Source organism: Syntrophothermus sp., from assembly GCF_013314835.1.
Taxonomy (GTDB): domain Bacteria; phylum Bacillota; class Syntrophomonadia; order Syntrophomonadales; family Syntrophothermaceae; genus Syntrophothermus; species Syntrophothermus lipocalidus.
On the sequence record NZ_JABUEX010000016.1, the window covers coordinates 1 to 57,309 of the forward strand.

At 53.3% G+C, this 57,309-nt stretch carries 49 protein-coding genes; 39 read left to right on the forward strand and 10 right to left on the reverse strand.

The genetic code is table 11. From position 1 onward, the window contains the following. Positions 1 to 335 precede the first annotated feature (335 nt). The 4 genes from nuoE (at position 336) to spoIIE (ending at position 6,751) form a co-directional block, all read left to right on the forward strand. A complete protein-coding gene (gene nuoE / locus HPY90_RS06690) occupies positions 336 to 782 on the forward strand; it encodes an NADH-quinone oxidoreductase subunit NuoE (protein WP_013174327.1) in 447 nt (148 codons plus the stop codon). A gap of 41 nt (positions 783 to 823) precedes the next feature. Further along, positions 824 to 2,047 carry an NADH-quinone oxidoreductase subunit NuoF gene (nuoF, locus tag HPY90_RS06695; RefSeq protein ID WP_013174328.1) on the forward strand — a complete coding sequence of 408 codons (1,224 nt, stop codon included), beginning with the start codon at positions 824 to 826 and terminating at the stop codon, positions 2,045 to 2,047. A gap of 32 nt (positions 2,048 to 2,079) precedes the next feature. Continuing rightward, a complete protein-coding gene (locus tag HPY90_RS06700) occupies positions 2,080 to 3,804 on the forward strand; it encodes an NADH-dependent [FeFe] hydrogenase, group A6 (protein WP_013174329.1) in 1,725 nt (574 codons plus the stop codon). A 439-nt stretch (positions 3,805 to 4,243) separates the two neighbouring features. Then, a complete protein-coding gene (spoIIE, locus tag HPY90_RS06705; protein ID WP_287192708.1) occupies positions 4,244 to 6,751 on the forward strand; it encodes a stage II sporulation protein E in 2,508 nt (835 codons plus the stop codon). A gap of 292 nt (positions 6,752 to 7,043) precedes the next feature. Here the strand turns inward: spoIIE and HPY90_RS06710 are convergent, their stop codons facing one another. The 3 genes from HPY90_RS06710 to HPY90_RS16325 form a co-directional block, all read right to left on the reverse strand. Beyond that, positions 7,044 to 7,436, reverse strand: a complete 393-nt coding sequence (locus HPY90_RS06710) for a type II toxin-antitoxin system HicB family antitoxin (RefSeq protein WP_287192711.1) — start codon at positions 7,434 to 7,436, stop codon at positions 7,044 to 7,046. Positions 7,437 to 7,758: 322 nt separating this feature from the next. Beyond that, complete coding sequence (locus HPY90_RS06715; RefSeq protein ID WP_287192714.1) at positions 7,759 to 9,444, reverse strand: SSO2105 N-terminal domain-containing protein; 1,686 nt, start codon at positions 9,442 to 9,444, stop codon at positions 7,759 to 7,761. After that, the gene (locus HPY90_RS16325) at positions 9,413 to 9,646 is read right to left on the reverse strand and encodes a recombinase family protein (RefSeq protein WP_502707194.1); all 234 of its coding nucleotides are present in this window, start codon (positions 9,644 to 9,646) and stop codon (positions 9,413 to 9,415) included. The genes HPY90_RS06715 and HPY90_RS16325 overlap by 32 nt, the downstream gene beginning before the upstream one ends. A 386-nt stretch (positions 9,647 to 10,032) precedes the next feature. On the opposite strand from HPY90_RS16325, the gene tilS reads away from it, so the two are divergent. The 24 genes from tilS to lysS all read left to right on the forward strand — a co-directional run bounded on the left by tilS (position 10,033) and on the right by lysS (position 34,487). Beyond that, positions 10,033 to 11,406 (forward strand): tRNA lysidine(34) synthetase TilS, encoded by a 1,374-nt coding sequence (tilS, locus tag HPY90_RS06725; RefSeq protein ID WP_287192716.1) that lies wholly within the window; start codon positions 10,033 to 10,035, stop codon positions 11,404 to 11,406. A gap of 65 nt (positions 11,407 to 11,471) precedes the next feature. Continuing rightward, positions 11,472 to 13,274: an ATP-dependent zinc metalloprotease FtsH gene (gene ftsH / locus HPY90_RS06730; RefSeq protein ID WP_287192718.1), complete on the forward strand. Its 1,803-nt coding sequence runs from the start codon at positions 11,472 to 11,474 to the stop codon at positions 13,272 to 13,274. Between the two features lie 48 nt (positions 13,275 to 13,322). After that, positions 13,323 to 13,769 (forward strand): nucleoside-diphosphate kinase, encoded by a 447-nt coding sequence (ndk, locus tag HPY90_RS06735; RefSeq protein ID WP_273698500.1) that lies wholly within the window; start codon positions 13,323 to 13,325, stop codon positions 13,767 to 13,769. Between the two features lie 390 nt (positions 13,770 to 14,159). After that, the gene (locus HPY90_RS06740; protein ID WP_287192722.1) at positions 14,160 to 15,827 is read left to right on the forward strand and encodes a formate--tetrahydrofolate ligase; all 1,668 of its coding nucleotides are present in this window, start codon (positions 14,160 to 14,162) and stop codon (positions 15,825 to 15,827) included. A 76-nt stretch (positions 15,828 to 15,903) separates the two neighbouring features. Then, the gene (locus tag HPY90_RS06745) at positions 15,904 to 16,428 is read left to right on the forward strand and encodes an HD domain-containing protein (RefSeq protein ID WP_273698498.1); all 525 of its coding nucleotides are present in this window, start codon (positions 15,904 to 15,906) and stop codon (positions 16,426 to 16,428) included. 64 nt (positions 16,429 to 16,492) lie between these two features. Beyond that, entirely contained in the window at positions 16,493 to 17,680 is a 1,188-nt protein-coding gene (gene folP / locus HPY90_RS06750; protein WP_287192726.1) for a dihydropteroate synthase, read from the forward strand. A gap of 90 nt (positions 17,681 to 17,770) precedes the next feature. Next, positions 17,771 to 18,133: a dihydroneopterin aldolase gene (gene folB / locus HPY90_RS06755; RefSeq protein WP_287192730.1), complete on the forward strand. Its 363-nt coding sequence runs from the start codon at positions 17,771 to 17,773 to the stop codon at positions 18,131 to 18,133. A gap of 78 nt (positions 18,134 to 18,211) precedes the next feature. Next, positions 18,212 to 18,733, forward strand: a complete 522-nt coding sequence (gene folK / locus HPY90_RS06760; protein ID WP_287192732.1) for a 2-amino-4-hydroxy-6-hydroxymethyldihydropteridine diphosphokinase — start codon at positions 18,212 to 18,214, stop codon at positions 18,731 to 18,733. Positions 18,734 to 18,794: 61 nt separating this feature from the next. Next, complete coding sequence (locus HPY90_RS06765) at positions 18,795 to 19,751, forward strand: Rossmann-like and DUF2520 domain-containing protein (protein ID WP_502707195.1); 957 nt, start codon at positions 18,795 to 18,797, stop codon at positions 19,749 to 19,751. Positions 19,752 to 19,792: 41 nt separating this feature from the next. Beyond that, on the forward strand, positions 19,793 to 20,623 hold the full coding sequence (panB, locus tag HPY90_RS06770; protein WP_013174340.1) for a 3-methyl-2-oxobutanoate hydroxymethyltransferase: 831 nt from the start codon (positions 19,793 to 19,795) through the stop codon (positions 20,621 to 20,623). A gap of 14 nt (positions 20,624 to 20,637) precedes the next feature. Beyond that, positions 20,638 to 21,486, forward strand: coding sequence for a pantoate--beta-alanine ligase (gene panC / locus HPY90_RS06775; RefSeq protein WP_287192817.1), 849 nt, complete (start codon positions 20,638 to 20,640; stop codon positions 21,484 to 21,486). Between the two features lie 3 nt (positions 21,487 to 21,489). Next, positions 21,490 to 21,864, forward strand: coding sequence for an aspartate 1-decarboxylase (gene panD / locus HPY90_RS06780; protein ID WP_273698491.1), 375 nt, complete (start codon positions 21,490 to 21,492; stop codon positions 21,862 to 21,864). Positions 21,865 to 21,883: 19 nt separating this feature from the next. Next, positions 21,884 to 22,810: a quinolinate synthase NadA gene (gene nadA / locus HPY90_RS06785; RefSeq protein ID WP_013174343.1), complete on the forward strand. Its 927-nt coding sequence runs from the start codon at positions 21,884 to 21,886 to the stop codon at positions 22,808 to 22,810. 40 nt (positions 22,811 to 22,850) lie between these two features. Continuing rightward, positions 22,851 to 24,449 carry an L-aspartate oxidase gene (gene nadB, locus HPY90_RS06790; RefSeq protein WP_287192740.1) on the forward strand — a complete coding sequence of 533 codons (1,599 nt, stop codon included), beginning with the start codon at positions 22,851 to 22,853 and terminating at the stop codon, positions 24,447 to 24,449. Positions 24,450 to 24,859: 410 nt separating this feature from the next. After that, positions 24,860 to 25,690 carry a carboxylating nicotinate-nucleotide diphosphorylase gene (gene nadC / locus HPY90_RS06795; RefSeq protein ID WP_242649127.1) on the forward strand — a complete coding sequence of 277 codons (831 nt, stop codon included), beginning with the start codon at positions 24,860 to 24,862 and terminating at the stop codon, positions 25,688 to 25,690. Between the two features lie 66 nt (positions 25,691 to 25,756). Further along, positions 25,757 to 26,332: a biotin transporter BioY gene (locus tag HPY90_RS06800; RefSeq protein ID WP_013174346.1), complete on the forward strand. Its 576-nt coding sequence runs from the start codon at positions 25,757 to 25,759 to the stop codon at positions 26,330 to 26,332. A 299-nt stretch (positions 26,333 to 26,631) separates the two neighbouring features. Beyond that, complete coding sequence (locus HPY90_RS06805) at positions 26,632 to 27,591, forward strand: P1 family peptidase (RefSeq protein WP_287192744.1); 960 nt, start codon at positions 26,632 to 26,634, stop codon at positions 27,589 to 27,591. Positions 27,592 to 27,859: 268 nt separating this feature from the next. Then, on the forward strand, positions 27,860 to 28,630 hold the full coding sequence (locus HPY90_RS06810) for a type III pantothenate kinase (RefSeq protein WP_287192748.1): 771 nt from the start codon (positions 27,860 to 27,862) through the stop codon (positions 28,628 to 28,630). A gap of 14 nt (positions 28,631 to 28,644) precedes the next feature. Beyond that, positions 28,645 to 29,646, forward strand: a complete 1,002-nt coding sequence (dusB, locus tag HPY90_RS06815) for a tRNA dihydrouridine synthase DusB (RefSeq protein ID WP_287192750.1) — start codon at positions 28,645 to 28,647, stop codon at positions 29,644 to 29,646. 156 nt (positions 29,647 to 29,802) lie between these two features. Continuing rightward, positions 29,803 to 30,339, forward strand: coding sequence for a helix-turn-helix domain-containing protein (locus HPY90_RS06820; RefSeq protein WP_013174350.1), 537 nt, complete (start codon positions 29,803 to 29,805; stop codon positions 30,337 to 30,339). Positions 30,340 to 30,434: 95 nt separating this feature from the next. Further along, a complete protein-coding gene (locus tag HPY90_RS06825) occupies positions 30,435 to 31,337 on the forward strand; it encodes a DUF8754 domain-containing protein (protein WP_013174351.1) in 903 nt (300 codons plus the stop codon). Positions 31,338 to 31,389: 52 nt separating this feature from the next. Beyond that, entirely contained in the window at positions 31,390 to 32,424 is a 1,035-nt protein-coding gene (locus HPY90_RS06830; protein WP_287192760.1) for a hypothetical protein, read from the forward strand. Positions 32,425 to 32,521: 97 nt separating this feature from the next. Next, a complete protein-coding gene (gene greA / locus HPY90_RS06835) occupies positions 32,522 to 32,998 on the forward strand; it encodes a transcription elongation factor GreA (RefSeq protein ID WP_013174353.1) in 477 nt (158 codons plus the stop codon). Between the two features lie 4 nt (positions 32,999 to 33,002). Further along, complete coding sequence (lysS, locus tag HPY90_RS06840; RefSeq protein ID WP_287192763.1) at positions 33,003 to 34,487, forward strand: lysine--tRNA ligase; 1,485 nt, start codon at positions 33,003 to 33,005, stop codon at positions 34,485 to 34,487. 304 nt (positions 34,488 to 34,791) lie between these two features. Here the strand turns inward: lysS and HPY90_RS06845 are convergent, their stop codons facing one another. The 7 genes from HPY90_RS06845 to HPY90_RS06875 all read right to left on the reverse strand — a co-directional run bounded on the left by HPY90_RS06845 (position 34,792) and on the right by HPY90_RS06875 (position 42,856). Beyond that, positions 34,792 to 36,660 (reverse strand): FAD-dependent oxidoreductase, encoded by a 1,869-nt coding sequence (locus HPY90_RS06845; protein ID WP_287192767.1) that lies wholly within the window; start codon positions 36,658 to 36,660, stop codon positions 34,792 to 34,794. A gap of 338 nt (positions 36,661 to 36,998) precedes the next feature. Continuing rightward, positions 36,999 to 37,133: a hypothetical protein gene (locus tag HPY90_RS06850; RefSeq protein ID WP_287192770.1), complete on the reverse strand. Its 135-nt coding sequence runs from the start codon at positions 37,131 to 37,133 to the stop codon at positions 36,999 to 37,001. A 40-nt stretch (positions 37,134 to 37,173) separates the two neighbouring features. Then, on the reverse strand, positions 37,174 to 37,404 hold the full coding sequence (locus HPY90_RS06855; RefSeq protein WP_287192773.1) for a hypothetical protein: 231 nt from the start codon (positions 37,402 to 37,404) through the stop codon (positions 37,174 to 37,176). A 21-nt stretch (positions 37,405 to 37,425) separates the two neighbouring features. Further along, positions 37,426 to 38,406 (reverse strand): MBOAT family O-acyltransferase, encoded by a 981-nt coding sequence (locus tag HPY90_RS06860; protein ID WP_287192777.1) that lies wholly within the window; start codon positions 38,404 to 38,406, stop codon positions 37,426 to 37,428. Beyond that, positions 38,403 to 39,572: an SGNH/GDSL hydrolase family protein gene (locus HPY90_RS06865; protein WP_287192780.1), complete on the reverse strand. Its 1,170-nt coding sequence runs from the start codon at positions 39,570 to 39,572 to the stop codon at positions 38,403 to 38,405. Before HPY90_RS06865 ends, HPY90_RS06860 begins: the two co-directional genes overlap by 4 nt. Before the next feature lie 325 nt (positions 39,573 to 39,897). Beyond that, complete coding sequence (gene csaB / locus HPY90_RS06870) at positions 39,898 to 40,920, reverse strand: polysaccharide pyruvyl transferase CsaB (protein WP_287192783.1); 1,023 nt, start codon at positions 40,918 to 40,920, stop codon at positions 39,898 to 39,900. Further along, entirely contained in the window at positions 40,877 to 42,856 is a 1,980-nt protein-coding gene (locus tag HPY90_RS06875) for a DUF5693 family protein (RefSeq protein WP_287192786.1), read from the reverse strand. Before HPY90_RS06875 ends, csaB begins: the two co-directional genes overlap by 44 nt. 405 nt (positions 42,857 to 43,261) lie before the next feature. Here HPY90_RS06875 and HPY90_RS06880 point away from each other — a divergent pair, with 405 nt between their 5' ends. From HPY90_RS06880 to HPY90_RS06930, 11 genes are all read left to right on the forward strand, one after another. Continuing rightward, positions 43,262 to 44,326 (forward strand): glycosyltransferase family 4 protein, encoded by a 1,065-nt coding sequence (locus HPY90_RS06880; protein ID WP_287192789.1) that lies wholly within the window; start codon positions 43,262 to 43,264, stop codon positions 44,324 to 44,326. A 104-nt stretch (positions 44,327 to 44,430) separates the two neighbouring features. Next, positions 44,431 to 45,492 (forward strand): LCP family protein, encoded by a 1,062-nt coding sequence (locus HPY90_RS06885; RefSeq protein WP_287192792.1) that lies wholly within the window; start codon positions 44,431 to 44,433, stop codon positions 45,490 to 45,492. Positions 45,493 to 45,575: 83 nt separating this feature from the next. Then, complete coding sequence (locus tag HPY90_RS06890; RefSeq protein WP_287192795.1) at positions 45,576 to 45,749, forward strand: type II toxin-antitoxin system HicB family antitoxin; 174 nt, start codon at positions 45,576 to 45,578, stop codon at positions 45,747 to 45,749. Positions 45,750 to 45,819: 70 nt separating this feature from the next. Next, positions 45,820 to 48,081, forward strand: a complete 2,262-nt coding sequence (locus tag HPY90_RS06895; protein WP_287192798.1) for an O-antigen ligase family protein — start codon at positions 45,820 to 45,822, stop codon at positions 48,079 to 48,081. A 351-nt stretch (positions 48,082 to 48,432) separates the two neighbouring features. Beyond that, a complete protein-coding gene (locus HPY90_RS06900; protein ID WP_287192800.1) occupies positions 48,433 to 50,205 on the forward strand; it encodes a polysaccharide biosynthesis protein in 1,773 nt (590 codons plus the stop codon). 134 nt (positions 50,206 to 50,339) lie between these two features. After that, positions 50,340 to 51,551 carry a glycosyltransferase family 4 protein gene (locus HPY90_RS06905; RefSeq protein ID WP_287192803.1) on the forward strand — a complete coding sequence of 404 codons (1,212 nt, stop codon included), beginning with the start codon at positions 50,340 to 50,342 and terminating at the stop codon, positions 51,549 to 51,551. 33 nt (positions 51,552 to 51,584) lie between these two features. Continuing rightward, positions 51,585 to 52,658 carry a polysaccharide biosynthesis protein gene (locus HPY90_RS06910; protein ID WP_287192806.1) on the forward strand — a complete coding sequence of 358 codons (1,074 nt, stop codon included), beginning with the start codon at positions 51,585 to 51,587 and terminating at the stop codon, positions 52,656 to 52,658. Next, positions 52,655 to 53,770, forward strand: coding sequence for a capsular polysaccharide biosynthesis protein CapF (locus HPY90_RS06915; protein WP_287192808.1), 1,116 nt, complete (start codon positions 52,655 to 52,657; stop codon positions 53,768 to 53,770). The genes HPY90_RS06910 and HPY90_RS06915 overlap by 4 nt, the downstream gene beginning before the upstream one ends. A gap of 2 nt (positions 53,771 to 53,772) precedes the next feature. Continuing rightward, positions 53,773 to 54,903: a non-hydrolyzing UDP-N-acetylglucosamine 2-epimerase gene (gene wecB, locus HPY90_RS06920; protein WP_287192811.1), complete on the forward strand. Its 1,131-nt coding sequence runs from the start codon at positions 53,773 to 53,775 to the stop codon at positions 54,901 to 54,903. Between the two features lie 9 nt (positions 54,904 to 54,912). Beyond that, the gene (locus tag HPY90_RS06925) at positions 54,913 to 55,947 is read left to right on the forward strand and encodes a glycosyltransferase family 2 protein (protein WP_287192822.1); all 1,035 of its coding nucleotides are present in this window, start codon (positions 54,913 to 54,915) and stop codon (positions 55,945 to 55,947) included. A 16-nt stretch (positions 55,948 to 55,963) separates the two neighbouring features. Next, positions 55,964 to 57,271 carry a glycosyltransferase gene (locus HPY90_RS06930; RefSeq protein WP_287192814.1) on the forward strand — a complete coding sequence of 436 codons (1,308 nt, stop codon included), beginning with the start codon at positions 55,964 to 55,966 and terminating at the stop codon, positions 57,269 to 57,271. Positions 57,272 to 57,309: the final 38 nt, after the last annotated feature.

A 57,309-nucleotide genomic window follows, 5' to 3' on the forward strand; every position in this document is an offset into this window, starting at 1 on the left:
CCTTTCTATCCTTCGGTTTTCTTTCTCAAAACCTAGGATAAAGGGCCCCACACCTTCTTGTCTACTATACCCCCTCCCTTACCTTGTCTTTCCCTCTACCTGTTTCACATGTGTCTGAACTTTCTCAGGGCAAAATAATTTTCTATGAATCGACGAGCAGGAATTCCGAAAAAGTTAGCGAAGTACATAAAGGCTAGTGTTTGTCCGCCGGGTATAACAGCAACCATAAGGGGGGCGGGATATACGGGTTTGAACGGAGAATACACATTCTGACGAATTACTTACTCTGGAAGAAGAATTCTAAAATATAAAGGTCAGGGAAAGGAGGTGGACGAATGGTCGACTACAAAGCTATTATCGCAAAGTATAAGGATCTACCCGGAGGCATCATCGAGGCATACCACGCGATTCAGAAGGAGCAGAGCTTTATTCCCGAAGAGGCTATCATCGCTGCAGCTGAGGCTTTCAACATTCCGGTTAAAGACGCGTACGGCGTAGCAACCTTCTATTCCATGTTCTCCGTTAAGACTCGGGGCAAGAACGTCATCCGTATTTGTGAAAGTGCTCCCTGCCACATAGCCGGAGCAGCACAAGTAGTAGCGGCACTGGAGAAGGAGTTGGGTATCAAGATGGGAGAAACCACTCCGGACGGCAAATTCACCCTGGAGTTTACCGAGTGCGTAGGTCAGTGCCAGGCCACGCCGGTAATCACCATCAACGGCAAGCCCTACGGTGACATTACTCCCGAGAAGATCCCGGCAATCCTCGCCGAGTACAAGTAACTGGCTTCAAATCTAGAGAACTGGAAGGAGGGTAATTCCTGATGGCCGAGGAACTGCGCGTAGTGCTGCGCAACTACGGCAAGATTAACCCCCTTAATATCGATGACTATATCAACGCCGGGGGTTATAAGTCGTTAGAAAAGGCCCGCAGCATGAGCCAAATGGATGTAATACAGGAAGTGAAAAAGTCAGGCCTGAGGGGTCGCGGGGGCGCCGGGTTCAATGCCGGACAGAAATGGATGTTCGCCTACCAGGCTCAGGCTGACCAGAAGTATGTCATCTGCAACGCTGACGAAGGAGAACCCGGAACTTACAAAGACCGCATAATCATGGAAAGCGATCCTCACAGCGTCTTAGAAGGGATGGCTATTTGCGGATATGCTATCGGCGCTAACAAAGGTTATATATACTGCCGGGGTGAATACCCGTATGTGGTAGATATCCTCAATACAGCAATCGCCCAGGCTAAAGCCAAAGGGGTATTAGGAGAATTTGACATTGAGGTGCGCATGGGAGCAGGAGCCTATGTGTGCGGTGAAGAGACGGCTCTGATCGAGTCTATAGAAGGTAGCCGCGGAGAGCCGCGTTATAAGCCACCGTTCCCGCCGGTCAGCGGTTTGTGGGGTAAGCCTTCTATCGTGAATAACGTGGAAACGTTCGCCAATATTGCAATCATTTTGGAGAAGGGGGCAGACTGGTACGCCAGCCTGGGAGCTCCCAGCTATCCCGGAACCAAGGTTCTGACCCTGACGGGCGACGTGGTAAACAAGAAGTTCATCGAAGTACCGACCAATACTACCATTCGCGAGGTCGTCTACGGCTTCGGAGGCGGCATACCGGGCGGCAAGAAGTTTAAGGCGGTACAGATTGGTGGTACCTCTGGCGGATTTATCCCTGAATCGTTACTCGACACCCCGATTGATTTCGACTCTATGGCTGCTATCGGTGCGACTCTGGGCTCGGGCGCGGTCTTGGTCATGGACGAGACCCGCGACATCGTTGATGTGGTCGAGAGGATCGCCAAGTTCTTTGAACACGAGTCCTGCGGCAAGTGCGCTCCTTGCCGGGAAGGTACCATGCGGATGTACAAGCTGATGAGCAAGGTTAATAAGGGCCAAGGAACAGCGAAAGACGTTGCCTTGATGGAAAGACTCGGTCGAGTGATGTCTGTAGCTTGCCTGTGCGGGCTGGGGCAGGCCGCACCGACACCGGTCCTGACCACGATCAAGCACTTCAGAGCCGACTACGATGCGAAGTTACAATAGGGAAGATGAGCAGGAAGGAGTGAAATGAAGATATGGCTAATGTAACCATAGACGGTATCCAAGTATCCGTTCCTGACGGCTCAACCATATTGCAGGCAGCGCAAGTAGCCGGTGTTCATGTTCCCACCCTGTGCTATCATCCGGACCAGGCGATAAAAGCCAACTGCCGGATATGTGTGTGCGAAGTGGAAGGACAAAGACTCTTGCAAGCTGCATGCTCTCAGCCGGTTTATGACGGAATGGTGATAAAGACCCACAGCCCCAAAGTCATCGAAGCCAGGAAGACGATACTCGAGCTAATCCTGGCCCATCACCCGCAGGACTGTCTGGGCTGTATTCGGAATCAGAACTGCGAACTGCAAGCTCTGGCCGAAGAGTACGCCATCAGGGACAACCCGTTTGAACAGATGGTACGGGGGTTGCCGAAGGACACCTCAACTCCGTCTATTGTCCGGGACCCCGACAAGTGCGTGCTTTGCCGCCGCTGTATTTCGGCCTGCAGCGTTACCCAGACCGTTAACGCGTTGGGTATCGAGAACCGGGGCAACCATGCTATGGTGGTACCCTCACTAGGTAAAGACCTCATCGAAAGCCCCTGCGTCATGTGTGGGCAGTGTATCCATGCGTGCCCGGTTGGTGCTATCAGCGAAAAAGAACAAATCGACGAGTTCCTGGCTGCAGTAGCCGATCCGGACAAGATCGTGGTTACCCAGATCGCGCCGGCGGTCAGAACCGCTATCGGCGAAGAAGTCGGCATGGCAACCGGAGAGATGCCGATGGAGGTATTCGTAGCCGGGCTCAGGCAGATCGGTTTTGATTATGTCTTGCATACCAATTTCACGGCTGACCTGACTATAATGGAAGAAGGAAACGAGCTTCTCAAACGCCTCAAAGAAGGCGGGAAGCTGCCGATGTTCACTTCCTGTAGCCCAGGTTGGATCAACTTCTGTGAGACTTTCTATCCAGACCTTCTGGAACACCTTTCCACCTGCAAGTCGCCGCAGCAGATGTTCGGGGCCTTGGTTAAGACTTACTGGGCGCAGAAGATGGGTATAGACCCGTCCAAGATCTACTCGGTATCCATCATGCCCTGTACTGCTAAGAAGTTTGAGGCTTCGCGTCCCGAGATGAAAGACAGCGGCTACCGCGACGTGGACCTGGTGCTCACCACCAGGGAAGTAGGGCGTTTGTTCAGGATGGCTGGCATTGACTTCAAGACACTGACCCCGAGCAAGTTCGATTCCTGGATGGGGGCCTACACCGGTGCGGCAGTTATATTCGGCGCTACCGGCGGTGTTATGGAGGCGGCTCTCCGTACAGTTTACGAGGTAGTAACCGGGAAGACTTTGGAGGATGTGAACTTCACTTTTGCCCGTGGTATGGAAGGAATCAAGGAAGCCGAGATAGACCTCGACGGCACCAAGGTTAAGGTGGCTATCGGCCACGGGCTGGCCAATGCCAGGAAGCTGATGGACCAGGTACGGGCTGGACAGTCTCCCTACCACTTCATCGAGATCATGGCCTGTCCCGGCGGCTGCATAGGCGGTGGCGGTCAACCGCTGACCAAGACCAACGCCAAGCGGGCTGAGCGTATCGATTCCATTTACGTTGAAGACGAGTCTTTACCGATACGCAAGTCGCACGAAAACCCCGAAGTCAAGATACTCTACGAAGAATTCCTGCACGAGCCTCTGGGACACAAGTCTCACGAACTCCTGCACACCCACTACCATCCGAAGAACAAGAAGTTCTTATAAACAGCGGAACGAAAAGAGCCTGTCACCACGACAGGCTCTTTTTTTAGCCACGGATGGACACAGATTAGCACAGATGTGCACTGATGGACATGGACGAAGCAACGGCTTAGAACTCTGCGCATGGGAGTCACAGACTCGCGACTACGTGGTTTCCGGACATTGTAATTCACAGTTTTTCTACACCATGGGGTTTTCACGAGTACAGTTGCCGAAGACCTGAAGGCCGGACGATTAAGAACCTGGCCAGCAGTTTCCGGTTGATTAACAACCGGCGCTTATGTCTTTCAAACAATAAATAATTAAGAATCTGTGTAAATCAGTGGCAATCTGTGTCTATCTGTGGCTAATCAAAAATTACCCGCCTTCCCCGCAAATGACAAATATTACCATGCCGTAACGGTATAATGTATCTGATATACCAGGGCAGGGAGGGAAAGCAGTGGACAGGCTCGAGGTGTACCCGTATCATCGCCTGGCGGACGAAGGTCGCAAAACCCGCAGGAATAAGAAACGAAGGGCTTTATTCCTCCGGAAGGTTCAGCCGACTATGCGGTGGCGGCCCAAGGGGTTTTTGACCCGGATCCTGCTCGTTTTGAGGGACAGGCAAGCCTGGGCCGATGTCCTTACCTGGGAAAACCTGATGGTTTGGGCAGTCGTGTTCATCCTTAGCCGGGCCTTGATACTGGGAGAAATCCTGCCTTTTGGCTTCGCTTTTATCGCTGCCTTCTACCGTAAACATCCCATACGCAATCTAGGCATAGTCTTGTTCTCATTTCTCGGCCTTCTTACAGGTCCAGGAGGTTACTTGCTCTGGAGTAACGCGGTGGCTACCGGAGTATTGGTAACCGTAATGAACTATATCCGGTTCCCCGAAGGAAAACGGGCCATAACCTTGCCGGTACTCACCGCATCGATACTGTTAGTAAGCAAGAGCGCCTTCCTGTGTGTACAGGAGCCTTCATTCTACCAAGAGATGATTATTATCTTCGAGTCCCTAATAGCCGGGGTGCTGACTTTTGTGTTCATAGTAGCTGAAGAGGGGATTTCAGAGCACAAGGCGGCTTGGGAATTCCATTTCGAGGATATTACCGCTTTCAGCATTTTGGCCGTTGGCCTTATCCTGGGGCTAACGGGAGTGACCTTTTTTCATATGAGCCTCACCAGCATATTGAGCCGCCTGGGGATATTGACCGCGGCCTTTCTCTGGGGTAGTGGGGGCGGTACCATGGCGGGGGTGTTAGCAGGAATAGTGCCGGCTATGTCGAGTCAAGGTTTCCCAGAAATGTTGGGGATATATGCGATATCAGGTCTGGTGGCTGGGCTTTTCCGGAACTTTACCCGTCTCGGAGTGATAGTAGGGTTCATGCTAGGCAGTTTATTACTTTCGGTTTACGTGGTGGACACGCGTCAAGCGGTAGTTGGGGTTTGGGAGACCGGCATAGCTTCTGTGCTCTTCTTACTATTACCGGAGTCTCTTAGGGAAAGAGTCTCCGTGAAAACGGTTGAAGGGTTCGCGAACAAAGCCGACAAGGAAGAAGCGGCTCTGGTAGACGAATATGTTCAAGAGCTTGCGAGGGAGCGTGTGAACCGGCTGAGCCGCATATTTGAGGAACTTTCTCTAGCCTTAGCAGAAACCACCGAAACCCAAGCAGTTTCGAAAGCAGAAAGAAATTACCTGAATATTCTCTTTGACGAGATTTCACAGGGATTCTGCAAAAGTTGCGCTCTGTACGCTACTTGCTGGGATCAAGACTTTTACAGAACTTACAAGAACCTGTTTGAGGTATTCAGCCTGGCCGAATCCAGGGGCAAGGTTGACAGCGAGGAGTTTCCGCCAAGTCTGCGTAAGCGCTGCCTTAAGTGTCGCGACCTGGCATCCAGAATCAACCAGGTATTCGAACACTTGCGGGTGGCGGAATACTGGGAAGGTAAACTCCTCGAGTCCAAAGAGCTTGTATCCAACCAGTTGCGAGGGATTTCGGACATCATAAAGAACCTGGCCGGTGAAATCGACCTAAGAACCAGAGTGGACCAGGAACTACGTACCCGTCTACTAAAGGAAACGAGAAAACTGGGAATCAAGGTACACGATGCTGCTCCGTTCATAACACCGGACAATCAAGTATATTTCCGAATTGTCGCCACTTCCTGCACGGATGGGGCGACCTGCGATACACTGGCCCCGACCATCTCTTTCCTTACGGGAGAAACCTACGAAGTCTGCGAAAAACAATGCCCTCGCCAGATGGGGAAAGGCAGGTGTGAATTCACTCTGAGCAAGGCATACAGCTACCGGGTGGTTACCGGAGCGGCCCAACTTGCCAAGGAGAGGGTATCGGGCGACAGTTTCACCGTGGCCACGCTGAAGGAGGGCAAAGAGCTCCTAGTTCTCAGTGACGGTATGGGCGTGGGGAAGAGGGCATTTATGGAAAGCAGGGCAGTGGTCAACCTCCTTGAGGAATTGCTAACCGGTGGGTTTGCAAAAGATGTGGCCCTTAAGACCATAAATTCCGTGCTTCTCCTGCGCTCACCGAGTGAGACCTTCGCCACCGTCGATCTATGTATGATCGACCTGTATTCGGCCGAAGCAGACTTCGTCAAAATTGGAAGTGCCCCTACTTTCATAAAAAGGGGCGCCAAGGTCGGGGTCGTGACCTCAAGCACGCCTCCTATAGGCATTCTAAATAATATCGAAACTGTGTCCGAAAAAAGGGCTCTCCGGGCTGGGGACGTTATAATTATGGTGACCGACGGAGTGCTCGATGCCCCGCGGGGACGCGAGGACCGAGAAATCTGGTTGCAGCGCTTATTGTCCGAGATGGAAGAAACGGATCCTCAAAGGATCTCTGACCTCATAATCAACCGGGCTCTGGACCGTGCTCGGGGACAGCCAACCGACGACATGACGGTTCTGGTAGCCCGTATCGACGGCGTGAAAGGAAGTTAGAGCCACAGATGAACACAGATTTTGCACAGATTTACACTGATGTTTTTAAGATGCAGACCCCAACGACACTGGCAAGTGTCACCACTAGAGTATGAAAACTTGGTTTTCCAGGGGGAGAATCTGGAAATCTTTTAATAAAAAATCTGTGTTCATCAGCCCGGCACTCAGCTAACTGAAGTTGTAACATGACCGTAGGTCTCAAACCCTAGCCGCTAACTGAAGACTTAAGGTGAGTGCCGGGTCTGTGCATATCTGTGGCTAGTTTTCGGGGCAGAATAAGAGGAATGAAACGTTATTTCAGCCCTAGTTCTTGTTTCAATGCTTTTTGTAGGGTTTGGGAGAAGTTAATGCCCGCTTTTTGAGCCTTGGCATTCAGCCAGTTGGGGATACTCAGTGTTTTCTTGACTGACCGGTTGTCGTTCTCGAGGCGGTACTCATCAGTATCTACGTCTACAAGACTAACGATACTTCCCTGCGGAACCTGCATATCTTGGGGGTTCCTGGGAGCCGGTATGACCTCACCTTTGTCCTCGGCGTCACACAACCACATTGCTATCGCGTCCCGGGCCATTTCAATGGCTTCCACCAGACTGGTGCCAAAGGTAAAGCAACCAGGCAGATCCGGAACTGCCACATTAAAGTCCTGGCCTTCGGGGGTTATGATAACCGGATAAACATATTTCATAAGCCCGACCTGGTTCAAAGAACTTGACTGTTTTCATCTTCAGTCAAGCCGGCCCCCAGACCAGGTTTTTCCCCTCCTTTCGGATATTTGATTTGCCCTCCGAGGGGCAGGGCGACAGGGGGCCTCGGCCCGGGAGTCCCACCCGGAGCACCTGCGGAGCGGTCGGTTCCACTCCCCTGCCCCAGTCTTGCCTGCCCGGCCTTACGGAGTGCTTACAGCACCCACAGGTCGAAGTTGCCTGGAGCAAGGGTGGTGTGTTCACCACCGCAGGTGCCGTCCTGTTAGGACGCCTACCGGTTTTCCCGACACCGGCTAAACGGGGTCACCGCAAAGACAGGGCCAACTGTTTGAGATCATGCCAGACGGAGTAGTACACCTCCTGCTGCTGCGGGGCTAACCCGTTGTGCAGAGAGAGCTTTCCGTCCAGCCGTCTCAAGCGGGCCCTGACCCTACGGATCATCCCTTCTCCTTCCCTCGGTAAAGAGCTGACCTTTTGGGTCAGGTCATGCTTGATATGGACCACTAGTTGTTTAAGTTCTTTCGTTACCCGTTCCCTGAAGCCCATCGCCCGGCGGCCAATTACCAGCGCCGCCGCGCAGTGCACCGGAACCGCATAACGCTTCGTGTACTTCCAGTACCCAATGGTGGAAGTGTACCGGGCGCACACAAGCTTGAAGGGCACTCCTTCCTTAACCGCCCTCCGGCACACGGCCTCCACCATCTTGGCAAAAGGAAAGTTGGAAGCCATGCGGTTGAACTTTTTGTCGGTCTCCAGACGGTCCTTGCCGAAGTCCAGGTTCTCCAGGACTACGGGTTTGCCCAAGAAGAAGGCTACGTCAACAACTACTTTGGCCAGGACGCCTATTAGGTAGCTGCGCCGGAAACCTGATGCGTACGTTAAATCGGGTACCCTGATGTAGAGAAAGCCGTTAGAATAAGTGATGACCTGAAACTCCCCTTCGTACTTGCACAGATTGCTGGGGTAGGAGACGCTGACGCCCTCCGGCCACGGCTCCGGCTGGCCTGTCCTGCCGACGTTGCACAGGGCCACACCGTCGGGGTTCGTGTCTAGGGCTAGGCAGCCTCTTGCAAAATCAGCTTCCGGCGCCTCGCCTAGGTCAAATGTAAGGTGCACAAGATAGCGTCCATCCAGGGTACGGACCAACTCTACCGCATAGGGCAACCTCATAGCTAGCCATATCCGCACCAACTCACGGTGCTTTTCCGGCAGCCACAACCCGCCCTCTACCCTGGGAGCACGGCTCATCTTGGGACGGCCCAGTCTATCTACTCCCGTCTTCTCTGACAGATGGGAGATGGTCACTGCCAGGCGAAAGTCTTTTCCGTCAAGGAATACCTTCATGTTAGGGTTGCCGCCCTTGGTCTCGTCTCCCCGGGAGTAGAGGCGGTTTTTGCGGGCGGCCCGCCACTCTTCCCGCGAGGCCTTTCCCCTGCAGACCTTCTCCCAGAGGCTTCTCCTGCCAAAGACTACCTTCGGGATGGTGCCGCCTTCTTGATGGGCCTTGAGTTCGGCCAGCTTATTCTCCAAAGATGCTGCCCGGTTGTTCCGCCCTTTGACCACTAGGCGGAGCTTTTGTGTAGCTTCCGAGTCCGTGGCTTTTTCTTCCGCCTTCGCCAGCTTCCTCATGGCCAAACCGAGCTTTTTTCTTGCCCGCCTCAGCTTCTTTTCCGCCTCCTCTATCTCCAGGAAAAGAAGCTCTCTTTGGGCATCGAGCAGGGCCTGGGCCTTTACCCTGGCGTCGTCCACGTACCGGGAGTTGAGCCCAAAAAGATCCTGCCCCAGCTTCTTGACCTCATTGCGGGAAGTGCTCTCTAAGAGCCGGTGGAAGGCCCACCGCGTGCAGGCAGAGAAGAGGCGCGTCTCAGTGACCAGCGGGTCCTCGTGTCCCCGGCTCCACCTCTCCGACCGAAACGCCGGGTAGACCTCGGGAAAGAATTCCCCACACACCGTCACGCTAAACTTGTCCTTCGCTTTGTTCTTCGGCATCCTTTATCAGCTCCCGAAAACCCTGCCGGATTTTCCTGCCGCCCCTTGCACCGTACAGCCGGGCTGAAAAAGAAGTGACTATCGCTAGCAAGTCTTGGACCAGCTCCGTATGCGCGTCCTCAGGCTCTTTCTGCGAAGTGATTTCTATTTCTACACAGCAATACTTTAAATGGCCGCTGGGCAGCCGCACGGGTCTTATCAATCCCTGTTTTTCCCATGCCCGGAGCCTGTTCGGGTGTATCCTCTTAAATATGCCAACCGTTGTTCCTCAGAAGCTTGAGGACTTCACGTTCGGTCAACGGCTCCACCTCCTGTAAGCACATTTTAATACGTAATATTACGTGTATCAAGCGCTACGAAATCCGCGTCTTATAATATATCATCTTCGTCTGTATTCATCTGAGTTTATCCGTGTTGATCTGTGTTCATCTGTGGCTAATTTTTTGCTCTGCGTTAATCTGCGTCTAATAGATAGTCAGCGTCCATCAATCGCCGTATAGCTCGTTTACCCGGGCTTGCGGCTTTTTATTTGGCTCGAAGTTTGAGATAATAAACTTGAAGGCGGGACATTTATTTAGAGGTGGTGCAGTGCTCCGTAAAGTAAGGCAGTTTATTATGAAACATAATCTTATCGCCCCGGGAGACCTTGTGGTAGTCGGGGTTTCGGGGGGGCCGGATTCGGTGGCTCTCCTGCATTTGCTGGATCTTTTGGGGAAAGAAGAGGGGTTTTCGATTCACGCTGCCCACCTTAACCACGGCTTGCGTCCGGAGGCCGACGAGGAAGAGGAGTTTGTGAAGGAACTGGCCAAGTCTCTAGGCCTGGGGTGTGCAGTTGGGAGGGCCAAAGTGCGGGAGGAAGCTCGAGCAGGCAGGAGGTCGGTGGAGGAAGCGGGGAGGCAAGCGCGGTACGCTTTCTTCATCCGGGTGGCGGAGGAACTGAAGGCCGACAAAGTAGCCACTGCCCATCACATGGGCGACCAAGCCGAAACCGTACTCATGCACCTGTTAAGGGGCTCGGGACTGAAAGGTTTGGGAGGTATGAGCCCCAAGAGAGACATTTTCATTCGACCCTTCTTAGCCGTCAGCAGGGCTGAGATAATGTCCTACCTTCAAGAGAACCGGCTGGACTATTGCTTGGATGCCAGCAACTACGATTGGAACTACCTTCGCAACCGCATCCGTCACCAGCTTATCCCCCTGTTAGAGAAAGAGTACAATCCCAACATAGTGACGAGTTTGTGTCAACTTGCGACCGTGGCCAGGGATGAAGATATGGTACTGGAAGAAATGGCGGTCAAGGCTTTTAAAGAAACAGCCCGACCGGAGGCAGGAGGGTTAGTTCTAAGCTTAGAGACGATGCAGGTACTACCTATAGCCGTGCAGCGTCGGGTCATCCTTCTAGCTCTGAAACAACTGGGGGGGGAGCAGGGCTGGGAAATGAAGGACGTGCAGTCAGTATTGGAGCTGGCCCGAAAGCCGGGGTCGGATAAACACATCTGTGTAGGGAAGAATATCTGGGCGAAGAAGAGTTACGGGAGAATTATCGTCAGGGTTGGACGGGAAAAAACTCATCCATTCCGATATTTCCTTGAAGTTCCGGGCAAGACTTATATTGAGGAGATAAAAGCCGAACTAGTGTGTCACTTGAGGAAAAGGGAAGACGTATGGCCGTCGCAGGATTTTGTGTGCCTGGACTGGGATAAACTCAAAAAGCCCCTGGAAGTTAGGTCCCGGCGGCCGGGAGACCGTTTTCGACCTCTCGGTCTAGGTGGTACCAAGAAGCTGCAGGACTTCTTAGTGGACAGCAAAGTACCGGTAGAAGAGCGCGATCGGGTCGGGCTTTTGGCTTGTGAAGATGAGATATACTGGGTCATCGGGTACCGACTGGATGAGCGAGCTGTAATTGATAGCACTACCAAGCAGGTGTTAGTAGTTGAAATTCGGAAAAAGCAGACTCATTGAAAAGGTAGTTGTGATTATGCTAAAATGTCTAAGACTTTCTTCGACAGAGGGGAGGGATGTAACAGTTGGACAGGGTACTGAAGAATTTTGCAATCTATGCGGTAATCGTCCTGCTAGCCGTTTTTGCCATCAAGGCCACATCTGAATCGGAAAAACCGACCCAAGACATCGACTACAGCACCTTTTATGCAGATGTAGCGCAGGACAAGATCGACCAGGTGATGATAACGGTTGATACCGATGTTTATATAATAGAAGGTAAATACAAGGACGGCAAAACCTTTCGGACCGAGGCTCCCAAAGAAGACAATATTTTTGAACACCTGAGGGCTCATAACGTGGCCTACGACACCGAAAAGGCTAAAGGGCCTCCCTGGTGGACCGGTCTTTTGAGCACTCTGTTACCCATAGCTATCCTTGTCGGTTTCATCTTCCTAATGATGAACCAGACTCAGGGCGGAGGGAACCGGGTCATGCAGTTTGGGCGCAGCCGGGCCCGAATGACGACTCCGGAAGAGGTCAAGGTCACGTTCAAAGACGTAGCTGGGGCCGATGAGGCCAAGGAAGAACTTCAGGAGGTTATCGAGTTTCTTAAAAACCCGCAGAAGTTCATTCAAATGGGGGCCAAGATTCCCAAAGGGGTGCTCCTGTACGGGCCTCCCGGCACAGGCAAGACCTTGATGGCCAGAGCGGTGGCGGGAGAGGCGGGTGTACCCTTTTTTTCTATCAGCGGGTCTGATTTTGTCGAAATGTTCGTGGGAGTAGGGGCAGCTCGGGTCAGGGACCTCTTTGAGAACGCCAAGAAGAACGCTCCTTGCATCGTGTTTATCGACGAGATAGATGCGGTAGGCCGACAGCGCGGAGCAGGAGTAGGCGGAGGACACGACGAACGCGAGCAGACCTTGAACCAGCTACTGGTTGAAATGGATGGCTTTAGCACTAATGAAGGTATAATCGTCATGGCGGGTACCAACCGGCCTGACATCCTAGACCCGGCACTGCTGCGACCGGGGAGGTTTGACCGCCATATAGTCATCGACCGCCCCGACGTTAAGGGGCGGGAGGCCATTCTCAAAGTGCATGCCGAAGGCAAGCCCCTGGCTCCGGATGTTGATATGTCCCTCATCGCCAAACGCACTCCCGGATTTACGGGAGCAGACTTGGCCAATGTCATGAATGAGGCCGCCTTGCTGTCAGCCCGGCGCAACAAAAAGCAGATAACCATGGAAGAACTGGAGGATGCCATCGAACGGGTGATCGCCGGCCCTGAAAAGAAGTCCCGGGTTATTTCCGAGAAGGAAAAACGGTTGGTTGCATACCACGAAGCGGGGCATGCAGTGGTGAGCTATTTCCTTCCCAACACCGACAAGGTGCATAAAATATCGATTATCCCGCGGGGAAGGGCCGGAGGGTATACCCTGTTGCTGCCAGAAGAAGACATCAACTACGTAACCAAATCGCGTCTCTTGGATGAAGTTACTACCCTCCTTGGAGGGCGGGTGGCGGAAAGCCTGGTTCTCCAGGAGGTCAGCACCGGGGCCCAGAACGACCTAGAGCGGGCTACTTCTATTGTCAGGAGGATGATTACGGAATACGGCATGTCAGAAGAATTAGGGCCCTTGACCTTCGGGCATAAGCGGGAGGAGGTATTCCTGGGGCGGGACATAGCCCGGGATCGGAATTACTCCGAAGCCATAGCCTACGCCATAGACCAGGAAGCCCGTGGCTTTATCGAAAACTGTTACGAAAAAGCTAAGGATATTTTGACCCAAAATCTCGACAAGCTACACCGGGTAGCCGAGAAACTGATGGAAAAAGAAGTGCTCGAAGGCGACGAGTTCGAAGCCATCATGACCGGTCGGGCCTAGACTTCCAGGCCCGGCTGGGGCCTATTCTTAGCCGAAGGAGGTCTGTTCGTGGAGCGCACCTTTGTGATGGTAAAGCCCGACGGGGTAGAAAGAGGTTTAGTGGGGGAGATAATCGGGCGCATCGAGGCTAAAGGGTTCAAACTTGTAGGTTTGAAGATGCTGAAATTGTCTCAAACTATGGCCGAGCGTCACTATGCCGAGCACCGGGGGAAACCGTTCTTTCAAGAACTGGTCGATTTTATAACCGCCAGTCCCGTAGTGGCCATGGTCTGGGAAGGCAATGGAGTGATCGAATCCGTCCGCAAACTGATGGGTAAAACCAACCCGCTCGAAGCCGAACCGGGGACCATCCGGGGCGACTTCGGCGTCTACATTTCTAAAAACATCATCCACGGATCCGACTCTCCCGGATCAGCAGCCAGGGAGATAGAGATATTCTTCCGCCCTGACGAGCTCGTGGAATACCAGCGTTCCCTTGATAAGTGGATATTCTAAGCAGAATTATGTTGAAACCACTGATGAACACAGATGGTCGCAGATTAGCACAGATGGTATCCTGGTATTCATTTAAGGATGATTTTTAACTCTAACCCAGGCAACTCCTTGAGGAGCTTTGAGCGCGTATTCCGGGAGCTGATTAAAATTATTGTAGGGGTGCCAGCTAGAGTCTATTAGTATGCACGCTGCTGGCCTGAAGGCGTTTGTAACATTCACGTCATTTGATTCAGCATCTAAGAAATCTGTGTTAATCAGCCCGGCACTCAGCTGACCGAAATTGTAACATGCCACTGGGTCCCGAAAACCCTAGCCGCTAATCAAAGACTTGAGCTGAGTGCCGGGTCAGTGTTCATCTGTGGCTTTCAAAACTGCAAGGGGGTTGAATGAATGAAGACGGACGTAGAAATCGCCCAAGAAGCCCGGTTGGAGCCGATTGAAGCCATAGCGGACCGGGCGGGTATACTGCCCGACGAGATAGAACCGTACGGGCGCTACAAGGCCAAAGTATCTCTCGAAATATTGGAACGCCTGAAAGACAAACCCGACGGCAAGCTCATCCTGGTAACGGCCATCACCCCCACCCCTGCCGGAGAAGGGAAGACCACGGTTACCATAGGTTTGGGACAGGCTCTGAACCGGTTGGGGACCAAGGCTGTTATAGCTCTACGCGAACCGTCGCTCGGTCCCTGCTTCGGGGTCAAAGGCGGAGCTACTGGCGGCGGTTATTCCCAGGTCGTGCCCATGGAAGACATCAACCTGCACTTCACCGGCGACATCCACGCTGTAGGGGCCGCGCACAACCTGGCCGCGGACCTTTTGGACAACAGCGTGTACTTCGACAACCCCCTGAATATAGACCCGCATCGCATGGTGTGGCCCCGGGTGGTAGATTTAAACGACCGCTTCCTGCGCCATGTTATCATTGGGCTGGGCGGCAAGGCCCACGGACTGCCGCGGGAAACCGGGTTCGACATCACGGTGGCTTCCGAAGTCATGGCCTGTCTCTGCCTTTGCGATGACCTCATGGAGCTGAAAGCAAGACTGAAACGGATAATCGTAGCCTTTACCCGCGAAGGCCGCCCGGTGACCGCGGAAGATATTAGGGCCGTCGGTTCGATGACCGTGCTTCTCAAAGACGCGGTCAAACCTAACCTGGTGCAGACCTTGGAGCACACCCCGGCTTTGATCCACGGGGGACCGTTTGCCAATATCGCTCACGGATGCTCCAGCGTAATCGCCACCAGGCTCGGGTTAAAATTGGGAGACTATCTGGTCACCGAAGCCGGATTCGGCGCCGACCTGGGGGCCGAAAAATTCTTCGACATCAAGTGCCGGAGGCTTGGTCGGGGCCCGGATGCGGTAGTCATTGTGGCTTCTCTGAGGGCTCTCAAGATGCACGGGGGCCGTCCCCGTTCTCTCTGCCACCAGGAGGACTTAGCCGCGCTCGACAAGGGATTTGCCAATTTGGCCAAACACATAGAAAACGTAAAGCTTTTCGGGATTCCCAGCGTAGTTGCTCTGAATCGGTTCCCTACCGATACCGACGCCGAGATCAAATTGTTAGAAGAGCGGTGCCGCGAGATGGGAGCCAGGTTTGCCTTGACCACTGTCTGGGCTGACGGTGGGCAGGGAGGAATCGATCTGGCGCGGGAGGTCATGGCTGCTTGCCAGGAAACGTCGCAATTCTCGTTCCTGTATGACTTGAACGAGCCTATAAAGACCAAGATCGAGCGTATCGCTACCAAGATCTACGGGGCCCAAGGGGTCAAGTACGAACCGGCGGCAGAAAGAACCCTGGCCGAGATACAAACTCTCGGGTACTCTGACCTTCCCGTCTGCGTGGCCAAGACCCAGTATTCCTTAAGCGACAACCCCTCGCTGCTGGGACGGCCCCAAGGCTTCGAAGTAACCGTGCGTGAGGTCCGCCTGTCAGCCGGAGCCGGGTTCGTGGTGCCGCTCATGGGCAATATCCTTACCATGCCTGGGCTATCGCGGACCCCGGCGGCGTTTAACATCGACATAGACGCTGACGGCAGAATTTACGGCCTGTTTTGATTTCATGAGTGAAGGAAGCTGGAGCATATCATATAATATTAGACAACAAAAAGGTGGACATGAGGGGGATTGGGATTTGAAAAGGATCGAACTGCTGCTGAAGGACCCCTTATACATGGAACATATCGAAAAAAATGTCAACCTGGAAGAAGACGAGAAGTACTGCAAGCACGATCTCAGGCACATGATCGATGTAGCCAGAATCACGTATATTTTGATATTGGAACATCATGACTTGGATTATTTCATTCGGGAAGCCAAGCTGTCAGGAAAACTGGCCGCCAAAGAGGTCATCTACGCTGCTGGGCTTCTCCACGACATTGCCAAGTGGAAACAGTACCAGACCGCCCAGGATCACGCCAGCATCGGAGCGGAAATAGCCCACGAGATATTGCCGCGGGCTTTCTTTAACGACAACGAAGTCGAGGTTATAGCCCGGGCCATTTACGAGCACCGGAACATCAGCAGGGATATGAGTTTTTTGGGGGAACGGCTGTATCGGGCTGACAACCTGTCTCGAATCTGTTTTCTGTGCGAGGACCGACACCGCTGCTTAAAGTATCAGAACAAAGAAATCGGGCACGACATGCTGGCGTACTGAGAAGCCGGGCTGGGCAAAGTGGTGGCTGTTGCCGGGCTTTTTGTTCATGACGAGGGGGAATAGCATGAAAGGAGACCATGTCGTGTTCATCCAAGACCAGCGCGAGGCAGAGCAGTTCCTAAGAGAAGTCGGGGCCGACGAGGCTGGGGTGCGATGGATGAAGACCAAGGCGGTTTTCAGAGCGGTCAAACTCAAAGACATCCCTTGCCCGGCAGCCAACATAATCAAGCAGGAGATGCTCTCCAAGGGCGGCGAAGCAGCTGTGAAGAGGGGCACGGTTTCGGGACAGGGAACTACCGACGTGCTCTTACTAGGAACCGTAAAACAGTACCAGCGGCTCATCAAGAAGCTGAGGATGCAGCCCTTTGGGTTAAAGAAAATCGCCGACGAATTGAGCGAGATGTTGAAAAATATCGAAGGAACCGGTCCGACCGTGATGCAGTTGCCCCGCGGGCAGGAACTGGTTTTGGGGCAGCGTACGCTTGTAATGGGAATTCTCAACGTGACCCCTGATTCTTTCTCGGACGGGGGGCATTATTACTCGTTCGAAGCCGCCGTTGAAAGAGCACTGGCTATAGAAGAAGAAGGGGCCGACATCTTGGATATCGGGGGTATGTCGACCCGGCCTGGGCATGCTCCTATTCCGCCAGAAGAAGAACTGGCGCGGGTCCTGCCTGTAGTCGAAGCCCTGGCTGGCCGGATAAACATCCCGATCTCGGTGGATACTTACCGCGCTACCGTAGCCCGTGCCTGCCTGGAAGCGGGTGCCGGCATCATCAACGATGTAGGGGGCTTGCTGTTTGACTCCGAGATGGCAGAGGTGGTAGCCGAATTCGAGGCCCCGGTGGTGGTCATGCACAACCGTATGCCTAACCGGCCACCTGAAGGTTACCGGAATCTCATAGACGAGATGATAGAGGACCTCCAGGTTTCTTTAAAACGGGCCGAGCAGGCGGGGATTCCGAAAGCGAACATCATCATAGACCCGGGTGTGGGATTCGGCAAGATTGGCGAAGAAAACTTCGTGATACTGAAGCGGCTGCGGGAGTTCAAGAGCCTGGGGTATCCCTTGCTCTTGGGGGTGTCGCGCAAATCTTTTATAGGTACGGCTTTGAACCTTCCGGTTGAGGAAAGACTGGAGGGAAGCTTGGCAGCAGCGGTTATCGGTATCCTAAACGGAGCCGATATTGTCAGGGTGCACGATGTTAAAGAAACCAAGCGCGTGGCAACTATCGCCGACGCAGTCAAGTAAACCGAGGGGACGGTTCCTGCGGTTTATTTTCCAAATAAACCGCAGGAACCGTCCCCTCGGTTTCCCCTGGTTCAGGGAGGGAAACGAAAAATGGACAAGCTTATGCTGATGGGGATGGAGTTCTGGGGCTGTCACGGTGTACTGCCTGAGGAGAGGCAGAAAAAGCAGCCTTTCCTTGTCGACGCGGTATTGTATCTCGACACCCGGGCGGCAGCAGCGGCCGATTCCCTCGAGGCGACCGTGGACTACGCAGCGGTGTTTGGAACGATACGGCGGGTAGTGGAAGATACGCAGGTCAACCTAATCGAGACCCTGGCTGAAAACGTGGCCCGGAGCATCATCGAAGAGTACCCGGTAGAAGCTGTAGAGATCACCGTAAAAAAACCACGGGCGCCTATGCCCGGCAAGCTTGAGCATGTGGCTGTCTGCATTTACCGGCGCAGATCAGGGTAGATCAGGGGGACGGTTCCTGCGGTTTATTTTCCAAATAAACCGCAGGAACCGTCCCCCTGATTGAAGGGGGTAAGAGGCATGGTATACCTTTCCCTCGGATCCAACGTGGGGGATAAATGTCAGAATCTCAAAATAGCCCGGTACCGGCTGGAGGAAACCGGGAAAATCAGGGTGGTAAAGGCATCATCTTTCTACCTGACCGAACCCTGGGGCAAAACCGACCAGGATTGGTTTGCAAATCAAGTACTGGCGGTTGAAACCGGGCTAGAGCCTTTGCCCTTGCTCGATACGGTCTTAGCAATCGAGGAACGGATGGGGCGCGTGCGGCAGGAACGTTGGGGACCGAGGACCATCGACATCGACATTCTCCTGATCGATGATCAGGTTATAAACAGCGACAGGCTGACGGTACCGCATCCCCGTCTGTACGAGCGGGGCTTTGTGATAGTCCCCCTACTCGAGATAGCGCCTGGTCTTGTTTTGCCCGGCGGATTGCCGCTTCAGCAAGTTTGGGAAAATCTTGTCAAAAACCAGGAAACCGGTTGTATAAAAAAACTCACCTGTGATAAAATGAGTCAACGAAACATCGAGAACGGTTGAAAAGAACACGGTATCTCCCGCCAGAGACCTCGTCTTTACTGTCAAATGCTCGTATCCTCTGGTGAGATGTGGGAGCGAGACGTTAGGAACGGGTGGGAAGCCAGCGGGCCCGGGCTTTCCAGACGGACATCGAGGGGGTTTAAAATTAGTGAAAAAAAGGGTCGGCATTATTGGGGCGGGAGTGGTAGGAACCGCGATGGGGGTTATTCTTTCGCGGCAAGGCTGGGAGGTTACAGGAGTATATGATTTACGTCCTGAATCTACTCGGTTTTTGGCCCAAGAAGTAGGAGCCCGGATCGGGTCTAGCCCCACGGAGGTTTCTCGCTCGGCAGACGTTGTTTTAGTGACCACCTCGGATTCGGCGATTGAAGGGGTGGTACGGGGAATCGCAAAGGAAGGAGGTTTTGGGCAGGGGCAGTTCGTAGCTCATATGAGCGGAGCCCTTAGTTCGGACGTTTTATGGGCTGCCCGCGAACAGGGAGCGATTACCTTATCTATTCATCCCGTGCAGTCGTTTGCCAGTGTCGAAAGGGCATTGCAGAACCTGCCGGGCTCGGTTTTCAGTATTGAAGGGGACGAAAGAGGCTTCGAGCTGGCGGCTGAAGTGGTGAAGACGCTAGGAGGTGAGTTTTTCTTCATCGATAAGAAGGCCAAGCCTTTGTACCATGCGAGCGCCTGCGTGGTATCGAATTATCTGGTGACATTGGTTGACTTCGGGCTCCAGCTTATGGAACAAGCTGGGATACCCAGGGAGTCCGCCCATAGGGCTTTGTTGCCTCTTATCGAGGGAACAGTTAACAATATTGTAAATATTGGGATTCCCGGGGCGTTGACCGGGCCGATAGCTCGCGGGGATGTGGCAACGGTTACCCGCCATCTGGACTCTATTCGCGGGATGATGCCGGAATGGCTCGGGTTTTACCGGGTCGTAGGCTACCACACAGTTGACGTGGCCCGGGCTAAAGGAACGATAGACGAAACGACTGCCTTGACCTTGAAGAACCTGCTAGGCAGCTGATTCGTAGGGTCAGGCTTTAATTACAATAAGGAGTGGATAATGTGTCGCGTGTTACTACTACCTTGTTGAGGGAGAAAAAAGCCAGGAAAGAAAAAATCACCATGTTGACGGCTTATGATTACTCGACTGCAGTTATGGTCGACCAAGCCGGGATCGACGTAATCCTGGTAGGGGATTCGTTAGGCAACGTGGTGCTAGGTTATGAAACGACTCTTCCGGTTACCATGGACGATATGATTCACCATACCCGGGCGGTTGCCAGGGGCACCAAAAACAGCTTGTTGGTGGGAGATATGCCGTTTCTATCTTACCACATAAGCATCCCAGAGGCGGTCCGAAATGCGGGCCGGTTCATTCAAGAAGGGGGGGCGCAAGCGGTTAAGCTGGAAGGGGGCGAAGAAAGAGTCGAGACCATTAAGGCGGTGTTGGATGCCCAGATACCGGTCATGGGCCACATCGGGTTGACCCCTCAGTCCGTGCACCAGTTCGGGGGATTTAAGGTTCAGGGCAAAGATGTGGAAACTGCCAGAAAGCTGGTACGGGATGCCAAGGCCTTGGAAGCAGCAGGGGTTTTTGCTATTGTTCTCGAGTGTGTGCCTGCGGCTTTGGCAGAACGCATAACCGCCGAAGTTTCGGTTCCCACGATCGGCATAGGAGCGGGCCCCGGTTGCGACGGTCAAGTACTGGTTATCAACGACATGCTGGGGCTATACGGGGGTTTTACGCCTAAGTTCGTTAAGAAATACGCGAACCTCAACCCGCTCATACTTGAGGCCCTCCGCCAGTACAAGGAAGAAGTGGAGAGCGGAGCATTTCCTGCAGCCGAACATTGCTTTGCCATAAATGAAGAAGTCTTGGAGAAACTCTATTAGATGGGGGAACGATGATGCAAGTATTCACCAGAGTACAAGAAATGCAAGAATGGAGCCTGCAACAGAAGCGGTTGGGGAAGAAAATCGGCCTGGTTCCTACCATGGGGTACCTTCACGACGGTCATCTTTCCTTGGTTAGGAGGGCGAAGGCCGAGTGTGACGTGGTCATAGTCAGCATTTTCGTGAACCCTTTGCAGTTTGGGGTGGGCGAGGACTACGAGGAATATCCCCGGGATCTCACGCGGGATGCGGCATTGCTGGAAAAAGAAGGGGTTGAAGCGACATTTGCCCCGAGCGTGAAAGAGATGTACCCGCAAGGGTATTCGACTACGATCGAGGTGGGAGGCGAGATCACCGCCAAACTCTGCGGAAAATCGCGCCCCGGGCATTTTAAGGGCGTTACTACGGTTGTCAGCAAGCTTTTTAACATCTGTTTGCCTGAAGTAGCATACTTCGGCCAGAAAGACGCGCAACAGGCGATGATTATTGAAAAAATGGTCAGGGAGCTGAATTTTCCTCTCAGGATTGTCAGGGGGCCCATTGTCCGTGAATCGGACGGACTGGCCATGAGTTCGCGGAACGTATACTTGAACGAAGAGGAGCGAAAATCAGCCCTGGTTTTGTCCCAAGCCTTGGGCCTGGCCCGGGAACTCATCGAAAACGGTGAGACCAGCGTGGGAAAAGTTAAGGAGGCTATGATAAACCTGATCAATTCGAAACCTTTTACCGATATCGACTACGTCGAGATTTACAACGGAGAGGATCTCAGCGATTTGGCTGAGATCAAGGGTAAGGTCTTGGTGGCCTTAGCCGTAAGGGTGGGTAAGACGAGATTGATAGATAACCTTCTTTTGGAGGTGTGACCGGTGTTCCGGACACTAATGAAGTCCAAGATTCATCGGGCAGTGGTGACCGAGGCGGACCTCAATTATGTAGGAAGTATTACCATCGATAAATCCCTGATGGAGGCGGCAGATATTCTGCCCAACGAAAAGGTTCAGGTGGTCAACAACAACAACGGTGCTCGCTTCGAAACTTACGTTATCGAAGGTGAGCGCGATTCGGGGATAATATGTCTGAACGGGGCTGCGGCCCGACTGGTGCAAAAGGGAGATGTGATAATCATCATTACCTACGCCGCGGTTTCAGACGAGAAGGCGCGCGATTGGAAGCCCACCTTAGTTTTTGTAGATGAGAAGAACCGGATCAAGAAGGTTTGTCAGGGGCATTACCAAGATTGAACGCAGGGAGTCTTGAAACATGGAGAGCCTCGACGGGAGCGTGGCAGAGCAGATCAGATACATCAACCGAAGAAAGCAGGAACTAAACGCGATCATCCTGGCCCACTTTTATCAGAGACCGGAGATACAAGAGATGGCCGATTACGTCGGCGATTCCCTGCAGCTGGCTGTGCAGGCCGCTAAGACTACAGCCGACGTTATCGTTTTCTGTGGGGTAAGGTTCATGGCGGAAAGCGCGAAGATACTGAACCCGAAGAGGACGGTCTTGCTGCCAGAACCGGGAGCCGGTTGCCCCATGGCCGATATGGTCACTGCGAAGGAACTGCGCCGGAAAAAACAGGAGCTTCCCGGGGTGCAGGTAGTATGTTACGTCAACTCCTCGGCGGAGGTTAAGGCGGAAAGCGACATCTGTTGCACCTCTTCCAACGCGGTGAAGGTTGTGAACTCATTGCCTCCTGGTGTTCCTGTTTTGTTTGTACCCGATAAGAACCTGGGGCACTTCGTGGCCCGGCAAACGGGCCGGGAGATGATTTTGTGGGAAGGATATTGCCCTGTTCACCACCGGGTTTCACTGGATGAGTTAATGGAAGCCAAGCGACAGCATCCGGGGGCGGTGGTAATGGTACACCCGGAATGCCAGCCCGAGGTAGTAGCCGCTTCCGATTATGCCTTATCGACAGGCGGCATCTTGGAAACGGTCGGTCGTCTTCCTGACCGGGAATTTATCATCGGGACGGAAGAAGGGCTTCTGTATCAGTTGCGCAAGCGCTATCCGGATCGCAGTTTCTATCTGGTGCGGGACGAGTTCCTGTGCCCGGACATGAAGCTCACCACCGTGGAAAAGGTTGTCCGATCATTGGAAACTTTGGAGCCCAAGATCGAGGTGCCGGAAGATGTTCGCGGTCGGGCCTATCAGGCACTGGAACGGATGATAAACCTGCGCTGACAAGCCAGCTTCAATCAAGTGGAGAAAGAGTTGTTTCTTGATGATTACGACCAGGTATATTGCAGGAATAGGTGAGGACACGCCGGTATACACCACGGATTTTCTGATTATCGGCAGCGGTATTGCCGGGCTGTTTACTGCCCTCAAGGCCTGTAACCTAGGGCAAGTTACGGTTTTGACCAAAAAGAAAGTAGAAGACTCAAATACCGGATTAGCTCAGGGGGGAATCGCAGCGGCCGTGCACGAAGAGGATTCCCCCTTTTTGCACCTGGAGGATACCTTGGAAGCAGGTGCAGGACTGTGTGATCCAGCGGCGGTGAATGTTCTGGTGACCGAAGGGCCGGATCGCGTGCGGGAGCTGATGACGATTGGGGCTCGATTCGATACGGTCAACGGCACCGTTCGCTTGACCAGAGAAGCTGCTCACAGCAAGGCCCGGATCCTCCATGCGGCAGATGCTACGGGGGAAGCCATACGCCGGGCTTTAGTGCAGAAGTGCCGGGAGAAGTCGATCCCTATCCTGGAAGACCACTGCCTCATCGACATCCTTACAGCGGGGAAGCGCTGTGAAGGAGCACTGGTTTACGATGCCAAACAGAGACAAAAGGTAGTGTTCTTGGCCCGGGCGGTGATAATCTGCACTGGCGGAGCGGGCCAATTATACAAATACACCACCAATCCGGACATAGCCACTGCGGACGGGTTAGGGGCGGGTTTTCGGGCCGGATGCGAGCTGACCGACATGGAGTTCGTTCAGTTTCACCCCACGGTTTTAGCTACAGCCGAACCCCGCCGTTTCCTGATCTCGGAAGCCGTAAGGGGTGAAGGGGGAATACTCCTGAACGAGCGGGGAGAGCGATTCATGCCAGCGTACCACCCGATGGCAGAACTTGCTCCCCGGGATGTGGTAGCTCGAGCCATCTGGAGCGAAATGATAAAGAACGGAATTGACCACGTGTACCTGGACATGCGTTCCATTTCCAACCTTACCGAAAGGTTCCCGAACATATACAAGAACTGTTTGGCGCGGGGGTTCAACCCGACTCGGGAGGTCATACCCGTGTCCCCGGCTGCCCACTACATGATGGGAGGCATCCGCACCGACCTGAACGGGGGAACGGGGATTTTTGGACTATACAGCTGCGGGGAAGCGGCGTGCACCGGGGTGCACGGAGCCAACCGACTAGCTAGCAATTCCCTGTTAGAAGGCATTGTCTTCGGGCAGCGCATAGTGAACAATGCGGAGGAGATACTTTGGAAAAACAAGGTCAGTTTTGAAGAAGTTTTGCAGGCTTTTGATCAAGACTGGGTGCTGGTACCTTATAACGGATCTGATTGCGTAACGCCCGGCCAGGCTTTGCAGGCCATAAAAGAAACCATGTGGGAATATGTCGGTATAGTGAGGGACGAGAGCAGTCTCAAAAAAGCGGGCAGCATAATCGAGGATCTGTATGCGCGCCTTACCATGGGCGAGGACGAGCTCCTTTATTACCAGGTGGTCAACATGCTGATCACGGCTCGGGTGATTACACAGGCGGCTTTATGGCGGAGAGAAAGCCGGGGCGCCCATTTCCGCAGCGATTATCCCGTACCTGAAGACCTCATATGGCTGAAGCACATATCTTTTCTGGCTTATTAGCCACAGACCCGGCACTCAGCTCAAGTCTTTATTAGCGACTAGCGTTTTCGGGACCAACTGGCATGTTGCAAGTTCGGCCAGCTGAGTGCCGGGCTGATTAACACTGATTGTTTGCGACCACTGATTTACACAGATTGGCACGGATTTTTGGGCAGACGCAGAGTGACGCAGATGAATGTTGATAAGTGATTTATACATGGAACGTTGAGCATGGGCCTGGGTCTTTGACTGTCATTTTATGGTTATCTGTAATTTCAAAACCATGGTTTGGTGCTTGGTGCGGGCAAACCGCCGGTCTAAGGACCACATCGGTTCCTAACATTTCATCTGTGAACATCTGTAAAAATCTGTGTGCATCTGTGGTTGTCTGCGTTAATCTGCGTCTATGGAATGGTGAGGTGAATAAAGTGCTGGATAGTCTTTACCTTAATGATGTCATAAGAAGGGCGCTTGAGGAGGACATAGGGTACCGGGACTTGACCACGGATTCGATTATCTCTCGGGAGCACCGGAGCCGGGCGGTTATCATCGCCAAACAAGAGGGCATAATCGCCGGGCTAGAAGTGGCCCGGCGCACTTTTCATTTGCTGGACCCCGCAATTGATTTCCAAAAGGCCGTTGAAGATGGGGAGAGGGTAGAGCCGAGAGAGGTTGTGGCTCGCTTGGAAGGGTGTACCAGGGCGATTTTGCAGGGAGAAAGGGTAGCTCTCAATTTCCTTCAACGCATGTCTGGGATTGCTACTTACACCCGGAGTCTGTGTGAACTGATACAGGGGACGAAAGCTGATCTGGTCGATACCCGCAAGACCACTCCAGGGTTGCGGGTTCTCGAGAAGTACGCGGTTAGAGTGGGTGGGGGGAAAAACCACCGGTTCGGACTTTTCGATGGGGTTATCATAAAAGACAATCACATAGTAGCTGCCGGTAGCATCACGGCGGCGGTGAAAGCAGTGCGGGACAAGATACCCCATACGGTTCGTGTCGAAGTGGAGGTGCAGAACCTGGAGATGTTGGAAGAAGCCCTCGAGGCCGGAGCCGATATCGTCATGCTGGACAACATGGATATCGAAACAATGAGGCAGGCAGTGGAACGGGCCAGTAATAGAGTTTTGCTCGAGGCCTCAGGTGGGATTAATGAAAATAACATAAGGGCCGTAGCCCTCACCGGAGTCAACTTTATATCTGTCGGGGCCCTAACTCATTCGGCCCCTTCGCTGGATATTAGCCTTGACCTGGTATAACCCCGATTGACAATTGTTAACCTGCATGATTAAATTAGGTTAACAATTGCGTCGGAGGTGTCGGGTATGCGGTTTAGCACTAAAGAAATAGTGATGGCAGGAATGTTTGCCGCTTTCGCAGCGGCGGTAGCAGTTGTGTTCCGCTTAGTACAGCCGGTATTGGTGCCTTTCAGCCTGCTACCGGTGGTTGTTCTCCTGGCAGGAGGGCTTTTGCCGAAACGGGTGGCGGCGGCCAGTATGATGGTGTATACTCTGCTCGGGCTGGTCGGCTTGCCGGTTTTCGCTTCACCTCCTTACGGCGGGCCGGTATATGTTCTTAAACCCAGCTTCGGATTCATTCTGGGGTTCGGGGTAGCGGCTTACTTGGTGGCGTGGATCATCGAGAAGCTCGGACGCAGGCGTGCGGCATACTTGTTGGCTTCGGTTGCAGGCATACTGGCGATCTACGCGGTGGGCCTGCCCTATTTATACCTGATACTAAAGTTCTACCTGGGACAAGCGGTCGATGTTTATCGGGTGTTGAAGATAGGATTTTGGCCATTCATAGGGCTTGACCTTATCAAGGCGGGCATCGCTTCGGTCATAATCGACGAGGTGAGCAAGAGGGTTACAATTCTGGAACCACAGATGGACACTGAGTGACACAGATTTACACAGATTTTAATTAGACGCAGACGGACGCGGATATTCAATGATTTGAGCGGATTGATTTCGTAAGCTGGGATCGTAAGCGGATGCAATGCCAGGATGTTAATGAACAGCTTGCTGACCACCTGGCAGGCACTCGTCACACGGCCTTCTTATTTTCCTTCTCCAGGGGTGATACATTCCATTAGTAAGGAGGTCTGCGTTAATCAGCGTCTAATAAACATCAGTGCTAATCAGTGGAAATCTGTGTTAATCTGTGGCTGTGCATTTGTGGCTCAGAGCGAGGTGAAAACGTGGAGGCCAAGATAACCGATATCGAAGGGCTCAAAGTGGGAACTGCCGAGGACCTGGAAGCCTTAACGGGTTGTACGGTGGTGCTGGCTGAGCAAGGAGCTGTGTGCGGGGTGGACGTGCGGGGATCGGCTCCGGGTACTAGGGAGACCGACCTTTTATCACCCTTGAACCTGGTAGAGAAAGTACATGCGGTTCTATTGGCCGGGGGCAGTGCTTTTGGCCTTGATGCCGCCGCGGGAATTATGGAATACTTAGAAGAACGGGGCATCGGGCATCCTACCGGCAAGACGGTGGTTCCTATAGTCCCCGGAGCCGTCATTTTCGACCTGAACGTGGGGGATTACCGGCGGCGGCCGGACAAAGCCATGGGCTACCAGGCCTGCCGGAACGCGGGTAAAATAGTGAGAGAGGGGAACGTCGGCGCCGGCACCGGAGCTACCGTAGGGAAAGCCTTGGGCCACGAATACTGTACCAAGAGCGGCCAAGGGAGCAGCGCTGTGCGTTTGGAAGACGGCCTTATCGTCGGGGCACTGGCGGTGGTCAACGCTTACGGAGATATCGTGGATCCTAAAACCGGTCAGGTGATAGCCGGAGTGAGAGATCCGAAGGGGGAAGGCTTTCTCTGTACGCTGGACATTTGGAAGGGAGAAGGGCAAGCCCTCAACCAGGCTTTTGCCGCGAACACCACCATTGCCGTAGTCGCTACCAACGCCCGCTTGAACAAGAGCCAGGCTACCAAGGTGGCCCAGATGGCCCATGACGGCATGGCCCGGGTTATCGTACCCTGCCACACCATGTACGACGGGGACACGGTTTTTGCCCTTGCTACGGGGCAAGTGGAGGCAGACGTGAACCTGGTCGGGATTCTGGCTCAGGAGGTTCTCATGCAGGCCATAATCCGCGCCGTTGTGTTTGCCGAAACTGTTCAAGGCATTCCGGCTGCAGGCGTGGAATTATAGACTATAGATGATAGACGCAGATTAACGCAGATTTTTTCTTAATAAATAATAATAACCATTTGCGGTGATTGATCTCAGTGGTAACCGCCGTTTTGGTCTTTGATTTTCAACATGCAAGACAGTAAAGTAATCATCCATGACGGCAACTCCTGCAGCTGGGGTTCAATTTCTTATAATACAGCTACTGCGCTTTTTCACGACAATCATTAAGTTATTTAAAAAGTCTGCGTTAATCAGCGTCTTGATATTATCGAAGGGGGACTACCTCATGATACTCGGGTTTGATGTCGGCAATTCCAACATAGTCATCGGCGTCTTCCAGGACAGGAAACTCCTCACCCAGTGGCGGATTCGGACCGACCGGCAGAAAACGGCGGACGAGTATGGCATGCTGGTCAAAGAGCTTTTTGATTTTGCCGGGCTGGAAATGGGCAATGTCCAAGGAGTAGTGGTTTCCTCGGTTGTCCCGCCGTTGATGCAGGAGCTGGAGTGGATGATCGGCAAGTACTTCGGCATTTCTCCGCTGGTCGTCGAGCCCGGGATAAAAACCGGCCTTTCCATCCGCTACGACAACCCCCGCGAGGTGGGAGCTGACCGAGTAGTTAACGCCGTGGCTGCCTACGAGAAGTACGGGGGAAGCCGGCCTCTGATAATCGTCGACTTCGGAACTGCCACCACCTTCTGCGTGGTAACCGCCCAGGGGGAGTATCTGGGAGGGGCCATTGCCCCTGGGGTCGGCATATCGACCGAGGCCTTGTTCACCCGTACCGCTAAGCTGCCGAGGGTTGAGCTGGTACGGCCCAAGAGCGTCATCGGCAAGAACACGGTCATGAGCATGCAGTCGGGCATCATTTTTGGTTTTGTCGGTCAGGTGGAAGGGATCGTCAAGCGGATGAAAGAGGAGATAGGCCAGGATGCCCTGGTGGTAGCAACCGGGGGATTGGCCGAGGTTATAAGCCGGGAGGCGGATTGCATTGACATAGTGGACCCGGTTCTGACCTTGGAGGGACTCATCCTCATATACGAGAAAAACCGTTAAAGCAGGCGACAACCTTGTTTGAAATCGGTAGCGTCAGCATTGAAAACCGCCTCCTGGCCGCACCCATGGCCGGGTTTACAGATAAAGCCTTCCGCATCATCCTGAAGAATCACGGGGCGGGACTGGTCGCCACCGAGATGATCAGTGCCCAAGCCTTGGTATACGGACAGGAAAAAACCATGTTTATGCTCGATTTGAGCGGCGAAGAACCCCCCGTTGCTGTACAGCTCTTTGGATCCGAGCCCCGCATCATAGCCCAAGCTGCCCGCATAGCGGCTGACCGTGGAGCCCACATCATAGACATCAACATGGGCTGTCCTACTCCCAAGATAGTGAAAAACGGGGAAGGAGCGGCCTTGATGCGGGATCCGAACCGGGCCGTCCGTATAGTGGAAGCCGTAGTGAAGGCCGTATCGGTGCCGGTTACCGTCAAGATGCGGTCGGGTTGGGACGAGAACAGTATCAACTGCTGTCAGATCGCAGTCCTGGCGGAAGCAGCGGGAGCCCAGGTGGTCACGGTTCACCCCCGCACCAGGGAACAGCTCTTTTCCGGAAAGGCCGACTGGAGTCTTATCCGGGCGGTAAAACAGGTGGTGAAGATACCGGTCATAGGAAACGGAGACGTGACTTCGCCCCAGAAGGCCCGGCAGATGCTGGAAGAGACCGGGTGCGACGCGGTAATGATCGGGCGGGGATGCCTGGGGAACCCTTTTATTTTCCGGCGCACTCGCCAATACCTGGAAACAGGCGAAATACCGCCGGAGCCGACGGCAGAAGAAAGGATCAACGTGGCCAGGCAGCATTTGGTCCTGGCCTGCCGGTTCAAAGGGGAGACTAAAGCAGTCTTAGAGATGCGCAAGCACCTGGGCTGGTACATAAAGGGATTACCCCACGCCACTGCCGTTCGTGCTCGCATGAACCAGGCCCGAACCCTCTCCGAGATAGAAGCCATACTGGAAAGTCTGAGCCGCATTATAAACCAGGGGGACGGTTCCTGCGGTTTATTTTCCAAATAAACCGCAGGAACCGTCCCCCTGGTTTGGTGGTTTGGTGGCTATACTTGTCCAGCACCGGTAACGGTGCTAAAATTATCCCAAGCTATGTGAACAAAATTGTACACATAGAGGCGGGCCGAGAGAGGAATACTTCACTGAGCAGGGGCGGGATAAGGAGTGGTTAACTTTTATCGGGTTCAAGACAAGATCATCAGCCGGCAGAAGATTGACAGTGTCGTCTCCAGGATACTGGAAATGCGGGCCCGTGGTTTTTCCCAACAAGAGGTAGCGGACCGCCTAGGGGTTGACCGGACCTTCATTTCACGGTTAGAAGGCATAGGAGAGATTAGAAAAGGCGCGTCCATAGCTGTTGTCGGGTTTCCGATCTTAAACAAAGCCGAGATTGAGGAAATACTGCGTAAGGAAGGAGTCGACCGCTTCCTGTTAATGACCGAGGAAGAACGGATAAACTACGTGCAGACGAAGACCGGGGCCGAACTTCTAAACGAGCTGATGAATCTCATCAGCGAGTTCCGTAAATACGATGTGGTAGTCGGTATAGGTTCAGACGTTCGGCTCAAGCTCATCAAGGGCATCCTTGACAACGAGGTCATCGGCATTGAAATCGGAGAATCGCCACTAACTGAAGACAAATGGGTAGACCCGGCCGAGGTCAAGAAAGTTCTCCAAGCTGTTAAATCCGCCCGCCGCTGAAAGGTAAACCAGGGGGACGGTTCCTGTGGTTTATTTGAAAATAAACCACAGGAACCGTCCCCCTGGTCCCGGGCTTAAATGAGGGAGGTTAAAGCGTGAGACGAATAGTGAGTGTGAGTCTTGGTTCATCCAAGCGGAACCACAAGGTGGAGACCGAATTTCTCGGGGAAAAGTTCAGCATCGAACGCATCGGCACCGACGGAGATATGGACCGGGCCATCGCCCTCATCAAGGAACTGGATGGTAAAGTAGCGGCGTTCGGCATGGGCGGCATCGACCTCTACATATACGTCGCCGGCAAGCGTTACGTCATCCGCGATGCCAAGAAACTCATCGCCGCCGCGCGCATCACGCCCATGGTAGACGGCAGCGGGCTGAAAAACACCCTCGAGCGCCGTTGCATTCAGCAGTTGGCCGCTAGCGACTGGTTGCAGCTCAAAGGCAAGAAAGTGTTGATGGTATGCGGGGTCGACCGTTTCGGCATGGCCGAAGCCCTGGTGGAGGCTGGGTGCGACGTGGTCTTCGGTGACCTCATCTACACCGTCGGCATACCTATACCTCTGCGCTCGCTCGACGCCCTGCGCCGGGTGGGGAAAATGTTTGCCCCTATCATCGTGAACCTGCCCTTCAAAATGTTGTACCCGACCGGAAAAGAGCAGGAAGTCATAATCCCCAAACACTCTAAATATTATTATGAAGCAGATATCATTGCCGGGGACTTTAACTACATCAAGCGCTACCTCCCGCCTCGGCTGGAAGGTAAGATTATCATAACCAACACCACAACCCAGGAAGACGTGGAACTTCTACGCGAGCGGGGCGTCAGTATTCTGGTCACCACTACCCCGGAGATGCAGGGACGGTCCTTCGGTACTAACGTCCTGGAAGCGCTTCTGGTTGCCATCCTCGGAAAACCGCTTGACACCATTCGACCTGAGGACTACCTGAGGTTGCTCGATGAGCTCGACATCAAGCCGACGGTTACCCGTCTAACGTAAACATCACCGTTAATCAGCGTCTGTAATCCATCAGCTAAGGGCGTGTGAGTGCTTGGGGTTTGCTTTTCTCGATATCCTACCTGAAAACAGGCGGGGCTTGTTGGCCCGGGAGTTGCTCCGTGACCGGCTCGCTCCGCTGGTACTCCGCCCTCGGGCTAAGCAAGGCGTTAGCCTGCCCGAGCTCGGACTCCACACCCATCAACTACTGCTTCCCATTGGGCCCGGTGACTGGAAAGTCCTTAAGCCTGAAACCCGCCTCAAACTCTGGACGGCAACCCAAAAGACGGCTAAGAAAATTGGGGGGGCGGTTTTAGCGGTAAACCGAGGGCTACGTCCGTTGCCCAGCCAAAACCCAGAACTGTTTCCAATCCCCGTATCGCGGGGAGACCTTTTTGTTCTGGCTTTGGCCCTGATAGTGGTAGAGGAAGGATTGAATCGGTACGGTAGGGAAAAACTGTGGCTGGTGGGGGATTTCCCGGGGCTTTTTGGTCTTATCAGCCTTATCGGAAGAATCGGGGCACCGGTAGCGATCCAGAGCTTTTACCCCTCTCGCTTTGAAACCATTGCCTACCGCATCCTGTACGAGCAAGGCATGGCCTTGAGCGTCAGCTACTTCAACCCCTCGAACTGGGGACCAGAGGATATGGTGCTCTTGTTTGACCCCGTTTATCTCCCGTTCGCAGCAGGCGCCGGCAAGGCAAGAAACGTTTTCATAATAGACCTGACCGATGACAGCCGTTCACATGCTCCTCGGCTAGAATCCTGGTTGGGGGCGCAGGGAGTCGATCCTTCTCTTAAGACCTTGGCCCCGTTGTTGGAGGCCTGGTTCTGGGGGCGGACCTTGAACCCGGATCAAACCGATGTATTGCCCCACGAGCCGTTGCTACCTGTGCGGCCTGCGTCCACGAGCCCTGATACCTGTTCGCGTTCGGCTGGACAGGAGTGTTTTGCGCGCATTCACGAAACCGCCGGGTACATCAGCCGGATTAGGCAGGAGGGACAAGAGCTAAATTTGTGGGGATTCTTCCTTGACAAGGATTTTCGAGCTCTATATAATACCACTCAAGGAACGGGAACGACAATTTAAGACCCTACCGTGGCTTTGGAAGCACAGGGAGCTTCGTTTTTTTATTGTCAAAATCGCAAGAAGACCCATTTTTATTGAGCGTATAGGGAGCGATATCATGTCGGAAAAAGAGATCATTCTTACCAAAGAAGGGTTAAAGAAACTGGAGGATGAATTGGAGCACCTGAAATCGGTCCGGCGTAAGGAAGTGGCATCCAGGATCAAACAGGCCATAGAGTTCGGCGATATCACGGAGAACTCCGAGTACGAGGACGCGAAGAACGAGCAGGCTTTTGTGGAGGGGCGCATCCTCTGTCTCGAGAAGACCCTGCGCAACGCTCGTCTCATCGAGGACGACGACATTCACACCGACGTGGTTTCGCTGGGATCCCGCGTGCGCCTTCTCGATATAGCTACGGGCAAGGAAATAACTTTCACCGTAGTGGCCTCAGCCGAATCGGATCCCAAGCAGTCCAAGATCTCAGACGAGTCTCCGGTAGGCAGGGCGATAATAGGCAAGCCCATCAATTCTGAAGTAGAGGTCGCAGTCCCGGCCGGTACCAAGACCTACCGCATTGTCAGCATCGAAAAGTAACCGGATGGGCGAGGTGAAGAGCTTGTCAGAAGACACCCACCAGTTGAAGCAGGTACGATTGGACAAACTCCAAGAGCTGCGGGGTAAAGGCATCGAGCCTTACGGGGGCAGGTTCGAGCGAAATGCAACTGCAGCCGAGATCAAGAACAATTATCCCGCCAACGAAGGACAGGCGGTGCGCATCGCAGGCCGTATCATGGCGCGCCGCACTCACGGCAAGGCCGGTTTTGCCAACCTGCAGGACCAGTCCGGTCAGATCCAGCTGTACTTCCGTTTGAACGACCTTGGAGCAGAAAAGTACGAATTGTTCAAGTCTATGGATATCGGGGATATCATCGGGGTTGAAGGGACAGTGTTTTTGACCAAGACCCAGGAGATAACGGTGCACGTTTATGACCTGGTTTATTTGGCCAAGGCTCTGAATCCCCTGCCCGAAAAATGGCACGGGCTCAAGGACGTGGAACTGCGGTACCGGCAGCGTTACGTCGATCTCATCGTTAACCCCTCGGTCCGGGAGGTCTTTGTCAAGCGCAGCCAGATCATCAGAGAGATGCGGCGCTACCTGGACGAGCGCGGGTTTCTCGAGGTTGAGACTCCGATGATGCAGCCTATCCCGGGAGGAGCGGCTGCTCGCCCGTTTATCACCCACCACAACGCCCTGGGGATAGACCTGTACCTGCGCATCGCTCCCGAGCTGTATCTGAAGCGGCTTTTGGTCGGCGGGTTCGAGAAGGTGTACGAGATCAACCGCAACTTCCGCAACGAAGGCATTTCCACCAAGCACAACCCCGAGTTCACCATGCTCGAACTGTACCAAGCCTATGCCGATTTCCAAGACATGATGCGGCTTACCGAAGATTTAATCTCCTCGGTGGTAAAGAGCGTCTTCGGGACCATGGTAGTCGAGTACCAGGAGAGCCGGCTGGATTTCACCCCTCCCTGGCAGCGCCTGCCCATGCTGGAGGCGGTTAAGAAGTATGCCGGGGTTGACTTTACCGATCTCAAGAGCGATGAAGAGGCCCAGGAAGCGGCGCGGAGCCTGGGGCTGGAGGTAGAAGCCGAGGCCACCCGCGGCGAGGTAATTAACCTGGTGTTCGAAGAGTTTGTCGAGCCCCACCTGGTGCAGCCGGTCTTCGTTTACGGGCACCCGGTGGACGTATCGCCCTTGGCCAAGCGTAACCGCGAGAATCCCGAGTTCACCGACCGGTTCGAGGTCTTTATAATGAACCGGGAGATCGCAAATGCCTTCTCGGAGCTGAACGACCCCATCGACCAGCGCTCCCGGTTTGAAAAACAAGTGGCCAAGAGGGAAAAAGGAGATACCGAAGCCCACATGATGGACGAGGACTACATAAACGCGCTCGAGTACGGGATGCCTCCGGCCGGCGGGCTCGGCATCGGCATCGACCGGCTGGTTATGCTTTTGACCGATTCCCCGTCCATACGCGACGTCATCCTCTTTCCGACCCTCCGCCCCTTGCAGCCTTAGGGACGGAGCCACAGATGTACAGGCCACAGGGGGAGCACAAGGGGACGGTTCCTCTGTGTCTGGTCTGCAGACCAGACACAGAGGAACCGTCCCCTTGTGCTCGGCTGTTTGCCGTGCGTCTCTGGCAACATTCAATATCTATGCACATCAGTGAAAATCTGCCCGGCACTCAACGGACCGAAAGTCGTTGTGTTGGCCTGCGAGGGTTCAGTGTCATATCTCTTGCATTAATTTTGAGTTGAGTGCCGGGTCTGTGGCTCTGCGTTAATCTGCGTTTACCACTATCTGTGTAAATCAGTGAAAATCAGTGTGTATCTGTGGCTCCTAATCTTTCCAAGAAATTACCGACTAGCGCGTAGACCTCCGCCCGGTTTAGAGCCCGGTTTTTCGGCACCCGCCCGTAGAGCTCTTCCGGAATCAGGCCGGCCTTATGAGCCTCCTCCCAGGCCTGAGGTTTTTCCACCGTCGAGTTCGGCCACAGGTGCAGAACCAGGTAAGCGGCCTGGTCGCGGGTTATAGGAACCGGCGGCATGTATGAAGGCCATTTGAACTGTTGGTGACGCTCGGGGTCAGTGCGTTTAACCCCGCCCTTCAACAAATAAACGAAGGAATCGGCATTCACCTGCTTCTCCGGGTGGATGTTGTTTTCATAGCCGGCAAAAACCAGGCCTTTGGAGTACAATACCTTGAGGTACGGGTAGAACCACTCGCCCTGGTACGGATAGGAAAGCTGAAAATGGTATAACCTCGCCCCCTGCTCACGCAGGGTGTCCTGCAAAAGCCTTACCGCTTCCCGATCCCGGCACATGGCCCGGAAGTCCTGTCCTCTTTTCACCGAGATAGCGGCCGCGGTTCCGGCAGCCTGTCCGGCCGTCATCCCCGTAGGCAGGGTCCTGGCGCTGCCCGCTGCCAGGGACGAATAGCCCGAACAGCGGCTGGCTACCAAGAGATTGTCCACTTTCAAAGGTACCAGGGACCGGAAGGGTATGGCGTACTGTTTGGGGGTCACTAAAACGTAGTTGTAGCCTTGGGGACTAGTGGCCTGCAGGTCGACCGGGTAGGCGCCGAACCCGATAGAGTCCCAGTGGTCCCGGTTCTCCCAGACGTCGCTTATGGGCAGCTGGTACTCGCACCGCACGTGTCTCGACTCCCGGACGTACAACTCGGGCGGGTAGTAGGCGATTTCGGCCTTTTCAAAGCCGGGGAAGTTCTCCCGCAGGAACTCGAGGACGTGTTTGGTTTCTTCTCTGCCGATGGCAATGGCCTCGGCCTTAGATGCCTCGTCGAGCGGGTCTACCCCGAATATCTGCAGGGCGTTGATCGAAACCGTGCCGTCGCCCTGGCGAGCCAGGTTCAGACCCCGCAAACGGCACCGGCTCGAGTGAGGCTTGTACTCTTGGCTTACCTTCCAAAAGCCCCACGCCGCGTTGCTGTAAAAACTGGCAGGCCCAAATTTCCTGGAAATCGCGGTCTTGCACACATCCCACCAGTTCACGTTCTTCAAAAACATCATCAGAGTGACGCACATGTTCTCGCCCGGCAGTCCGATATCCCCCTTGCCAACGAAATACGGGACCCCGGCCATAGCTGCCACGTCGGCATCCTGGGTGCAGTCGATGAAGCGGTGGGCCGTGTACTGTTTCTCCCCAAACGGGCCTTCTACCGTCACTGCTTCGATTCTATTTCCAACTTGGTTCAGCTCAATCTTTTTCAGCCGCGTGCGCAAGAGCAGGGTCAAGTTCTTTTCCTTCTGCACCAGCTGCAAGAAAGCCTTCTTGGCGGTTGGAACATCGAAACAAGGCTTGCCCCCTACCATATCGTGCCATTCTGCGAATATCCCCTGATTGGCTGGAAAACCGAGGTGGTCCCGGGCCGTATCCAGGTGGGTCAGCATCCCGTAGGTCATGAGCCCCCCGAGCCCGTCGCGGTGCTCGATGAGCAGGGTCTTGGCCCCGTTCCTGGCCGACGCCACCGCCGCTGCCACCCCTTCGGGCTCGCCCCCGATTACTATAACATCGTAGGCGTCACGGTCGATGCCGATTCTTACCGCGGGTTTTTCTACTTCTTGCTCGGCCGGACCTTGGCACTTGGCGGTACCTAGCCAAAAAACCGCCGTCGCCAGTAGTATTAAACCTGCTAACCCTAGCCACCAACTCTTGCTACGAACCTTCATACCCTTACCCCTCCCAGTATTATGTGGCCACAGATACACACAGATGTGTTCAAATTTACACAGATTTTATTTATAAATAATAACAAGTATTTGTCCACCTGGCGCGTACGCGCGTACGCTAAGTGTACACCCAAAGAGCAGGCGAGGGAGGAAACACTATACATATAACACACCTATTTTTTGTAATCAGCACAAATCTGCGTTAATCAGCGTCTAAGGAATCTGTGTTAATCTGTGCTAATCAGCCCGGCACTCAGCTGGCCGAACTTGCAACATGCCAGTTGGTCCCGAAAACGCTAGTCGCTAATCAGGACTTGAGCTGAGTGCCGGGTCTGTGGCTAGAAGTCGGTATAGATAAACCTGGCCTCCACCCCGGTGGCAAACAGTATGCACAAAACCACCAGGACGAACAGCAGGACCCCCCAACTCACGTCCACAAATGCCCCAGATAAACTACGCCACAACCCACTCACTTCTTACACCCCCGTCTGCGTTAACCTGCGCCAACCCCGGTCACAGCCCGATAAGCCGCAGGCACGCCCCAGCCAGCCTAGCATACGTAAGAGCAGCCGCCGACAGCGAAGGCGAAGCGAAGAGCACCCACCCTGCCACCACGAAATTAAACGTTAAGAAAACATTAAGGAAATGTACCGGGGTACCGAATCTCGCCAGCCTCTGCCCGACGTACCGGTGCCAAATTCTATGCCCGACCATACCGAAACCGTGCCACAAGCCCCAGGCCACGAAGTTCCAAGCAGCCCCGTGCTAGAGCCCGCATATGGCAAAGGCCGCGATTAGGTTGGCCAGCGTGCGAGCAAATCCCAGGCGGCTCCCGCCCAGGGGAATATAAAGATAGTCCCGGATCCAGCTCGACAGGCTCATGTGCCAGTGCCGCCAGAACTGGGCGATGTTGGGCTGAAAATACGGCCGATCGAAGTTCTCCGGCACTTTAAATCCCAGCATCTGGGCTAAACCAATGGCCATATCCGAATACCCGGCAAAATCAAAGTAGATCTTGAATGCATAAGCGTAAGCGGCGAAAGCCAGCATTTGCGCGCTCCACGCTTCAGGAGCGGCCAGGGGAGCGGCAAACCGGCCTATGGTGTCGGCCAGAATGAACTTCTGCGCCAGTCCCAGAATGACCCGTTTACCGCCGCCCAACAGGTTGTCCAGCGCAAACTCGGGCATAGACTGGGACTGCTTCTGGAACCCTTGGTAGCGCTTTATGGGGCCGCTGACCAGGGTAGGAAAAAAGAATATGAACAGGGCAAAATCCGGCACCTTGACCGCTTCCCGGTCGATCTTGCCCAGGTAAACGTCTGATACAAAGTGGATGAACTCAAACGTGAAAAACGAAATAGCCATCGGCACCAGGATATCGGGAACCGGGGCCGGGTGCCCCATGTGGATCCGAGACGCCAGCTCGTTCCAGGTAGAGACCAGCATCTTCCAGTATTTAAAGTATCCCAGGACCAGGACCGAGGCCGCAACTCCCACGAACAGCCATACCCGCGCGCGGCCCTTGCTACTTCCAGCTCCGTCCCTAGCCTTAAGTATAGCCAAGGCGGCGATATAGGTTAAGATCGTCATTACCAGGACCACGACCAGGTAAGGCACATAGTAGTACGCGTAAAACACCATGCCGGCCACGATCAGCAGGTACTTTCGGGCCCGGGGCGGAAGGACCCAGTATAACGGCAAGACCAGTGCGAAAAACAGGGCAAAGACCCCGGTGGTAAAGATCACGGGCTCACCCCCCTCAGGCGCGGGGCCAGCTCACGGGCCAGTTCCCTCGCTACTTTCCGGTTCCCGTCCGGGTTCAGGTGAACGTGGTCGACGAAGCTTTCGCCCGGCATCCGTCCGAAAAAGCTCAAGTAGGGAACCTGATGGCGTCTCAGCAGTGATTCCACCAGGCGGGCATTGCCTACAAAACCGGGATTAGTCACCAGCGGGCCGAGGATATCCCGGTTCTGGTCGGTCAGAAAGACCAGGGATGGATAATCTTGCTGTTTCAGAAATTCCAGCGCGGCTTCAGTGAACAGGTAAGCCTGGTTGCTCCTGGTGTTTAAGGGAGAAGAATCGTACATGAACGCCACCTTCTCCCTCTGTTTCGCTCTGTCAGCTGCGGCTGCCGGCCCAGGGCTCGCAGCAGATGCGGCTACGCCGCCGCCCGAGAGCTTCTGCCACAGAGCCTTCAGCTCTGCTTCGACTTTGTCCCGGGGGTGGCCGCCGAAAAGGACGGAGTTGATCAATTCCCGGTAATGGTAGAGGGGGAAATACCGGTCGAAGAACTCTGCCACCCGGTCGGGAAACGGCCGCGGGTAAACAGTATTGACCTTCTGTACGGCATCGGCTGGCAGGCCGGGATCGAGATACAACCAGTTGAAAGCGACCGGGTCCTTGATGCTGGCCTTACCGTAGAACAGCAGGTTGAAATCGGCCACCACCGCATCCGGGTGCAAGTAGCTAACCCGCCGCAGGACGCAGTAAAGATCCCCCGGCTCGCTCCCAGGAACCGCCAGGTTCCACACCCGCACCTTTTTCCCCGGAAGCATCCCTTTAAGCTCTTCTTCCAGGTAAGCCGGGATGGTTTCGTTTTCACCCACTCCTGCCCCGTAGGCTACCGAGTCCCCGAGGAATAACACGTTAATGTCGTAGTCGGAGAGGTGCTTTTCTATATAGCAGAGAACCAGCGGAAAGTCTTTATGGATCTGTTCAAAATTACGGGGCAGCCGCTGGCCATAAACATACGTCCGGCTCTGGCTCTCATAATACCTGTTCACCAGAGAAGGCAACGACACCTGTGCCAGTAGCATCAGCCCAAGAAAAACGGCGAATACCCGCCGTAAATCCTTAGGCTGCACAGCCTCCCGTATTCGATTCCAGCGATCCCGCATAACATCCAGCAACAACCCAAACACCCTTCTTTAGTAGCCACAGATGGACACAGACCCGGCACTCAGCTGGACGACATTGCAACATGCCTGTTGGTCCCGAAAACGCTAGTCGCTGAGCAAGACTCGAGCTGAGTGCCGGGCTGATTATCACAGATTTTTAGTAGACGCTGATTAACGCAGATTTGTACTGGTTACAAAAAATAATTGCATTCTACAGAAAATATAAATAGGATTTACCGCCGACATTAGACGGATATTGCAAAGCCTAGGAGTACTGGTTTTAAGTAGTTTAGGGAGTCTGCGTCTTACAATATCTGTGTCAATCAGTGCAAATCTGTGTTTATCTGTGGCTCAATACTGATTCTATAAGTACCTCCCCGTCCGGCTGCTCGACCGACATCGCTGGTTCCTTCCCGACAGAAGCCAGGAAGCGGTCGATCTTCGGGTCATACGAAATGCCGACCACCGGCACGCCCATCGCGTGCCCGAGTATCAACGCGTGCAGCCGCATTCCGATTACCAGGTCCAAACAGGCGATGACCGAAGCCATCTCTACGACGGACAGCGGCTCGTCCACTAGAGATGAGGGACGGTTCATCATTCTTATGATATCCCGGCAGACTGCCACATCCGACTCGTACTGGAAAGGCAGAAATACTACCGAACAGCCCGATTCCACCAGTCGGCCTGCTGCTTCGGCTATCGCCAGCCTATAGGCGGTCAGCCCCCGCCACTCGCGGACCGAGATACCCACAATCTTCTCTTCGCCGAACCCTTTCACGCCCCAGTGCTCCAGTATTCGCCGTCCCATTTGCAGATCGGCCACCTCTCGGTCCAGAGTCAGTACCGGGTCTACCGTCACTTCGATAAGCTCCGGGGCGAGCCCCATCGCCACCAACTCATCCTTCGACTCCGGGTCCCGCACCGATATGCCCCGGGCCCAGCTCAAGGTCAATCTTACCAAAAACCGGCCCAGTCTCGAACGGACAGGCCCGATACCCTGAGCGTGAATCCAGAACGGTCTTCCCGCTAGTATCGCCAGCCACATCACCCCCAGGTAGTAACAGAGGCTTGCCAGCCCGGTCACATCCTGAAGCAGGCTTCCGCCCCCGCTTATCAGGCCGTCGGAACCGCGCAGGGCTCGCCAGACCGCCACCGGGTTCCAGCGGTCAGCGGCTTTGACGCCGTAGCTAGAGGCTGTGTGCTCGCAGTTCCCCGAAAGCACGGTTATGTCGATACCGGGGAACGAAGAACGAAAGGCCCGCACGAGAGCAAAGAGGATAGCCTCGTCCCCCAGGTTGCCGAACCCGTAGTAGCCGCTAATCACGCATTTCTTCACTGAATCGTATCTTCTCAGGCTCATCTTCACCGGCCTCGCCCAGTCTTTCCCACCACATTGCGAAAATCTTAACCGCCGCATACACCACCAGCCCCACCGCCAAGCCCAGGACCAGCCCGTTGAACGTGCGCAAAAGTGAAACCATAAGCGGGGTGTGGATGTGGGCGAAGGTGTTCACCATCGATACCTGGCCGATAGCCGCCAGGACCAGGAGCGGCAGAAAACGGTTATTGCGGTAACCGTACAAAAGCAAAAGCAGCATGGCCGGGTGTCCCAGGGCAAACTCCTTGGTCCTGGGCCTGACTCCCATGATGTGGTCGAGCAAAGTGCGGAACTTGAGCTCCAGCCCGCTCACCGGCAGCCCTTCATTGCCGGTACGGATGAGGTATACGGCCAGCGCAGCCGCCAGGAGGAGGCCCGCAAGGGCCATGCCCGTCTCCAGGGGCCGTATCATCATGCCCTCGATCTTTTCCCTCAAGTCCCGACCCGGGGCCGCCTTCAAAACGAAGAAAACGGCCACCACCGCCAGGGGCACGGCATGGGCCAGCTTCACTCCAGCGAACTGGTTCAGCTTCAGCATAAAGGAAGAGTCGGCCAGGATCCCCACCAGAAAAACCGCACCTAGCAAGGAAATACCTGACATTTTAACGAAAACAGCCAAAGCTTTGCCTAAGGTCCGGGGTTTGGCGTCCACCCCCGTGAGCACTCCGAGAGTGGGGAAAACCAGGACCGAGGCCAGGGCCATCACCTTGACCGCGAACGTCCGGTCTGCGTAGAGAAGCAGCACCCAAACCGCGGCGGCCGCCAAGGCCAGCCCAACGAGCCACCGCCTCCACCCCAGAGCCGCAACGAGCAGCACGCCTCCGGCGATAACTCCCAGCCCCGCAACAAAAACCAGGCCGAGAGGTGCCGCCGAAACCGGCAGGGTAGAGGCCGGCCCCGCAGACAGTCCTTCTTCGAGCAGCCTCTGCTTGGTGGCAGAAATCATGTGGCCGACAGCCGCCAGGCTCTTTTCATTGGACAGGGGCTTGAACAGGAGCAGGCGATGGTTCCTTTCGGCCGCAGCCAAGACGTAACGGTCAATCGCTTCGGATGAAGAAAGAGACTTCTGGTCTTTGTCGTTTAGGGTGTGCAGCCGGACCAGATGCTGGTCCAGCAGGCGGGCGAGCTTGGGAAGGCCTGCCTGGGGATAGAATTCTATTTCAGCGACCGGTACCCCGAGTTTCGCCATCTGGCGGGCGGTTTCATCTAAGGCCCCGGGATAGCCGGGTACAGTAGTGTCGTTGAAAATGATGCCGGCAAGGCCGGGCATGTCTGCAAACTGCCCGAACACCTTGCCGATGCTGGTTCGATTAGCTCCCGGCCACGTACGGACCTGCAAAAAAACGTCAAGGCCGCGAGAACGCACCTCGCGCGCGGTTGCCAGAGAAAACCCGGCCCCGATGTCTTTTAAGACTTCGTATGGCGCTACGGTCCCGATGACGCACCCGTCTTCGGTTCTGAGGCAATAACTGTTAGCGAGCTTGGCGGGGATGAAACGGGCCAACTGTTCACCGGTTACGGGATTGGTAGCCACCAGATACGTCCGTGAGGGTTCCAAGTAGCCGCGAGCCTGTAGTTCGGATAGCCAGGAAGGATGCTCGGCCTCGTCCAGCAAAGCCACAAGCTGGCGTCCCTGGTAGACAACGGCGTCCCCCCGTTTCACCAGGTCTTCCACCGTCGGTTCCTGTATGACCACCCCGGTCAGCCCCCGCTCCTTGAGAAACGACATGCCTTCGCGGGCAGTCATGCCTTCAGCCCCAGCCAAGGAAACGATGTCTCCGTATCCTGCTACAAATTCCACCTGCCTAAAATCTCTCTCGGCCAGGAACCGGTAACGGTAACCGGTATAAACCGAAACCGCCAGAGCAACCGCGATCACAAGAACCAGAACCGATTTCAACCCTTTGGAAAACCCCATCCTCGAATCCTCCCGCTACCCCAAGCTGCAATTACATACATATAAGTATAAATCTATGCCTCGAAAATGCAACCAGGGGTAAGCGGTCATGCTGAGAAAGGCTGGATCAGACAGCAGGGAGGAGGTCCAGGAACTAAAGAGGGGCAATGAGGTATCTTAGCTTGCGAATGCGAGCCAAATTACGAAATCTGCGTCTTTCTAAAACAGGCAGGAAATTCATCGTATCTTGTCGAAGACCCACTAAGAAACCCGCTCTTAATCATGTTGTAGACAGGCACTGGGCCTGGTGGTAGAATGACACATGGTAGTGGGGGAAGGCATGTAGCGACCCGCGCCGGTGCCTGCGCCCCGTAATACTTGGCATGGCCGGCAACTGAATAGTCGAGTTGGAAAGAAGGTAAAAACGTGTCGGCACACTGGCAGTCATACCTTGTCGCCTTTATCATAGCCTTGGTCGTGGCTCGGATCACGGTCCCCCTGGCCCGCAAACTGGCCTTTAAGCTAGGGGCTGTTGACGAGCCCGATGCCCGCAAGGTGCATACGAACATCATGCCCCGGCTGGGAGGGCTTGCCATATTCGCAGGATTTGTGTGCGCTGCGGCATGGGCAGTGCAAGCCCAGGGCCCCTACTTAGGTATCATTATAGGAGGAATTATCGTCTTTGCCGTCGGAGCGCTGGACGACGTGTTCAGCCTGTCCCCCTGGGCGAAGCTCGCGGGCCAGATCATGGCAGCGGCGGTAGCCGTTTACTGCGGCGTCACCGTGCACTTTATGACCAACCCGTTTGACGGGCTCATCTACCTGGGCAAGCTCAGCATGCCCCTGACCCTGTTGTGGATAGTCGGGGTTACCAACGCCGTCAACCTGGTGGACGGGCTGGACGGGCTGGCGGCCGGGGTTTCCGGTATTGCTGCCCTCAGCATGGGCATAATCGCCCTACAGCAGGGAGAAGCTCACGTAGCTCTCCTCTGCCTGGCGCTGGTCGGCGCCGTCCTCGGCTTTCTACCTTACAACTTTCACCCTGCCCGCATCTTCATGGGTGATGCCGGCGCCCTTTTCTTAGGCTTCGTCTTGGCCTGCCTGGCGGTAGTGGGGCTGGCGAAGAGCGCGGCCGTGATCTCTTTGTTCGTCCCGATCGTGGTTCTCGGGATCCCGGTATTCGATACCTTTTTTGCCATTATAAGGCGTATTAATAAGAAGGTGCCGATATTCGCCCCAGACAAGAACCACCTGCACCACCGGCTGATGGCACTGGGGTTCAGCCACCGCCAGAGCGTCTTGATAATTTACGGTATCAGCGTTATCTTCGGCGGGGCTGCGGTAGCCTTGACTTACGTCACCAGCCCCCAGGCGACGCTGATCCTGGCCCTGCTTTTGGTCTTCGTGGTCATCGGGGCCACCCGCATCGGCATCGTCACCGGCCGCGAGGTCAAACATAAGCCACAGATTTACACGGATATTCACGGATGAACACAGATTTATTTAACAGTAAAATGTAGTAAAATAAAAATCCATATCTGTTTAAATCTGTAATAATCAGTGTTCATCTGTGGCTACTCTAGAGGTGAAATGCGATGACTAAAGCTTCAGCGTTATTGAAAATCGGAATACTGCTTACCGCCTGCTTCCTCTTCAGTTTCGGCATCGGCTGGAGCATACCGGCTCTGATCTCGGGAGAACTCTGGTCGAAGCTGGTGGAGACGGCGAAGGTGGCGGTGGGCGGTAACGGGCTCAAAGACCAGATGGACATCCTCATCCTCGGTATCGATGCCCGCAAGGGCGAGACCATGACTAGGTCCGACACCATCATGCTCGCCCGCATAGACACGAAGAACGGCAGGGTGGCGGTAGTGTCCATCCCCCGCGATACCAGGATCGAGGTGCCGGGCAGCCCCGTGCCCAAGGTCAACGCCGCCTGTGCGGTGGGCGGGCCCAAACTCGCCTGTAAAGTGGTAGGGGATCTCATGGACACGAAGATAGACTATTACGTTCTCACGAACTTCAACGGGTTCAAGGACATCGTCGACACCCTGGGAGGCGTCACCATCGACGTGGAACGGCGGATGTACAAGCCGTCGGAAGACATAGACCTAAAACCGGGGGTACAGCGCTTAAACGGGCGCCAGGCCCTGGCTTACGTCCGCTACCGGGGGTATGCGACCGGGGACATCGGACGCACCGAGCACCAGCAGAAGTTCATGATGGCTCTGGCCCAGGAGATGTTCCAGACCAAGACCATACTGAAGCTTCCCAAGCTGGTGCCCCAGATCGCCAAAAACGTCCAGACTAACCTGTCCCTGCGCCAGATGATAGCCTTGGCCGAGATCGCGAAGGACTTCAGACCGGAAAACCTCCACGCCCAGACCTTGCCCGGCTACTTTTACACCCATGCCGGCATAAGCTACTGGATGGCGGATAAGAAAATCGCCGCCACCATACTCGATGATCTCTTGGCGGGGAAAACCGTCGCTGTGCTCCAGGATTCTCCTTACCCTGAAGAGAGTAAGACCACGACTACGACCAAAACTGCCAATAAGGACTGGGCCGCTTGGGCCCAAGCCCCGAGCGACCACTCGTATCCTGCTTCGTCTGACTCAGGCTCGGGAACCGAGCCGATTGGGCAAGGTGATGAGTAATGGATTCAATCCTATGACATGCTAATCATATATTGTAATATTGTGGTAGTGGCGTTGAAGTTCCTTTGAGAGGAGGGCTGAGAATGCGCCAGTTCAAGATAATAGTGGAGAAGCATCCGGACGGTTACGTGGCATACCCGGTTGGGCTGAAAGGAGTAGTCGTTGGCGAAGGGGACACGTACGAAGAAGCGCTGGCAGACGTCAAGTCCGCCATCCGCTTTCACATCGAGACGTTCGGGGAAGAAGTGTTGAGTTAAGTAGTTTGTAAATCTGCGTTAATCAGCGTCTAATAAAACTCGCGTCAAGCAACGAATACGGGAGAGGAGCATGGCTAAGAAGAAACCGGCAAGCAAAAAGGCGAATGCTGAAGCGCCGAAAAGGATGTCTGCTAGTTCAGCGACAAAAACCAAGAAAGAAGTCCGACAGGGTTCCCGTACACCGAAAATGGCGAAGAGGTCGGGGTTTCCCCGCCTCAGCCTTCCCCAAGGCTGGTTCTCGGCCCTGGTGTTTTTCCTGGTCTGCGTTTTTCTATTTTATCCCCCGTACTTTCGCGGGCTCTTCTTCGATAAAGAGCTCCTGCCTACCCATGTCATCACCGCCCTAATCTACGGCCTGGTATGGGTGGACAAGTTCCGGCGGCGTGACCTGAGATTCATCCAGAACCCGCTCGATTACGCGGTCCTGGCCTACGCCGGAGCCTATCTTCTTTCCCTCATCGGTGCCGTACATATCGGTGACGCCATCAAAGGCTTCCTCAAAGCCCTGGACTACTTCATGATCTACTGGATGGTCACCCAGGTCGTGCGGGATTACCGACGCTACGAGACCGTCCTCCAGGTCCTTTTCGCCAGTGCCCTGGGGGTCGCCGCCATCGGCATCGCCGCCGCCACCGGCTATTCCCATTACCCGGGGGCTTTTGAGGATGGCAGGATAATGTCCACTCTGCAGTACCCGAACACGACTGCTACATACATGGCGGTAATGAGCCTCATCGGTGTCGTGCTCTGGATAAGGGAGCGTAATACGGTCCGAAAACTCATATACGCCGTTTCCACCACAATTATGGTGCTGGTGGCGATTGTAGCGGTATCCAAAGGCGGCTGGCTGGTGCTGGTCGCAGGTGCTTTGCTGCTACTGGCTGGGATGCCGGGGCTGTACCGGCTAAAAACCGCCTACAGCCTGTTTCTAGCCTGGGTGGGTGCATCGCTCGGGAGCATAAAGTTTCTTCCCGCTGTAACGGCCGGGCAAAACCGGCTGGCCTTCGAAGGGCTGCTTGTCACCGTTTTGGTGGTCATCCTGGGGCAACTGCTTTGGGAAGGCTTGGTCTGGTGTTACCGTAAGAAGGGCCGGGTTCTGACTGCAGGTGTGGCTTTGGTGATTTTGCTGATATGCGCTGCTGTGGCCGTCCAAGGCGGCTGGAACGCCCGGATATCCCGAGAAGTGCTGCCCACGAGTCTGGCATCGCGATTCGCCCAGCTCGGCGATGTCACCGGTTCCAGCTACATATCTCGCCTTGAGTTCAACTATACCGCCATGAGGATCGTGAAAGATTACCCGCTCGTCGGTACCGGAGCCGGAGGATGGAACGCCCTCTACCACCAGTACCAAGGATACCCCTTCTGGACTACCGAAGTGCACAATCACTTCCTGCAGGTGTGGGTAGAAGCGGGAACCACTGGGTTCATCGCATTCCTCGTCATGTGGGCCTTCCTGGCTTACAACCTGTGGCGGCTCTACCGTTCGCGACCGCCGCAAGGAGAATGGGCCATGAACTGGGGGGTGGCTTCGGCTGCCCTTGCTTTCGGAGCCCATGCTGCCATCGACTTCGACCTTTCCTTGGCAGCCATGGCCATGGTCTTGTGGACGTTCTTCGCTCTCGTGGCAGCAGGCACCAACCTGTCCTGTCCGGGGATACGTATAACCAGGAAAGAGCCAGGATGGTTACCGGCAGTGGCAGTCGTCACAGCCCTTATCCTGCTCATACCCGCGGCTTCTTTTGCCCGGGCCAACACCTGGGTTGAGCGGGGAGCTGATGCAGCGAACCATAACAAGTTTGACCAGGCCGAAGAAGCCATGAACCGTGCCATTAACCTGAACCCCTGGGACGGCAGGTTCGATGCCTACCTGGCTAAGATATGCGCGGTTAAGTACAAGGTACTGGCGGAAAACAAGCACCCGCAGGCCGGAGTCTATGTCACCGCGGCCAGGGAGCACGCCCAGGACTCCGAACGCCTTCGCCCTTACGACCTGCAGAACCTTAAAGAACTGCTCCAGACCTACTCGCTCTTGGGCGATGTAAAAGGACAGCTCCATGTCCTCGAGCAGTGCCTGAAGACGAACCCGCTCGATTCCGCCAACTACCTGAACCTGGCCGACGCCTACCTGACCGTGGGCAAGTATTACCTTGATCAGAAAAAACCGGACGAAGCCCGCCGCTACCTGACAAAAGTCGTCCAGGTTTCTGATCAGCTCGACCGCAAGATAGCGGCCGTCCAAGCGGAGTATCCCCTGCAGAGCTCTTCCTTTAGGCGGCCTGGAGAATTGGACAAGAAAGTAGAGGAAGCGAAGATTCTCTTAAAGAAGAGCTAGTGTGGATGCAAGACCAGGTAGGCGATAAGTCTATTTCGAGAAAATAATAGACCCTCAGGAAGGATTTTGCATTTTTGTGGCGAAGTAGTACCTTGTGGAACATTAAGCGGCAAGGACTCGCTGGGGTCAGCCGAGACGGTAAGTGGGGACGGCTTTTAGTTGGAGACAACGAAGTATCAACCTGAGTATGATGCAGGGGAAATAGACATCGAATGATAATCATATCGCTGGTAGCGTGTGATACCGGCATAGGTATCTTCGGTACGCAGAAAGGAGCGGCTCGTTATTCGGCGCAGGATAGGCCTTGTTATCCTGGATGCCGCGATAGTCGCGGCATCAGGCTACATATCGTTGTTCCTGAGACTCGACGGCGATATACCAAAACAATACTTAGATGGATTGCTGACGGTTCTTCCTCTTACCATAGCATGTTACTTGGCGGCCTTTGCCTATTTCAAGCTCTATCGACAGATGTGGGAGTATGCCAGTATAAGGGAGCTCATTATCATTGTCAAGGCGGCTACCGCTGGAGCGGCGGGGTCAACCCTCTGTACCTATCTCATCGGTTGGACCCTTCTTCCTCGCAGTGTACATATTATCGAGTGGATTATAACTATCGGTTTGATCGGTCTTTCCCGCATGAGCTCTAGGATAATTCGTGACGTGGGAAACGGTGGTTCTTCAGGAGGCAGGAGCCGGACGCTTATCGTGGGCGCGGGAGATGCCGGGATGTTGGTGGCAAGAGAGCTGCTTTCCCCAAACAGTAAGGCAACCCTTCATCCGGTGGGTTTTGTGGACGACGATCCGGGCAAAAGAGGACTGATGTTCAGTGGGCTGAAAGTTTTGGGAGACAGGCGTGACATCCCGCGCCTGGTGGAGAGGCACGATGTAGACACGATTCTCATTGCGATGCCCTCCGTGCCGGGAAGAACCGTCCGCGAGATCATTGATATATGCGGTCAAACCAAGGCCAGCATCAAGGTGCTTCCAGGGGTCTACGAATTGATAAACGGAAGAGTGAGGGTCAGCCGCATCAGATCGGTTTCGGTCGAGGACCTCCTGCGGCGGGAGCCGGTCAAAGTGGATCTAGAGGGGATCGCGGGATACCTTAAGGGCAAAGTGGTCCTGGTTACGGGGGGAGCGGGTTCCATCGGATCGGAACTCTGCCGGCAAGTGTGTTCGTTTAAACCCGCAGGTTTGATCGTCTTGGACAACTCCGAAAACGGCCTTTTTGAGATAGAACTGGAACTGCGCAAGAGCTACCCCGAAGCCCAAGTCATCCCCTGCCTGGCCGATGTCAAGGACCACGCTAAAATCGAGACTGTTTTCAGCAGGCACAGGCCCCAGGTAGTATTTCACGCTGCTGCTTATAAGCACGTTCCCATGATGGAAGTCAATCCCGATGAGGCGATGAGGAACAATGTGGGCGGGACCATCGTGGTCGCCTGCGCGGCAAAAAACTACGGGGCTGAGGTATTCATTTACATATCGACCGACAAGGCAGTCAACCCCACCAGCGTCATGGGCGCCACCAAGCGGGTGGGCGAGCTGATAGTTCAGTCCATGAACGGCAAGGGCAAGACGCGTTTCGCCTCCGTAAGGTTCGGCAACGTCCTGGGGAGCAGGGGCAGCGTGGTTCCCATTTTTGCCAGCCAAATAGCCAAAGGGGGCCCGGTGACCGTTACCCACGAAGACATGCAGCGCTACTTCATGACCATACCTGAGGCTGTGCAGCTGGTCATCCAGGCGGGAGCTCTGGCTCAGGGCGGAGAAATATTCGTTCTCGACATGGGCGAGCCCGTAAAAATCATCGATTTAGCGCGGGATATGATCAGGCTTTCTGGGCTCCGGCCGGATGTTGACATAAAGATCGAGATTACCGGGATAAGACCGGGCGAAAAACTGTGTGAAGAGCTCCTGAGCAGAAAAGAGTTGCTCGACGTAACGCGGCATCAGAGAATATTTATTGCTCGGGAAAACGGCGAAGAGGACCTAGAGAAGATTGGTGCCGTATTGAAGACATATTTGAAGTCGCTAGACGCCGCAGTTGGGTCAGAGATTTCCCAAATATTGCCGGAGCTGTCGCCAGGTCTTAGGCAATCGGCGAGCGTGCGGTTGAGATGAGAAGTTATGATCAGCGCGAAATATCCTAAGCTTAATAGACTACCAAAAGATGACATTTCGGTTTTCGTAATTGTGGAGCTAGTTTATTCAGGTTTGGAGGTCAAGAAATAAACATAGTTGTAGGGGCCAGGTTTATGAACGTGCTTTTCTTAACTATTGCTTATCCCGAGCGAGAGGGCGACCGCAATATATATACCGACTTAATGCAGGAATTTTGTGCTCGCGGCGATAAGGTTTATGTCATATGCCAGCGCGAGCGGCGGCACGGCAAGCCTACCGAATTTAAAAACGAAAACGGGGTAAACGTGCTGCGAGTAAGGACGGGGAATATAAAAAAGACAAGCAATATCATTGAAAAAGGCCTGGCGATGCTTCTCATTGATTGGCAGTTTATAGCAGCGATAAATAAATATCTGAGCAACATAAAATTTGATTTGGTGCTTTATTCAACCCCACCCATAACTTTTGAGCGGGTTGTAAAATACATAAAGGCGAGAGACAAGTGCAAGTCGTACCTTTTGCTGAAAGATATCTTCCCCCAAAATGCCGTGGATATTGGCCTTATGAAAAAAGGGGGTTTAATCTGGCGGTATTTTCGTGCAAAAGAAAAGCGTTTGTATGAAGTCTCGGATCATATCGGGTGCATGTCCCGGGCTAATGTGGAGTATCTATTGCGGCACAACCCTGACCTTGACCCTGCGAAGGTGGAAGAATGCCCCAACAGCATAAATCCACGGCCTCTTTCAATTGTTGATGAAACCAGACGCCTGGAAATACGCAAAAGATGGGGAATACCTCAAGACGCAGTGGTTTTTGTTTACGGGGGCAACCTGGGGCTTCCCCAAGGAATAGACTTTTTGCTTACTCTGCTAGATAGTATACAGAATAGGCACGACATTTTTTTTCTGATTGTCGGCTCTGGGACCGAGTACGGACGAATAAAGGCTCACCTCGAAACCGGCGATCATTCCAATGCCAGGCTTATAAGCTTTCTTCCCAAAGACGATTACGATCAACTGCTGGATGCTTGCGATGTAGGGATGATTTTTCTTGATGCACGGTTTACCATACCCAACTTTCCTTCTCGATTAACTGGCTACATGGAATCTGCGTTACCAGTACTGGCAGCGACTGACGAAAACACTGATATTAAGGACGTATTAAAAGAAGCCAATTGCGGCTTGTGGGTGAAGAGCGGAGACCTTGCTGCATTTATGGAAGCAGTAAACACCCTAGCGGCTGACCCTTCCCTCCGGCGAGGGATGGGGCTAAATGGCCGCTGTTATCTGGAAAAATACTATACAGTTTCCCGGGGGTATGACATCATAACCTCGCATTTCAAATAAGCTTCTTAGGTAAGCTGTAGGCGGTGAGTAAACATGTTTACAGGTAAATGCCTTCTTATTACCGGAGGCACTGGTTCATTCGGCAATGCTGTGCTAAAAAGATTCTTACATACCGATGTCCGCGAAATTCGTATCTTTTCCCGCGATGAAAAAAAACAGGACGACATGCGCAAGGCCCTTAAAAACCCCAAGGTTAAGTTTTTCATCGGCGATGTCCGCGATTATAACAGTGTTGCTACCGCGATGGTGGGGGTTGATTACGTCTTTCACGCGGCGGCTCTCAAACAGGTTCCTTCTTGTGAATTTTTCCCAATGGAAGCGGTAAAAACAAACATCATGGGCACAGAGAATGTCCTTAATGCAGCCATTGAACATGGGGTTAAAAAAGTAGTTTGCCTGTCAACTGACAAAGCGGTCTACCCCATCAACGCGATGGGCATGTCTAAAGCCCTTATGGAAAAAGTTATGGTTGCCAAATCGCGGATTGTCGATCCAGATAAGATTACCATCTGCGGTACTCGTTACGGCAACGTAATGGCTTCCCGAGGTTCGGTTATTCCGTTATTTGTAGAACAAATAAAGACAGGACAACCTTTAACAGTTACCGATCCCAACATGACCCGCTTTTTAATGTCCCTAGAAGAAGCGGTTGAGCTGGTCTTATTTGCCTTTAAAAACACCAACCCCGGGGATATATTTGTCCAAAAGGCTCCTGCAGCTACCATAGGAGATTTGGCCTTGGCTCTGAAGGAGCTATTCCAGGCTGATAACGAGATTAAAATTATCGGCACCCGCCACGGCGAAAAACTTCATGAGACTCTGTTAACAAGGGAAGAAATGGCATATGCGGAAGACTTGGGGAAGTATTACCGTATTCCACCTGACGACCGCGATCTAAATTACGACAAGTATTTTGTCAAAGGAGAGGAAAAGATCAGCCGGGCCAGAGAATACACTTCTGAGAATACCGAGCGGTTGAATGTAAACCAAATCAAAGAAAAACTCCTGAACCTTGAGTACATAAGGCAGGAACTGGAAGAATGGCGCTTGAAATCTCAGCCACGCCGTATCCAAAGAATTGAGGCGGTAAGGAGCGTTGATGTATGAAAACCGTGCTGGTTACCGGGGCTGAGGGGTTTATTGGGAAAAACCTGTGCGCTTCCCTGAAACAAAGGAAGGATATAAAGATTTTGCCCTACGACAAAGATAATTCTGCCCAGGAACTGGCAGAGTACGCAGCATGCGCCGACTTTGTGTTTCATCTGGCGGGGGTTAACCGGCCCCAGAACGTGGAGGAATTTGATGAGGGTAATTGGGGTTTTACTGTGCAGTTACTGGAATCGATTGCCAAAAGCAACCGAAAGGTTCCGATTGCGGTTACTTCTTCTATTCAGGCTGCTCTGGATAACCCCTATGGGGTTAGCAAAAAGAAAGCGGAAGATGCTCTTTGGGAGTGGTCACGTCGCAGTGGGGCGCCGGTCTATATATACCGTTTACCCAATGTTTTCGGCAAGTGGTGCCGCCCCAACTACAACTCAGTGGTGGCTACTTTCTGCTATAACATTGCCCGTGGGCGTCCCGTCCAGATAAACAACCCCGATGCTGAGCTTACGCTGGTATACATAGATGATGTGGTGGCTGAGCTGATCTCAGCTATGGAGGGCAATCCCCATAAGGATGACAGCGGCTTCTGTTATGTTCCCCGCACATTTAAGGTGACGCTGCAGCGGCTGGCCGACATCATATACTCCTTTGCTGCGAGCCGCAAAAATCTGGTGATGCCCAACTTTGAAAATGACCTGGAGCGGTTTCTTTATGCTACCTATATTTCCTATCTACCGGAGGACGGTTTTGGTTATGAACTGGAGTTGAAGCATGATCAGCGCGGATGGCTGGCGGAGTTTATCAAGTCGAAGCAGTTCGGGCAGATTTTCGCTTCGAGAACCAGACCAGGGATTACAAGGGGTAACCATTGGCACCATACTAAGGTCGAAAAGTTCTTGGTTATTGAGGGTAAGGGTATTATCCGATTCCGCCGGATAGACACTGGGGAAATTCTATCCTACGAGGTATCGGGCGAGAAGCCGGTAGTGGTGGATATACCGCCGGGTTACACGCACAGCATTACCAATGTTGGGGATAACGACCTTATAACGCTCTTCTGGGCGAATGAAATCTTTGATGAAGAACATCCGGATACCTACTATGCGGAGGTATAGTGATGCCTAGACTCAAGGTTATGACAGTAATCGGTACCCGCCCGGAGATAATCAGGTTGTCGGAGATAATTAAAGCGTGTGACCGCTACTTCCACCATATATTGGTTCACACTGGACAAAACTGGGATTACACACTAAATCAGATATTTTTTCAGGATTTGGGGTTAAGAGAGCCCGACTTTTATCTGGATTGTGCCGGCTCGCATTTGGGGGAAACAATCGGAAATATTATTGCCAGGTCCTATGAGGTTCTTCAGCGGGAGATGCCGGATGCCCTTCTCATCCTGGGCGACACCAATAGTGCGCTTGCGGCCATATCGGCCAAAAGACTAAAGATTCCCATTTTCCACATGGAGGCAGGGAATCGGTGCTTCGATGAGAATGTCCCCGAGGAGATAAACCGTCGGATTGTCGACCATATCTCTGACATCAACCTTCCCTATACCGAACATTCACGGCGGTATCTTTTGGCCGAAGGGTTCCGCGGGGATCGCATTTTCGTGACCGGTTCGCCCATGCCAGAGGTTTTGAAGCAGCACCGGAAACGAATTGAGGCCAGCACAATTTTGGAGCGATTAGGTTTGGCGCCGCGGCAGTATATACTTTTGTCTGCGCACCGGGAGGAAAACATCGATCAAGAAAAAAACTTCTTTTCCCTCATGAACGCAGTGAATAGGATGGCTGATCGGTATCAGATGCCGGTGATCTATTCGACCCACCCCCGTAGCCGAAAGTTTATCGAAGCTCGCGGTTTCGAATTTCATCCGTTGGTGAGAGACCTGGAACCGTTTAGTTTTACCGATTACGTGAAGCTGCAGCAAAACGCATACTGCGTTGTATCCGACAGCGGTACGCTCTCGGAGGAAAGTGCCATCCTTGGTTTTCCGGCAGTACTTATCAGGACTTCTACCGAAAGGCCAGAGGTTCTCGACAAGGGGACTTTGGTCATTGGAGGGATCACCGGGGAAGAAGTAGAGCAGGCAATCGAACTTGCTGTCAAAATGCATGAAAACGAAGAACCTACGTTTTTGCCACCTGACTATTGTGACACAAACGTCTCGGTCAAGGTGGTTAGGATCATACAGAGCTATACGAAAATTGTGAACAAAGTGGTGTGGGGGAAGACAGTATAGTTGAGAGGGATGTTGATGACTCGAGAACACACAGTATTGGATTTCCGTTTCCTTATTGAACCAGCGGTGAGCGTCATTATACCTGCATTCAACGTTGAGAGGTACATAGAGGAAATGTTGTATTCTCTGGAGATGCAGGTTTTTACTGACTTTGAGATCATAGTGGTTGATGATGGGTCTACGGATGAGACCTTTAATATAGTTAGGAAATACTTATCAGGAAGTAAGGTTGGTGGTTGTTTAATTAAGCAGGGGAACTCAGGTGTCAGCGTTGCTAGGAACACAGGTCTGCAGTACGCGCGGGGTAGATACGTCTGTTTTGTGGATGCCGATGATACAGTTTCTCCCTATTATCTTAAGACTCTTTACGATGCTAATATCGAAAATAATACTAAAATAGCCCTTTGTAAATTCACCACCTTTTCTGAAGGAAGCCCACATTCATCATATGGATTATCTGAAGGAGAAGTTTGGGTTTGTGAGTCTCTAAGGCTGATGCGAAATATGTTGTTGGGTAAAATCGGTGTCGGCTGTTGGAGCCTTCTTATCCAACGTGAGTTGTTGATAAAAGAAGGTATATACTTTGCCGAAGGCTATCGTTACTCTGAAGATTTGCATTTCGTGTGGAGAGCCTTAGCGCATGTAGACAAAGTAAGCCTCTGCCACAGGCGTCTGTACAATTACAGATTCAGGGAAGGATCGGCCATGGCAAAGTTTGGGCCTGAGCGGTTGGAAGGGTTATACCTGATGGAGGACTTGGTGCGATTTTTTGAAGTCCATTGTCCCTCTTTTGGAAAGGAATTTGAAATACATGGTGTGGCAAGATGGGTATGGGCAACCCTGTGGCAGGCGGCTTGTGCCTTGCCCTACCCGAAGTTTGTTAAGTTGTGCAATGATTTAAAAGCTACAGAAAGGATGAAACGCCTTAGAGACTTTTCTGATGTCAGGGTACGGTTAAGTTCAATATTGTTTCTAATAAATGCACGTGCATATTACATGATAGCCCGTACCGTTGCTCACATTGCTGGCATGAACAGGTTTTGAGGAGTTTGAGAGTAAGATGGAACTATTGTTTGTAACGAATTTTACCGAAGAACAGACGTATTGGAAAATAGTTTCGGAATGCACTATAAAGCCTGCCGGTTCCGCATCGCAAGTATTTGAAGGGCTATTTCTAAAAGGATTTAGTATGTTAGACAATGTAAATGTTACTGCATGTTCGTTTCGGTTAATCCCATCCTTTCCTGCTAACAAGCGCATTTTTTGGCCTTCATATAGTGAACGATTATTTGGTAATACGTTGTGCATTTATTTGCCCGTTGTAAATTTACCACTTGTTAAGCAGCTTATCCAATCTATAGGATTAGGCTTTGAAATAATAAGATGGGCAGTATTTAATAGGAGAAAAAGAAAAGCAATTATCTTCACCTGTATTAACGTACCCATGGTTTTTTCGGCACTCATCTTGCGACCAATTATAAGAACTCCGGTTTTTGTTATAGTTCCTGACTTACCCTCGTTAATCTTGACGTATACTAAACAATCGGGCCTAAAGAAGGTGCTGAGTTACCCTTTTAAGTGGCTTTGCAATATAGCCGAATCTAGATTTGATGGATACATTCTGCTGACCAAGTATATGAATGGAGTTATCAATCGGAAGAATCGTCCGTCGATTGTAATTGAAGGAATGAGTGATCCTGAATTGACAGATGTGAAGGATGATAAAATTTGCATGGAATCTGATAATGTTATTATGTATGCTGGGGCTTTATATAGACAGTTTGGCATTGATAAGTTGATTAGTGCTTTTAGGAAATTGAGACAAGAGAATATACAATTATGGATTTTTGGCACCGGGGACATGGACGACGAGATTAGACAACAGGCGTTAATAGACTCACGAATTAAGTTCTTTGGAATGTATCCCAGGAAAGAAGTTGTTGAGTTTGAGAAGAAAGCATCATTGCTAATTAATCCACGGCCATCGGATTCGGTTTTTGCTTTATATTCGTTCCCTTCCAAGACTCTGGAGTATATGGCAACAGGGACTCCGGTATTGACGACACGTTTACCCGGTATCCCTGAAGAGTACTTTGATTATGTGTACGTCATTGAAAATGAAACCGATGATGGCATTGCAGAAGCGATACAACGAGTACTAATGCTACCTCAGCATGAAAGAAATATACGAGGCCAGCGGGCGAGACAGTTTGCACTTGAAAACAAGAATTGTTATGTGCAGGCAAAGAAGGTAATTGAGATGATAGAGGCTTGTATGGGGGACTGTACAATTAACTGTGTAAACCCCTTTGGGAAAAAGGTAAACTTTTACCAAGGGGGTAAGGAAAATGGACGAAAAACTTTTTAGGAAGCACCTTCGGGAATTTATCAAAGAAAACAATCTGG

Coding starts and splice junctions, on each gene's coding strand:
- folP (WP_287192726.1), top strand. CDS start 16,493: ATGAAAGGAGACCATGTCGTGTTCATCCAAGACCAGCGCGAGGCAGAG.
- HPY90_RS06905 (WP_287192803.1), top strand. CDS start 50,340: ATGAACGTGCTTTTCTTAACTATTGCTTATCCCGAGCGAGAGGGCGAC.
- HPY90_RS06845 (WP_287192767.1), bottom strand. CDS start 36,660: ATGAAGGTTCGTAGCAAGAGTTGGTGGCTAGGGTTAGCAGGTTTAATA.
- csaB (WP_287192783.1), bottom strand. CDS start 40,920: ATGAGCCTGAGAAGATACGATTCAGTGAAGAAATGCGTGATTAGCGGC.
- nadA (WP_013174343.1), top strand. CDS start 21,884: ATGGAGAGCCTCGACGGGAGCGTGGCAGAGCAGATCAGATACATCAAC.
- HPY90_RS06700 (WP_013174329.1), top strand. CDS start 2,080: ATGGCTAATGTAACCATAGACGGTATCCAAGTATCCGTTCCTGACGGC.
- HPY90_RS06910 (WP_287192806.1), top strand. CDS start 51,585: ATGTTTACAGGTAAATGCCTTCTTATTACCGGAGGCACTGGTTCATTC.
- HPY90_RS06930 (WP_287192814.1), top strand. CDS start 55,964: ATGGAACTATTGTTTGTAACGAATTTTACCGAAGAACAGACGTATTGG.
- HPY90_RS06740 (WP_287192722.1), top strand. CDS start 14,160: ATGAAGACGGACGTAGAAATCGCCCAAGAAGCCCGGTTGGAGCCGATT.
- nuoE (WP_013174327.1), top strand. CDS start 336: ATGGTCGACTACAAAGCTATTATCGCAAAGTATAAGGATCTACCCGGA.
- nadB (WP_287192740.1), top strand. CDS start 22,851: ATGATTACGACCAGGTATATTGCAGGAATAGGTGAGGACACGCCGGTA.
- HPY90_RS06895 (WP_287192798.1), top strand. CDS start 45,820: ATGGCTAAGAAGAAACCGGCAAGCAAAAAGGCGAATGCTGAAGCGCCG.
- HPY90_RS06800 (WP_013174346.1), top strand. CDS start 25,757: ATGCGGTTTAGCACTAAAGAAATAGTGATGGCAGGAATGTTTGCCGCT.
- nuoF (WP_013174328.1), top strand. CDS start 824: ATGGCCGAGGAACTGCGCGTAGTGCTGCGCAACTACGGCAAGATTAAC.
- panC (WP_287192817.1), top strand. CDS start 20,638: ATGCAAGTATTCACCAGAGTACAAGAAATGCAAGAATGGAGCCTGCAA.
- wecB (WP_287192811.1), top strand. CDS start 53,773: ATGCCTAGACTCAAGGTTATGACAGTAATCGGTACCCGCCCGGAGATA.
- lysS (WP_287192763.1), top strand. CDS start 33,003: ATGGGCGAGGTGAAGAGCTTGTCAGAAGACACCCACCAGTTGAAGCAG.
- HPY90_RS06715 (WP_287192714.1), bottom strand. CDS start 9,444: ATGCCGAAGAACAAAGCGAAGGACAAGTTTAGCGTGACGGTGTGTGGG.
- folK (WP_287192732.1), top strand. CDS start 18,212: ATGGTATACCTTTCCCTCGGATCCAACGTGGGGGATAAATGTCAGAAT.
- HPY90_RS06710 (WP_287192711.1), bottom strand. CDS start 7,436: ATGAAATATGTTTATCCGGTTATCATAACCCCCGAAGGCCAGGACTTT.
- HPY90_RS06890 (WP_287192795.1), top strand. CDS start 45,576: ATGCGCCAGTTCAAGATAATAGTGGAGAAGCATCCGGACGGTTACGTG.
- HPY90_RS06810 (WP_287192748.1), top strand. CDS start 27,860: ATGATACTCGGGTTTGATGTCGGCAATTCCAACATAGTCATCGGCGTC.
- folB (WP_287192730.1), top strand. CDS start 17,771: ATGGACAAGCTTATGCTGATGGGGATGGAGTTCTGGGGCTGTCACGGT.
- HPY90_RS06915 (WP_287192808.1), top strand. CDS start 52,655: ATGAAAACCGTGCTGGTTACCGGGGCTGAGGGGTTTATTGGGAAAAAC.
- HPY90_RS06885 (WP_287192792.1), top strand. CDS start 44,431: ATGACTAAAGCTTCAGCGTTATTGAAAATCGGAATACTGCTTACCGCC.
- HPY90_RS06925 (WP_287192822.1), top strand. CDS start 54,913: ATGTTGATGACTCGAGAACACACAGTATTGGATTTCCGTTTCCTTATT.
- HPY90_RS06875 (WP_287192786.1), bottom strand. CDS start 42,856: ATGGGGTTTTCCAAAGGGTTGAAATCGGTTCTGGTTCTTGTGATCGCG.
- greA (WP_013174353.1), top strand. CDS start 32,522: ATGTCGGAAAAAGAGATCATTCTTACCAAAGAAGGGTTAAAGAAACTG.